This is a genomic window from Actimicrobium sp. CCI2.3 (assembly GCF_035019065.1).
Lineage (GTDB): Bacteria > Pseudomonadota > Gammaproteobacteria > Burkholderiales > Burkholderiaceae_D > Actimicrobium.
The window spans coordinates 230,687-288,357 of the sequence record NZ_JASJWR010000001.1 but is presented as its reverse complement, the minus strand read 5'-3'; the positions used below and the strand labels follow the sequence as shown (position 1 = coordinate 288,357).

The window sequence follows — 57,671 nt, the reverse complement described above, 5'->3', positions numbered from 1 at the left end:
CAGCTCAATGTGCTGCCGGATCAGCCGACGTTGCACGGCTTCGTGCGAGCCGAAGCAAGCGCAGTGGGATACAACGCGACGCTGCAGGGCGGTTATTTTTCTAGCAGCAACCCGCACACGGTCGATCCGAAACGGTTGGTCGGCGAAGCAGAAATCGGCGCGGTGTGGCAGCGCTCGCCATGGAGCGTCAGTGCTTCGGTGGTCCGGCGCGGCAATGAAATTCGCACATTGCCAAACAGCATAGGCACGCAAAACTTTGTGCGTTTGTTGTTTGCTTACGCGCTGTAATGGATCGCGTCCCGACCGCCGGTCATAATTTTTTACCGTCGATAGTCGGGCTGGAAAATCTGCGTGCGGCATTCAGCGTGCGGTATAATTCCGATTTCCCGCACGTGCCGTTCGGCACTATCTGCAATGACCAAATTTGTATTCGTAACCGGTGGCGTCGTCTCATCCCTTGGCAAAGGGATTGCAGCAGCCTCTCTCGCAGCGATTCTTGAATCGCGCGGCCTCAAAGTCACCATGCTCAAGCTCGATCCGTACATCAACGTCGATCCCGGCACGATGAGTCCGTTCCAGCATGGCGAAGTGTTTGTCACCGATGACGGTGCCGAAACCGACCTCGACCTTGGTCACTACGAGCGCTTCATCACCACCCGGATGCGCAAGGTCAATAACTTCACGACCGGCCAGATTTATGAATCGGTGATCCGCAAGGAGCGTCGTGGCGAATATCTCGGCAAGACCGTGCAAGTCATCCCGCACATCACCAATGAAATTCAGGATTACATCCATCGCGGTGCCGAAGGCTATGACGTCGCCGTGGTTGAAATCGGCGGCACCGTCGGCGATATCGAATCGCTGCCATTCCTTGAAGCCGCGCGTCAGCTAAGTCTGCGCGCCGGTCGCAATGCGGCTGCGTTCGTGCACCTGACGCTGGTGCCGTATCTGGTCTCGGCCGGTGAACTGAAAACCAAACCGACCCAGCACAGCGTTCAGAAATTGCGCGAAATCGGTATCTTCCCGGATGCGCTGCTGTGCCGTGCCGACCGGCCTATCCCGGATGACGAGCGCGCCAAGATTTCATTGTTCTCGAACGTGCCGGAAGATGCCGTGATGTCGGTGTGGGATGCCGATACGATTTACAAGATTCCGCAAATGCTGTTCGATCAGGGTCTCGACAAAATTGTCTGCGACAAGCTCGCCCTGTCCCCGAAACCGGCCGATCTGTCGATGTGGACACGGCTGGTGCATGCCCTCGAAAACCCGAAGTTTGAAGTCACCATCGGTATGGTCGGCAAATATGTCGACCTGACCGAGTCGTACAAATCACTGACCGAAGCCTTGCGTCATGCCGGCATTCATACCGAGTGCCGCGTCAATATCGAATATCTCGATTCCGAAGATATCGAAGTCACTGGTCCTGCCGGGCTGGCCAAATACGACGCGATCCTGGTGCCGGGCGGTTTCGGCAAGCGCGGTGTCGAAGGCAAGATTGCCTCGGCCCGTTATGCCCGCGAACACAAGATTCCGTACCTCGGCATTTGCCTCGGCATGCAAGTCGCGTTGCTCGAATATGCGCGCAATGTCGCGGGCTTGACCAAGGCGAACTCAACGGAATTCGATAACGAGACCGAGCAACCGGTCGTGGCCCTGATCAACGAATGGCAGAACCACGACGGCAAGGTCGAGAAGCGCGACATCAATTCCGACCTTGGCGGCACAATGCGTCTTGGCGCACAGACTTGTGCAGTCAAGCCCGGCACGCTGGCTGCTGAAATTTACGGCAACGTCGTCACCGAGCGTCATCGCCATCGCTATGAAGCCAACAACCATTACCTGAGCCGGGTTGAAGAAGCCGGTCTGGTCGTGTCGGCCCGCACACCGTCCGAAGACCTGTGCGAAATCATGGAATTGCCGCGCTCCGGCGCGCATTCACACCCGTGGTACCTCGGCGTGCAATACCATCCCGAATTCAAATCCACGCCACGCGACGGGCATCCGTTGTTCATCTCGTTCGTCAAGGCAGCGCTGGCACACAAGCAGGCGAGTGCCGGCACACTCAAGGATGCAGCATGAAATTATGTGGCTTTGACATTGGGCTCGATCAGCCGTTTTTCCTGATCGCCGGACCGTGCGTGATCGAATCGCGCCAGATGGCGTTTGATACGGCTGGCCAGCTCAAGGAAATCACCAGCGCACTTGGCATTCCCTTCATTTACAAGTCCTCGTTCGACAAGGCGAACCGCTCGTCGGGGACGTCGTTTCGTGGCCTCGGGATGGACAAGGGGCTGGAGATTCTCGCTGACGTCAAGCGCGAGCTGGGTGTTCCTGTTCTGACCGACATCCATGCGATCGACGAAATCAAGCCGGTGTCGGCGGTAGTCGACGTGCTGCAAACCCCGGCCTTTTTGTGTCGTCAGACCGACTTCATTCATGCGTGCGCGCAGTCGGGACGGCCGGTCAATATCAAGAAGGGTCAGTTCCTGGCACCGCATGACATGGTCAACGTGATCAACAAGGCGCGTGCTGCAGCAAAAGAAGCGGGTCTGCCGGAAGATAATTTCATGGCGTGCGAACGCGGCGTTTCGTTCGGCTACAACAACCTGGTGTCGGACATGCGCTCGCTGGCGATCATGCGCGAGACCGGTTGTCCGATCGTGTTTGATGCGACGCACTCGGTGCAATTGCCGGGCGGGCAGGGCAGTTCATCGGGCGGTCAGCGCGAATTCGTGCCGGTTCTGGCACGTGCTGCGGTCGCAGTAGGCATCGCGGGTCTGTTCATGGAAACCCATCCGAATCCGGCCGAAGCGATGTCCGACGGACCGAATGCGGTACCGCTGGGTCGGATGCGCGAACTGCTGTCGACGTTGATCGAACTAGATCGTGTCGTCAAGAAAAACGGCTTCCTCGAAACTGATTTCGCGTAACGGTCGCGCTTGACCGTTCACTTTTTACCCCAATTCAAAACTGCAAGATCCAGGAGAAATCATGAGTGCCATCGTTGACATCATCGCCCGCGAAATCATTGACTCACGCGGCAATCCAACCGTCGAATGCGACGTCCTGCTGGAATCCGGCGTCATGGGTCGTGCCTCGGTGCCATCCGGCGCATCGACCGGTTCGCGCGAAGCCATTGAATTACGCGATGGCGACATGAGTCGCTACTTCGGCAAGGGTGTCCTGAAAGCCTGCGAATTCATCAATACCGAAATTGCCGAAGCCATCATGGGCCTCGACGCCAACGAGCAAGCCTTTCTCGACCGCACACTGATCGACCTCGACGGCACCGACAACAAGGCACGCCTCGGTGCCAACGCCACGCTGGCAGTCTCGATGGCCGTGGCCAAAGCCGCTGCCGAAGAATCGGGCTTGCCGCTGTATCGCTACTTCGGTGGCAGTGGCGCGATGCAAATGCCGGTACCGATGATGAACGTCATCAACGGCGGCGCGCATGCCGACAACAATCTCGACATCCAGGAGTTCATGATCATCCCGGTGGGCGCACCGAGCTTCAAGGAAGCGATCCGTTATGGCGCCGAAATTTTTCATACGCTGAAAAAAATTCTGAAGGCTAAGGGTTTGGCGACTTCGGTCGGTGATGAAGGCGGTTTTGCACCGAACGTCGACAACCATGAAATGGCGATCAAGCTGATCATCCAGGCCATCGAAGAAGCCGGTTACGAGCCAGGTACGCAAATCGCGCTTGGTCTCGATTGTGCTGCGAGCGAGTTCTACAAGGACGGCAAATATCAGCTGACCGGCGAAGGTGGACTGGCACTGAGCTCGACTGATTTCACCAACCTGCTGGCAACCTGGTGCGACAAGTACCCGATCATTTCGATCGAAGACGGCATGGCGGAAAACGATTGGGAAGGCTGGGCCATCCTGACCGAAGCGCTCGGCAAGAAAATCCAGCTGGTGGGTGACGACTTGTTCGTCACCAATACCAAGATTTTGCGCGAAGGCATCGACAAGAACATCGCCAATTCGATCCTGATCAAAATTAACCAGATCGGAACGTTGACCGAAACCTTCGCCGCCATCGAAATGGCCAAGCGCGCCGGCTACACCGCCGTCATTTCCCATCGCTCCGGCGAGACCGAAGATTCGACCATTGCCGACATCGCCGTTGGTACCAATGCGTTGCAGATCAAGACCGGTTCGATGTCGCGTTCGGACCGCATGGCCAAGTACAACCAGCTGCTGCGCATCGAAGAAGACCTCGGTGATATCGCCAGCTATCCTGGCCGACAGGCTTTTTATAACCTGCGGTAACACAATGCAGTACGGGCCCGCAGTGGCCCGTGTGCATGACGTCAACTCACACTTTTCACCATGCGCCTGATTCTGATTTGCCTGACTGCGCTGTTATTGCTGATTCAATACCCGCTCTGGTTTGGCAAGGGCGGCTGGCTGCGCGTGGCCGAACTGGATCAGCAGGTCAATGCCGCCGTGCAAAAAACCGAAGACCTCAAAGCCCGCAATACCAAGCTCGCGTCCGAAGTGCAGGACTTGAAAACCGGTACCGGTGCGATCGAGGAGCGGGCGCGTTACGAACTCGGGATGGTCAAGGAAGACGAAGTGTTCATTCAGGTGTTGTCGGCAGGCACGCCAACACCCGAAATCGCAGTCAAGCCAACGCCTGCTAATGCCGGGCCGTTGCCGCCGGTGCGCGGTACCCGTTGAGTCCCGGCCGTAGGGTGCAATGCCCTTCGGTTATTGCACCCTACGGATTTTAGCGTTGCACCAACGCCTGCCTCAATGCTTGACGCTGCTATCGCTCGCCAATACCTCGGTTGCCACGAACAATTGCGCACAATCGACTTTGTCGAAGGCGTAATGCTGGCCACAAAATTCGCAATCAACTGACATCTTTCCCATTTCGGCCAGGGCCGAGTTGACTTCTTCCTGACCCAGCATTTTGAGCATGTTGCCAACGCGTTCGCGGCTGCACGTGCAGCGAAAACTCGGGTGCTGGGGATCGAAAACACGGATGGTTTCTTCCCAGAACAGCCGCCGCATCAACGTTTCGATGTCGGTTTCCAGTAACTCTGCATTGCGCAGTGTCGAGCCCAGCATTACGCTACGATCCCAGGTGGCGAGGTCGTCGTCGACAGGTGCGTCGACGCCGCCGGTGCTTGGCAGTTTTTGCAGAAGCAACCCACGCGAGACATTGCCGTCGGCGGCTAGCCACAAGCGCGTGTCGAGTTGTTCCGAGCGCAGCATGTAGTGTTCGATGACGGTGGCAATGCTGTCGCCATCGAGCGGGACCACGCCCTGATAGGCTTGCTGTCCTGGCAGTTTGTCTTTCGGGTCGAGCGTGATGACGAAACGGCCCTTGCCGTTCAGATTGACGAGGTCGGTGAGCAGTGATGCTTCGCTGATGACGGCTTCGGCATCGAACTTGGCCGTAGCGCGCATCTGCAAATCGCCATCGCACTCGACGACCAGCAAGCGCACCGGGCCATCACCGTAAATCTGCATGACGATCGCGCCATTGAATTTCAGGTTGGCCGATAACAGTGCTGCCGCTGCCATCATTTCGCCGAGCAGTGTTCGCACGGCCGGCGGATAGTCGCGCCGCTGTTGTACCTGACGCCAGGTGTCCGATAACTCGACCAGTTCGCCGCGCACGGGGGCGCCATCGAACATGAATTTTTGCAACGTGTCGGGGGTCTTGTGCTGACTCATGCGGACACCTTTTTCAGTGTGGTCTTGAACGACTGCGCGCGTGCCACATAGCTGGCAGCGCTCCCTGCGAGCTTGAGGATTTCATCGGCGGTCAGCGTGCGTACGGCTTTGGCCGGGGTGCCGATGATCAATGAATTGTCCGGGAATTCCTTGCCTTCAGTGACCAGTGCACCGGCACCAACCAGACAGTTGCGGCCGATTTTTGCGCCATTGAGGACGATGGCCTGGATGCCGATCAGCGAGCCTGCGCCTATCGTGCAACCGTGCAGCATGGCCTGATGGCCGATAGTGACGTTGTCGCCGATGGTCAGCGGATAACCGATGTCGGTATGGCAGACCGCGCCTTCCTGCACATTGCTGTTTTCGCCAACGCTGATGAGTTCGTTATCGCCGCGCAGCGTGACGTTGAACCAGACGCTGCTGTTGGCAGCAAGGCGCACCTTGCCGATCAGTGTGGCTTCGTCGGTCACATAAGCCGACGGATCGATCTGGGGCGCATGTTCGCCGTAATGGTAGATGGCCATGGAGGTGTCCTGTTGAAAAGTTCGGTAAAGGCGGCATTTTACTGCCGCCGGAGAATCAGGATGCGCTGCCGGAGCGCTCTCGTTCCAGTTCACGCAAGACGCGGCGCTGCACCTTGCCGGTCGTCGTCATTGGCAAGGCATCGATGAACTCGATCTCTTTCGGATATTCGTACGGCGCGAGTTGCGATTTCACGTGTGCTTGCAGTTCGGCCTTGAGGGCGTTATCGGCCAGCGGATTGCGCGCCACGCTGTCGACCAGCACCACGAATGCCTTGACCAGATTGCCGCGTTCGGCGTCCGGCTTGGGCACCACGGCGGCATTCGCAACGGCGGCATGCTTGACCAGACAGTTCTCGATTTCGGACGGGCCGATCCGGTAGCCGGCCGCCTTGAACATGTCATCGGCGCGGCCCTGGTACCACAGATAGCCGTCGGCATCCATCAATGCCAGGTCGCCGGTGCAGCACCAGTCGCCGCGAAATTTGTCGGTGGTGGCTTGCGGGTTGTTCCAGTAACCGAGGAAAAAAATCGGGTCAGGCGTGCCGTGCCGGTCGGTGCGATGGAGCGCGACATCGCCGATGCTACCGGCGGGTAGTTCGACACCCTCGGCATCGACCACCGCCACCCGATGGCCGGGATAGGGCCGGCCCATGCTGCCCGGACGGGCCGGCCATTTACCGGCACTGTTGCCGACGATGTAGTTCATCTCGGTCTGGCCGAACATTTCATTGATGGTGACGCCGAGCGCTTTCTGGCCCCAATGAAATACCGCATCGCCGACCGCTTCGCCGGCGCTCATGATGGCGCGCAGTTTGAGTTTGTAGCTCTTGCGCGGCAACGGCACGGCTTTCATCATCATCTTGAGCGCGGTCGGGAACAGGAAGGTATTGGTGACGCCATGTTTTTCCATCAGCCCGAACGCCATGTCGGCGCTGAACCGGCCCTGATAGCCGACGATGGTCTGGCCAAAATACAGGGTCGGCAACAAGGCATCCATCAGTCCGCCAGTCCAGGCCCAGTCGGCCGGCGACCAGAAAATATCTTTCTTTTTCGGGAACCAGTTTTGCGACGCGACAAAGCCGGTCAGGTTGCCAATCACCGCTGCGTGGGGCAGCAGCGCGCCCTTCGGTGCGCCGGTGGTGCCGCTGGTGTAAATCAGGATGGCCGGGTCGGTCGCCAGCGTATCGACCGGTGTGAATACCGTCGAGGCTTCGGCCAGTAACTCTTGCCAGTCGAGACACTCGGCATGCTCGCCATCGACGTAAATGAGATGCTTGAGGGCAGGGCAGCGGGCCCGGCTGACCAGCAGATTTTCCAGTCCGGCCTGGTCGACGATGGCGACAGGGGCGGCACTGTCTTGCAGGCGGTATTTGAGTGCATCAGGACCGAACAGGATGGACATCGGCATCGCGACCGCACCGAGCTGGTAGCAGGCCATGTGCGCGATCGGCGTTTCGGCGCGTTGCGGCAAAATGATGGCGACGCATTGCCCCTGGGTGATACCGAGGTAGCGCAGGGCATTCGACAGCCGATTGGATTCGTCCTGCAGTTCCCGATAGGTCAGGGCGCTGTGGTCACCGGATTCGTCATCGCACAGCAGCGCAACGCGCTCGGGATCGGTCGCCCAGCGCCGGCTGCAGACTTCGGCGATGTTGAAGCGGGTGGGAACATGCCAGACAAAATCGTCATACAGGCTTTGGTACTGATCGTGAACGGGGGTCTTGCTGACTGCGGGCATGTGGTCTCCGGTATAATTTTGCACGGTCGTTCTATTCGGCTGCATTGTTCGCATCGTTTGCAGTGTGCTTCACATCTCGTTCAACAGGAAAACATGAAAGCTTCCCGCTCGGAATTTATCACGGTACGCGGTCTGCGTTACCACATTCGCCATTGGGGTAACCCGGATGCGCCGCTGCTTTTCATGGTACATGGCTGGATGGATGTGTCGGCATCCTTCCAGTTTGTGGTCGATCATCTCGAGGGCGATTGGCATGTGATTGCGCCGGACTGGAGAGGCTTTGGTCTGACCGATGATTCCGGCGCGGACAGTTACTGGTTTGCCGATTACCTCGGTGACCTCGATGCCATCCTGAACCATTACGCGCCACAGCAAGCGGTCAATTTGCTGGGGCACAGCATGGGTGGCAATGTGGCGACGCTGTATGCCGGAATCCGTCCCGCCCGGGTGGCCAGGCTGATCAATCTCGAAGGCTTCGGCATGCCGGCAACACGCCCGGAGCAGGCACCACGCCGGTACGAAAAATGGCTGGACGAACTGGCTGCGCCGAGTCCGATGCGACCGTATGCCTCGCAAGCCGAGGTCGCTGCCCGTCTGCAAAAGACCAATCCGCGCCTGACTGATGCGCGTGCGGCTTTTCTGTCGGGTCACTGGGCCGCGCAGCAAGACGATGGCAGCTGGCGCATCCTCGGTGACGCTGCCCACAAGCAGTCGAGCCCGTTGCTCTATCAGGTTGACGAGGCCATGGCGTGCTGGCAGCAAGTCAGTGCGCCCGTCTTGTGGGTCGAAGCCGCCCAGACCGATGTCTGGCGCTGGATGGGGCCGAAGGAGCAGGCGCGTATCGAGATCGACCGGCGCATCACCTTTTTACCGACGGTCCAGACCGCGATGATTAACCATGCCGGTCACATGCTGCACCACGACCAGCCGGAGCAACTGGCACGGCTGGTGGAGGATTTTCTGAAGTAGCCAGGTCGCTTGCATGGCGCGGCGATGCGCCGCGCCGCATCACGTTACAATGACTTATCCCAATCAATTGAATTGCGTCGATCCCGTGCTCAACATCGATCTCCATTGCCACTCCACTTTCTCCGACGGTTTGCTGGCACCGGCGCAAGTCGCCGCGCGCGCCAAGGCCAACGGTGTCGATGTCTGGGCACTGACGGATCATGATGAAGTCAGCGGCATTGCCGAAGCCCGCGAGGCGGCACGTGAACTCGACCTGCAGTTCGTTGCCGGCGTCGAAATCTCGATTACCTGGGCCGGCGAAACCGTCCATATCGTCGGCTTGCAAATTGATGAAACCAATCCGCAACTGGTGCTGGGTCTCGATTCGACCCGTTCAGGACGCGAACAACGCGCCCGCGAAATGGCTGACCAGCTCGCAATGGTAGGCATACCGGATGCGTTTGATGGCGCACTCAATTTCGTCGGCAACCCGGACTTGATTTCTCGCACCCACTTCGCCCGTTATCTGATTGAAATTGGCGAGTGCCGCGACGTCCCGGATGTCTTCAGCAAGTACCTGATCGAAGGCCGGCCGGGCTTTGTGCCGCATCGCTGGGCGACATTGCAGCAGGCGGTGCAATGGATACGCGGTGCTGGTGGGGTTGCCGTAGTCGCGCATCCGGGACGTTACGATTTTACGGACATGCAGCTTGGCGTCTTCCTCGACGAATTCATCGCTTATGGTGGCAGCGCCATCGAAGTCATGACCGGCAGCCACACCGTGGATCAATACGATACCTATGCGCGGCTGGCCAACCGTTACGGCTTGCGTGCTTCGCGCGGTTCCGATTTTCATGGGCCGGGAGAATCGCGGGTCGACCTTGGCGCGTTGCCGCCATTGCCGCCTTCAGTCACGCCGGTGTGGGCCGACTGGAAGCTGTAGGCGGGCTCTTGAAATCCGGGTCGGGTGGCCGCATCTTGGCTTCTCCTGCCATCTTCAATGCGGAGTCTCCTGTATGAAAAGAATTTTTCTGTTCCTAGCCACGAATATTGCGGTGATGCTGGTCTTGACCGTCGTCCTGTCGGTGCTGGGTGTGGATCGGTTCATTACCCAGGCCGGACTGAATTTACCGATGTTGATGGTGTTTTCGCTGGTCGTCGGTTTTACCGGCTCGATCTTTTCGCTCCTGATCAGCAAGTGGATGGCCAAGCGCTCCACTGGTGCCCGGGTCATCGAGTCGCCGACTAATTCGACTGAGGTCTGGCTGATCAGCACGGTCGAGAAACTCGCAAGACGGGCCGAGATCACGATGCCGGAAGTGGCGATCTACGAAGGTGAAGCCAATGCCTTCGCGACCGGCGCGTTCAAGAATTCCGCGTTGGTAGCAGTTTCTACCGGCTTGCTCGAATCGATGAACAAGGAAGAAATCGAAGCTGTTCTGGCGCATGAAATCGCCCACGTTGCCAACGGCGACATGGTGACGATGATGCTGATCCAGGGGGTCGTCAATACGTTCGTGGTGTTCCTGTCGCGCGTGATCGGTTACGCGGTGGATCGCGCACTGTCCCGTGGTGACAGCAATAGCGGTCCCGGTATCGGTTACATGATCACGGTGATCGTGGCGCAAATCGTACTTGGCATCGGTGCATCGGTGATCGTTGCCTGGTTCTCCCGCCACCGCGAATTCCGTGCCGACGCCGGTTCGGCCAGGTTGCTGGGCTCGGCCGAACCGATGGTGCGTGCATTGCAGCGCCTCGGCGGCATGACGCCCAATTCATTGCCGCAATCGATGGCCTCGATGGGTATCAGTGACAAGCCCGGATTCATGGCGTTGTTCTCGACACACCCGCCGATGGAACAACGCATTGCTGCGCTGCGCGCTCAGCGTTAACCGTTATTTTTCTGGAGTACGGCGGCCGTAGTGGCCGCCGTTTGTATTCATGAGCCAATTTTTTCAAATCCATGCCGAGAATCCGCAACAACGCCTGATCAATCAGGCGGCAGAAATTATCCATCGGGGTGGCATTGTTGCGATGCCGACCGACTCCAGCTACGCGCTGGTCTGCCATCTCGATGACAAGGACGCGGTGACACGGTTACGCCGAATTCGCGGCGTCGATGACAAGCATCTGCTGACCTTGCTGTGCCGCGATCTCGCCGAGATTGCGCTGTATGCCAAGGTCGATAACAAGCAATATCGTTTACTGAAGGCCGCCACGCCAGGGTCCTACACGATGATCCTCGAGGCCACCAAGGAAGTACCGCGCCGTGTCAGTCATCCATCGCGCAAGACGATCGGCTTGCGGGTACCGGAAAACCGGATTGCACTGGCTTTGCTCGAGCAGCTTGGCCAGCCGTTGCTCGGTACCACGCTGATCCTGCCGGGTGATGAACTGCCGCTGACCAATGCCGACAGCGTGCGCGATCGCATCGAAAAGCAGGTTGATCTGATCATCGACGGCGGTGCCTGCAGCCTCGAGCCGACCACCGTGGTCGACCTCAGCGGCGACGAGCCGGTGCTGATCCGCGCCGGTCGCGGGCCTCTTGAGCTGTTCGGTTTCTGATTTCATGCCGATTCTTTTCCGCTCCTGCGTTATTTCGCGGTGCTCCACCTTCCCTCTGCTAAACTCCCGCCATGAATGATTTGATCCAGACCGTTGCGGTCTTTTTTCTGCCTGTATTGTTCGCCATCACGCTGCACGAGGCGGCACATGCCTATGCGGCACGCTACTTCGGCGACAACACGGCCTACGACGAAGGCCGGATGACGCTCAATCCGATTGTCCACATTGATCCGGTCGGAACCATCCTCGTGCCGATCCTGCTGTATTTCTCGACTGGCGGTGCGTTCCTGTTCGGTTACGCCAAGCCAGTACCAGTCGACTTCGGGCGCTTGCGCAATCCTAAGCGCAACATGCGCTGGGTAGCTTTTGCCGGGCCCGCATCGAACCTGTTCATGGGATTTATCTGGGCCATGCTGGGCATTCTCCTGACCGCTTTTCATGTCCAAGAACCGTTTTTCTACAAAATGGTGCAGGCTGGCGTGATGGTCAATCTGGTGGTGTTTGCCTTTAATCTGTTTCCGATTCCTCCGCTTGATGGCGGACGGGTCATGTACAGCCTGCTCCCTGACAAGATCGCCAACCAGTATGCGAAGCTCGAACCGTATGGCTTCTTCATCGTGCTGGGACTGGCGCTGACGAAGATTCTGTATCCGGTCTGGGTGTTGCCGGTGGTGACTGTTGCTTCCGGTTTTCTGACCGTGCTGACCACTCCTTTCCACTTCCTTTTGAACTGATCGACTATGTATCCTGATCGTGTAGTCTCCGGCATGCGGCCCACTGGTGCGATGCACCTCGGCCATTATCACGGCGCCCTGAAAAACTGGATCCGGTTGCAATCCGAATTGCCCTGCCTGTTTTTTGTCGCCGACTGGCATGCGTTGACCACGCATTACGATGATCCGAGCATCATTGAAACCAGTACCTGGGACATGCTGATCGACTGGCTCGCTGCCGGCGTCGATCCGTCGCAATCAACCCTGTTCATCCAGTCGCAAGTGCCCGAGCATGCTGAACTGCATCTGCTGCTGTCGATGGCCACGCCATTGGGCTGGCTGGAGCGGGTGCCGACCTACAAGGATCAGCAAGAAAAGCTCGCCGATCGCGACCTCGCAACCTATGGTTTTCTCGGCTACCCGTTGTTGCAGGCAGCCGATGTGCTCATTTATCGCGCCAGTCAGGTGCCGGTTGGTGCGGACCAGGTGCCGCATATCGAAATGATGCGCGAGATCGCACGACGCTTCAATCATCTGTATGGCAAGGAAAAAGGCTTCGAGGAAAAAGCCCGCGATGCAGTCAAGAAGCTCGGTGGCAAGCGCGCCAAGATTTACGCCGAACTGCGCAAGGCTTATCAGGAGCAGGGCAAGGACGAGGCACTGCAGCAAGGCAAGGCGATGCTTGACGACACGCAAAACCTCAGCATGATCGATCGCGAGCGCTTGTTCGGCTACCTGGAAGGCAGTGGAAAACTGATTCTGGTCGAGCCGCAATGCCGCCTGACCGAGTCGTCGCGCTTGCCGGGTCTCGATGGCCAGAAAATGTCCAAGAGCTATGGCAACTCGATTGCGTTGCGCGAAGACAAGGACAGCCTGACCAAAAAAATTCGCACGATGCCGACCGATCCGGCACGGGTACGCCGTACCGATCCGGGTGATCCCGAGCGTTGCCCGGTCTGGCAGTTGCATCAGGTCTATACCGACACCAGTACGCATGAATGGGTCATGAAGGGCTGCAAGTCGGCAGGCATCGGTTGCCTTGAATGCAAGCAGCCCGTCATCGACGCGATCCTGAAAGAACAGGAGCCAATGCGCGAACGGGCGCAGGTGTATCTCGATGATCCTTCGCTGGTGCGGGCCATAGTGGCCGATGGCCGCGATACCGCACGCAAGCTGGCGCAGGAAACCATGCGTGATGTGCGCGATGCGATGGGGCTGTCGTACAGTTGATGCATCAGTCGATCGATGCGCCATCGGCGTGGGTACAACGGTTTGCCGGATGCATTCCGGCGGGCAGGGTGCTTGACCTTGCTTGCGGCAGTGGCCGGCATGCGCGCCTGCTGGCTGCCGCCGGACACACCGTGTTAGCCGTCGATCGCAATGTACAAGCGCTGGCAACCACGGCAGGGCCAGGCATAGCGACGGCTTGCATTGATCTCGAAAACGGTACCGGCGCAGTCGAATTGCTGCAGCCTGGCAGCTTCGCTGGCATCGTCGTCACCAATTATTTGCATCGTCCGTTGTTGCCTTTGCTGTTTGCCAGTCTGACCGATGGTGGTGTGCTGATTGTCGAAACATTTGCCCACGGTAACGGTGAATTCGGCAAGCCGTCGAGTCCGGCGTTTCTGCTGCAACCCGGCGAGTTGCTGGCTGCGGCGCTGGCCGCGCAGGTTCATGTTCTGGCTTTCGAGGATGGGTACGAAGCGTTGCCGGCACCCGCAATGCGACAAAGATTGTGTGCAATTAAATTGCGCCCTGGTGCGCCAGCCAACACCCCGCTGTTGTCAGAGAATGTGTAATCGTTTGTAGGTGCAAACGCCTATACTCTCCCTCAGACGTCGGCGATCCGCTACAATTACCCACTTCATAAACTGGCCACGCGATAATCATGATTCAGGGAAGCTTAGTCGCAATCGTTACACCGATGCACGCAGATGGCAGTCTCGATTTACCGGGATTGCGCAAGTTAATCGACTGGCACATCGCGGAAGGAACCGACGGCATTGTCATCGTTGGTACCACCGGTGAATCACCAACCGTCACGGTGGACGAACACTGCGAATTGATCAAGGTCGCTGTCGAGCATACCGACAAGCGCATCCCGATCATCGCCGGAACCGGCGGCAATTCGACGGCCGAAGCGATCGAACTGACCCGCTATGCCAAGAGTGCCGGTGCGGATGCGTCGTTGCTGGTGGTGCCGTACTACAACCGGCCTACCCAGGAAGGGATGTTTCAGCACTTCAAAAAAATCGCCGAAGCGGTCGACTTGCCGGCCATCCTGTACAACGTACCCGGGCGCACTGTCGCCGACATGAGCAATGACACCATCGTCCGTCTGTCCGCAGTACCAGGCATCATCGGTGTCAAGGATGCGACTGGCAATATTGCTCGCGGTATCGATTTGCTGAGACTGGTGCCGTCTTCCTTTGCGGTCTATTCGGGTGATGATGCGACTGCCATGGCGCTGATGCTGTGCGGCGGCAAGGGCAATATTTCGGTGACGGCCAATATCGCACCGCGCGCGATGCACGAGCTGTGTGTCGCCGCGATTGCCGGCCATCTTGCTGAAGCAATCAAGATCAACAATTGCATGATGCCTTTGCATAACAAACTGTTTGTCGAACCGAATCCGGTGCCGCTGAAATGGGCGATGCAGGAGATTGGCCTGATCGAAGCCGGCATGCGTTTGCCGCTGGTTCCGCTTGCCGCTGAATTCCACGCAGTCGTTCGCGCGGCGATGCGCGAATCCGGTGTACTACAATAAGCTGCATTGACAAGCGCTCTTGTTCGATGATTTTTCAAACTCCATCCGACTCTCATACCGTATCGACATGACATTACGCTCCAACCCTGAAATAGCCCGCGGCCTTGTTCTTGCGGTCGCCCTTACCGGACTGGCTGGCTGCGGTTCGATCAGCTCGCTCGTGGAACCGGAGCGGCTGGACTACAAAAGCGCCAGCAAGGCATCCACGGTCAATCTGGAAGTCCCGCCGGACCTGACGCAGTTGAAAAAAGACAGCCGTTATGCGATTCCCGAGAGTAACCGTGGCACCGCGACGGCTTCCAGCTATACCGCACAAACGGGTACGCAGCCTGTAGCAACCAGCGCGATCCCGGAAGTGATCGCGCCAAAAGGAACGCCGGAAGCACGTGTCATGCGTGACGGTAACGAGCGCTGGCTGGTCGTCAAGGCAAGCCCGGAAGTGCTGTGGCCGCAGATCAAGGATTTCTGGCAGGATTCGGGTTTTTTGATCAATATCGAAAAACCGGAAGCCGGCGTCATGGAAACCGACTGGGCTGAAAATCGTGCCAAGATTCCGCAAGATTTCATTCGCAAAACGCTCGGCAAGGTCATCGATTCCTTGTACTCGACCGGTGAACGCGACAAGTTCCGTACCCGTCTTGAACGCGGTGCCGATGGAACGACCGAGGTCTACATCAGTCATCGCGGTGCCGAAGAAGTGGTCACCGGCCAGCAAAGAGACGGCACGATATGGACCCCGAGACCGGCAGATCCTGGCCTCGAGGCTGAATTCCTGTCGCGTCTGATGGCTCGTCTTGGCGTCGAAGAAGTCAAGGCCAAGACCATTGTTGCGCAGGCAGTGCAAAAGCCGGATCGTTCAAAACTGGGCAAGGATGCTGATGGGGCGTATGTCGAGGTGGATGAAGGTTTCGATCGCGCCTGGCGTCGGGTTGGTCTTTCGCTAGACCGGGTGGGATTCACGGTGGAAGATCGTGACCGCGTCGAAGGCATGTACTTCGTTCGTTATATTGATCTCGGGCAGGATGCACAAAGTAAATCGAAGGCTGATAACGGTTTCTTTTCGCGACTGTTCAGCAGCTCGGACGATAAGGTCAAAAAAGCCCAGCGTTATCGGGTCCTGGTCAAGCAAGTCGGTACGATCAGCAGGATCACGGTGCTCAATGATGAAGGCAAACCTGAAAAGTCAGGTACCGCTGACCGCATCTTGACGCTGGTCAATGAGCAACTCAAGTAATTGACGGACTTGCCTAGTTTGTTTCATTGAAGTTTGCCAGTCTAGGCAGCGGCAGCGAAGGTAACGCGCTGCTCATTACCGCAGCTTCCGGCACGACGCGCACCACCGTCATGCTGGACTGCGGTTTTTCTGTCAAGGAAACCGAGCGCCGCATGGCGCGCATCGGTATGGCCGCAGCAGAGCTGAGCGCCATCGTCATCACCCATGAGCATTCGGACCATGTGAGTGGCGCGTTCAAGTTTGCGCGCCGCTACCACGTGCCGGTCTGGCTGAGTTACGGCACCTTTCAGGCCGTACAGCATGATTGCAAGGGCGTCGATGTCCGTTTTTGCCGGGACGGTGTGACCATCCCGATTGGTGATCTTGAACTGCTGCCCTACACGGTCCCTCACGATGCACGTGAACCAGTCCAGTACGTCGCCAGCGACGGGCGCAGCCGGCTCGGTGTGCTCACCGACGCAGGTCACTCGACACCACACATGGTGGGTGCCTTGGCCGGCTGTGAGGCGCTCATCCTTGAATGTAATCACGACCGGCAGATGCTGGCCAATTCAATTTATCCACCGTCATTGAAGCGCCGGATTGGTGGCATCTACGGCCACTTGTCGAACGACAGCAGCACACAAATTCTGTCAGCGCTCGACCGTTCGCGCTTGCGCATGGTCATCGGTGCCCACCTTAGCCAGCAAAACAATACGGCTGCGCTGGCAACGGCAGCAATCACGCTGGGACTCGACGGCGCTGATGCGCAGATTCGTATCGCTGATCAATCGGATGGTTTCGACTGGGTCGATCTGGCTTGACGATCAGGCTTGCCGATCTGGCGGTCGAAAAAAAACCGACCCGAAGGTCGGCTTTCGATATCAGCCTGAAATTACTTGGCTGGCTCAGCTGGCTTGGCAGCGTCTGCAGCAGGAGCAGTAGCGTCAGCGGCAGGAGCAGCTGGAGCTGGCATTTCTGCAGCTGGAGCAGCTGGAGCGGCTGGAGCTGGAGCTTCAACAGCTGGTGCAACTGGAGCGACTTCTTCTTTTTTACCGCAAGCTGCGAGTGTCAGGGCGAACAGGGAGGCGATCAACAGTGCTTTTTTCATGGTGTTTCCTTAAATTCAAATGGTTCGAGTTATGCGATGAATAATTACCGGTAATTATCGCTCTATAGAAATTACCAACCAGACCCAAGCCAACCGCGCAGAGGACGCCAGAAAGGTTTTTTCTAAGCAGCCGATTATAACGGCTTTTTGTGCGCCACGGCATGGATCCTTTGCTTTATGGTACGTAACTGTTTGCAACAAAATCCATGTACGAATTGAAATATCGTTGCAGTTAAGAAGCTTATTACTTTGTCGTTGCCAACCAGCCCTGCCGATACCAGTCATGCATGGCTTCGGCAACATCCTGCGATGCAGTAGCCGTCAGTTCGGCTGATAGCGTGCGGCTGTCCGCCAGCATACTGAGCAGGGTTTTGTCTGTGGCATCGACCTCGAATGACTCGCCATTGATAAAGATCAGCTTGCTGCGGTAAAGCATTTGCGTTTTGCGGGACAACGACACGCCGCGCTTGCCAGCCAGCGCCATGAATTTATCCAGTGTCAGCGGTCGTTTTGGGCCTTCAAAAAAGACATTGGCTTTTGGTTCGGACAGGTATTCGCCGAGGAAGATCGCGATATCGTCCTTGGTGAACTGGACCTTGTTGAGCTCGGTCGACACTTGCGCGAGCATCGCGCTGCTGATTTCAGCCGGTCGCGTGGTTGCTGTCAGGGCTGGGTCGGCGTAGCGACCGGGCAGGTCGATTGAATCCGACATGAAGGTCAGGAAAGCTTCGCCAAGTTCCTGAAACGACGGAGCGCGAAAGCCAATCGAATAAGTCATGCATTCACCGATGGCAACGCCCTCATGGGCATAGTGCGGCGGCAGGTACACCATGTCACCTGGTTCGAGATCGAACTCTTCGGTCGGTGTGAAGTGCTTGAGAATTTTCAGTGGCACCCCTTGCTGTAGCGTCAGATCTTCCTGGGCACCAATGCGCCAGCGACGGGTCCCTTGTGCCTGCAACAGGAACACATCGTAGGAATCAAAATGAGGACCAACGCTGCCGTTATCGCTGGCATAACTGATCATCAGATCGTCGAGGCGGGCATCGGGCAAGAAATTAAACTGACGTAGCAAGGCGTCTGCCGCATCGTCATGCAGATTCACGCCTTGAACCAGCAAGGTCCAGTTTTTCTTCGTGATGGCGGGCAGGGTAGTTTGCGGGCCGGCCTGCATTTCCCACTTTTGCTTGAACTGGGTAATCAGGCGCGACTCCACATCGTCGCGCGCGGCCAGTTCAAAAAGGGCCTCACGGTCCAGCAACGCAGCAAAGCCGGGAATGGCCTGACGGATCACGCACGGTTTTTTGTGCCAGTAATCCTTGAGGAATTGTGCGGGTGTCAGGTCACCCAGGAGTGTCGATTTTTTCATGACCGCATTATAGCTGTCGGGGCCGGCGGGATTGGTCCGGGACAGGTCAACTACGGCGGATTTTATGTCGCAGGCCGGCCTGACGTGATTCGGGAAGGTATAATTCGGCAGACTCTTAAACGAAAGGATACACCATGATAATTGCCAAAAATACCGTAGTGACGGTCCACTACACGCTGTCAGACGCCCAGGGCAATCTGATTGAGGAAAGCCGGGACCCGATGGTGTATTTGCACGGTGGTTACGAGAATACCTTGCCGAAAATCGAAGAAGCGCTCGATGGCAAGGACACCGGTTATGAAACCAACCTGCAGGTTGAGCCCGATGATGCCTTTGGCGAATACGATCCTGCACTGGTCAAGGTAGAACCCCGCGACCGTCTGCCGACACCGCTGGAAGTGGGCATGCAATTTGAAGGCTTGCCAGATGGCGGCGAAGACGATGACTCCGTGATCTTTACCGTGACCGATATCGCCGATGACAAGGTTGTACTCGACGGCAACCATCCGCTGGCAGGTATGGCACTGCGGTTCAACCTGAGAGTCGGCGAAGTGCGTGCCGCATCTGACGAAGAAGTCGTTCATGGTCATGTGCATGGTGCTCACGGTCATCACAATGAAGAGCCCGATGACGAGTCAGGCGACCATTTCCGTAGCCATCCGATCCACTGATTTACTGATCATTGAATGATCGGCCAGAGCCGCAATCACTTCACCGTGGTTGCGGCTTTTTTATTGGTGCTGCGATTCGTGCCGCTGCTGCTGTTGCCTCCATTACTGACGCTAAAAATTTCAGGTTCGTCCGGTCTGATGGACAGGCGAAGCCAGTTCGAGCCGACAGCCAACGCGCCGATGTTGCCCTTCCAGCGTATCGCATCGCCCGTCTCGCTGTTGGCGTCAGCTCGGTCATGCACAAGCAATATGCGTCCGGGATAACTGGTCGCGAGGTGTGCGAGCTGACTACGCAATTGGGCAAAACCATCCTTGTGCGCGGATTGCTTTTTGGGCGTCAGCAGATCGCCGTCACAAAACAGGACCACCGCTGGCAGCTTGCGATAGGTGGCATTGGCAATGAGTCGCTGCAGCCAGACGTGATTGGCAATCTGGCGATCCTCGTATTCGCTGTTGCGTCCTGCTGCCGCCAGAAAATGGTTATTGTCAGCGGGCAGGTTGATCGTCGCGAACTGAATGGTCCCGACTTCCCAATGGGCGTTTTCGGCGTAGCTGCGAAACTTTGGCGTACCGGATTGACGTACAAGAGGAAGCTTGCTGCCGCCGAAGGAAAATTCGTCAGAAAAAAACAGGTCACGCAAACGGGTCAGGCGGGCCACGGCAATGGATTGACCCTCGGCATTCCGGCAGGTCGTCCAGTCGGATCCGGCCAGCGAAATAATCAGGCCATTCTTGGCGGAATCCAGCAGGATCTTGCGTTCCAAATACACCTGGTCGCTGCACTCGGTCTCTGCCGCCTTGATGCCATTGACCACGACGAAAGCGAGGTTCGCGTCATCGGTTTCGGCAATGGCCCGGCCTAGCATGGCGTCATTGTCTGGTGCGAGTACCGCGATACTGAATCCGTTGTCGGCGGCATGCAGTGATGTTGCCAGTGTCAGACCCAGCAGCAGACCGACCCAGACTTTGCTCATTGCGACAGGGTGCCGGCAAGGCGTTTGAGTTCGTACAACTGCGCGAGCGCATCGCGCGGCGACAGGCTGTCCGGATCGATCTGGTCCAATGCATCGCGCAGCCGATCCGGTTCCGGCGTTGTCAGCGGCGCGATCGATTCGTCAGCCATCGACGGCGGCGCGGCGAACAGATCGAACTGCGGTGTCGACTGCACCGATTGCGCTTCCAGCAGCGCCAGATGCTTGCGTGCAGCGCGAATCACCGGTTGCGGCACACCCGCCAATTGCGCGACCTGCAAACCGTAGCTTTGCGAGGCGGGTCCTTCCTGGACTGCGTGCAGAAAGACGATCCGGTCCTTGTGCTCGATGGCGGACAAATGGACATTGGTCGCGCTGGCATGCACGTCCGGCAGTTGGGTCAGTTCAAAATAGTGGGTAGCAAACAGCGTGAAGCTGCGCGTCGCATCGATCAGATGGCGTGCGATGGCCCAGGCCAGCGCGAGCCCATCGAACGTGGATGTGCCACGGCCGACTTCATCCATCAGCACCAGCGACTGTTCGGTTGCGCCATTGAGGATGGCCGCCGATTCGGTCATCTCCACCATGAACGTCGAGCGACCACCGGCGAGATCGTCGGCCGCACCGATGCGCGTGAAGATGCGGTCGATCGGCCCGATGGTGGCGCTTGCGGCGGGCACATAGCTGCCGACATAAGCCAGTAGCGTGATCAGTGCAACCTGGCGCATGTAGGTCGATTTGCCGCCCATGTTGGGACCCGTGATCAGCAGCAGACGATGCTCGTCATCGAGCACGCAGTCGTTGGCAATGAAGCGTTCGATCATGTTTTCGACCACCGGATGGCGGCCTTGCACGATGCTGATCGCCGGTCCGGTGACGAGTTGCGGTGCGCACCAGTCATGCCGCCTGGCGTGATCGGCCAGCGCCGCCAGCGTATCGAGTTGCGCCAGGGCGTGGGCGATTTCCTGCAGCGATCCGATGTGCGGCGCGAGATCTTGCAGCAGCTGTTCGTAAAGTATTTTTTCGCGCGACAGCGCGCGGTCCTGCGCCGACAGCGCCTTGTCCTCGTAGGCTTTCAATTCCGGCGTGATGTAGCGCTCGGCATTTTTCAAGGTCTGCCGACGCCGGTAATCGTCAGGCACCTTGTCGGTTTGCCCGTGTGTGACTTCGATATAAAAGCCATGCACTTTGTTGTACTCGACCCGCAGGTTGGCGATGCCGGTACGCGCCCGTTCGCGTGTTTCGAGATCCACCAGATACTGGCCAGCGTTTTCCGACAACCCGCGCAATTCATCCAGTGCCGCATCAAAGCCGCGTGCAATGACGCCGCCATCACGCACCATCGCCGCCGGTTCGGGCGCGATGGCGCGCTCGATCAGGTCGAGGCAGGCGTGGGACGTGGCCATGGCGTCGTGAATCGATTGGAGCAACGCGACTGGCGCGGCGCTTTGACAGCGCAAAACAATAGCGCGCAATGCAGGCAGTTGCTGCAAGCCGCCACGCACGCCGGCGAGGTCACGCGGCCGCGCCGATAGCAAGGCAATACGCGTCGTGATGCGTTCGATATCCGGTACCGCACTGAGCGTGCGATGCAAATCGGCGGCGTCCTCCAGGGCGATCAGCGCCTCGATCGCCGCATGCCGTTCGCGCGCGACGTGCTGATCGCGCCGGGCGTGATGCAGCCAGTGGCGCAGCAGTCGCGAGCCCATCGTGGTCCTGCAATGATCGAGCAGCGAGAACAGCGTCGGTGCCGTGGCGCTGGCATCCTGACCACGGATGGTCTCGGTCAGTTCGAGATTGCGCCGGGTCGAGGCATCGAGTCCGATGAACTCGTTTTCATTTTCGACGGTCAGCGTGCGCACATGCTGCAAGCCCTTGCCCTGAGTCGATTGTGCGTACCACAGCAACGCACCTGCCGCGCCACTGCCCGCGCTGTGATCGTCGATGCCGTGCCCTTGCAGCGTTGCCAGTCCGAGTTGTTCAAGCAATGCCTTGTGGCCGTTGGCCGCATCGAAATGCCAATGCGGTACCCGCGTGCGTGCGGTCAGGGTCGCGTCGTTGAGCCAGTCATCGGTGCCATCGGAGATCAGGATTTCGGCTGGCGCGATGCGCTCGATTTCCTGCTTCAACCGGACGTCGAGATGTTTCGCATCGCTGACAAATTCCATCATTCGCAGTGCGCCACTGGCCATCGACAGCCAGGCCAGTCCGACGGTGAGGCTCTTGCGCTGGCTGACAATGGATAACGCCAACAGGCTGCGTTCGGATTTTTCCGGCAGCAGGTCGGCGTCACTGAGCGTGCCCGGCGTGATGACACGGACCACCTTGCGTTCGACCGGTCCCTTGCTGGTGGCCGGGTCACCGATCTGTTCGCACAGCGCCACCGATTCGCCGAGCCGGACCAGTTTGGCCAGGTACTGGTCGGCGGCATGAAATGGCACACCGCACATTTTGATCGGTACCCCGTTTGAATTGCCGCGCTGGGTCAGTGTGATGCCGAGCAGACGCGCAGCCTTGACCGCATCGTCAAAGAACAATTCATAAAAATCGCCCATGCGGTAGAACAGCAGGATGGCGGGATGGTCCGCTTTGAGGCGCAAATATTGCTGCATCATGGGCGTGTGGTTATCGGTAGGCATGGTGTTGACTTTTTCTGGTGGTGTGGGTGCGCGGGTGGTCGGACCATGATGGCGCACTGGACCTGTGACCGGTTCCGACCCGGTTAATTCCATCTTGTGCTGTTGATTTGCAGATCTCAATGATCCGGCAGCTTCACGCAATACTGATTACGTCCGCTTGCTTTGGCCTGATACAGCATCTCGTCGGCCTGGCGGATCAGGTCATCGGCATTCATTGCTATGCCGGGGCAGAAAGCGACACCGATGCTGGCCGTGATCGACAGCGGCAAGTCGTCAAGCTTGAACAGCGCACGCATCGAATCGACGATTTTCCCGGCAGTTTTTTCGGCATCGTCGGTGTGCGTGATGCGTTCCATGATGACGGTAAATTCGTCGCCGCCCAAACGCGCGATGGTGTCGACCGAGCGTAATGCGCGCGACAGGCGTCCCGAAAATGCTCTGAGCAGCGCATCGCCGACCAGATGTCCGTGCGTGTCATTGATGCTCTTGAAATGATCGATATCCAGATACAGCAAGGCCACCATATGCTGCTTTTCGCGGGCACCGGCGAGCGCCAGAGCCAGCTTGCTTTCAAAGCCCGCACGGTTGAGCAATCCGGTCAGGCTGTCGACTTGCGCCAGTTGCAGCAGTCGACTCTGTTCGTGTTTTTTCTCGGTGATGTCGTGCATCATCATGTGAATGCCAACGACTTCCTTGCCGTCATCGCCGAGTTGCGGAATATAGGTGGCCTCGGCCCAGCGGTTGTTTTCATCACTGCCTTCTTCATGTTCGAAGGTGACGGTTTCGCCGCGCAGCGCGCGTTGCAAGTAAGGTGACATGACCGCATATTGTTCTTCGCCGACGAATTCGCGGATGGTCTGATACTTGATGTCGTCACGGTTGATACCGAAGGCATGCTGGTAGGCCAGATTATTGAAACGGAAGCGCTGTTCGGCATCGACAAACGCGACCAGCGCCGGCAGTTTGTCGGTGATGTTACGCAGGCGCTGTTCGCTTTTGCTCAGCGCCTGTTCGGATTTGCGCCGGACGGTGATGTCGTCGACGCTGCCGACATAACCTTCGACGGCTCCATCGACAACGATGGGCGCGGTCTTCATCGAGACCCAGACGATGCGGCCATTGTCATGCCGGAAGCGGTAGGCACCCTGATAGGACGCGTGTTCGCCGCTCGCATGTCCCCATGCCTGGAACACCTTGAGGCGGTCTTCGGGGTGGATCGCCTTGACCCAGCCATCCCCGATTGCCTGTGCGGCAGTCAGGCCGGACATCTCTTCGTAAGTCCGATTGACGTAGGTGCAATTGCCGTCCGGGTCCGTGCGAAACAGTCCCAGCGGCGACGCATCATTGGCGGCGGCCAGTTCGGCCTGCTTGCTGCGCAAGGCCATTTCTTGCCGCCGGCTGACGGTGATATCTTCGGCGATGCCGAGGATGTATTCGAGTTTGCCGCTGTCATCGAGCAACGGTACGGCAATGATGCGCAAGCAATGCAGCTCGCCTCCGCGACTTCTGAACGGGACATCAGGCAAATTGAGCACCGTCGGGTTAGCTGCCATGCGGACTTCAAAATGGTTGAACGTCGAACGGATTTCAGTCGGAAAGATTGCCTCGTCATCGTGTCCGAGCACCATTTCGGAGGAATAGCCGGTGATCTTTTCGGCTGTTTCGTTCCAGACAATCGTTCTCGCGCTGGCACCGCGCATGTCGCGGGCATAGACCGCCAGCGGCAGGTTATCGATCAGCGATTGCAGGAAGGCGCGGTTGTTCCGCGTTTCCAGTTCGGCTTCCTTGCGTGCCGAAATATCGCGCGTGGTCACCGCGAGGCCACCGTTGATGGGAACGACTTGCTGGCGCAACCAGAGTTGCCCGCCGTTGCTGGTGATGATCTGAAACTCTTCTTCCATCGGTATGCCGCTACGGACAACGTGCAGGTATTTATCAAGAAATCCGTCGCTGCGCGTGCCTGGCACAACGCTGCACAGCAGTTGGCCGATGAGGTCTTCCTGGTCGCGCTTGAGCAGGCTGGCACCCCGCTTGTTAATCGCCTGAATCGCGAAATCGGAAATCGTTCCGCTGCTGTCGGTGTGACTTTGCAAAATAGTCAGCGCATCGAGACTGCCTTCGGCAGCAGCGCGAAAGGCGGTCTGCGCCTGTGACGCTGCCAGTTCGCTGATTCGCAGTCGCGCACTCTGGCGCATCAGGATGGCAAAGAAAAAAAGCAGTCCGAGCGAGCCGACGGCACCCGACCAGAGTGTCGAGACACGACTCCGGTAGTACGGTGCCAGTGCGCTCTGCTCGTCGATGCCCACCAGAGAGACCAGCGGGAAATCATTGAGTTGCTGAAAGCTGAAAATGCGCCTGACATGGTCAAACGGACTGTCGCGGACGAGGGTGACCGCACCGGTTTTCGAAGCCGGTTTGATCCAGCTTGCAAAGGACTGGTCACCGCCGGCAAAGGGTGTCGGTCCGATCCGGCCAGCACGGAATATTCCATCATCGCCAAGCAAGCCAACAAAGGTTTTAGGACCGGTCCGGCTGGGCAAATAGGCGGACAGGAATGACTGATTCAAGGTGATCGCCACGATGCCGGCGAAACTGCCGTCGGGGCGATTCAGACGGCGACTGACAATGATGGACCATTGGGTCGAATAAGCCTCCAGCAAGGCCCGGCTGATGTAGAGCTTGTCGTCATCAGCCTGTGCATGGACCTTGAAGTAATCGCGGTCGGAGATGTCGTCGAGACCTGGTGTATGCACGCCTGCCACACCATTGCCGTTGGCGTCGGAGATCGTCACGCCCAGCATCAGATCAGCGGGCATGACGCCCTTGCGTTTTACCAGCTCGTCGAGCCGGAATGACTGTTGTCGCTGCTCGTAAGCGAACTTGACGAACTGCGTGGCCTGATCGATCTGGCGCAACAGGCGCGCGCTGTGATCGGCGTAGTCCTGACTGAGTGCTTCAGCCTGGCTGCTGGCTTCTTCCAGAGCCACTGACCGGCTATCTTGCAGCTGAAAAAAAATCACGGTCCAGAGCAGGGTGAGGGTCAGCAGGCCCAGCACTGGCAGCAGTATCTGCAAATGAAAGCGCGCCAGCAGGCGCGCGAGTATGCCGGGATGCAGCGTCATGATGCCGACCTCAATGCGTTACCAGACAGCATGCCGCCGCGCACACTTGGTGGCATGCCTGGCGGTCGTTTCAAAGTCGGTGCGGGTGATCGCATGGAAAATGGGCCGTGTCTGGTCGATTGGTCGATTGGTCGTCTGGTCCGGGCAGTGTAGCCAAAAATTCGGTCGTGCAGTCGTGCAGTCGTGTGAAGGCGTTTGCCTCCACACGGTTGTCATGCTTGAAGGATGAACGGCTTAGCGTCCGCGACCACCGGAGCGGCGCGGCGCAGACGACTTGACGGCACCGAAACTCTTCGATGGGCCACCGCCTTGTGGCTTGGCTGTCGGCGAGACGCGGGTTTTGACGACGGCAGTACGACCTTGCGGCTGACCACGACCACCGCCGCCGCCACCATTACCGCTGCGCAGCTGGATTGGCTGGGCGCGGGCATGCGGATCGGGCTCGAAGCCGGGCACGACTTCTTTTGGCAATTCGCGCTTGATCAGCTTTTCGATGTCACGCAGCATTTCATGTTCGTCGACACACACCAGCGATACCGCTTCACCGGTGGCACCAGCACGACCGGTACGGCCGATACGATGGACATAGTCTTCCGGGATATTCGGCAGATCGTAGTTGACCACGTGTGGCAACTGGTCGATGTCGATACCGCGCGCGGCGATGTCGGTGGCGACCAATACTTGCAGGTTGCCATCCTTGAACTCGGCCAGTGCCTTGGTACGGGCCGACTGGCTCTTGTTGCCGTGGATTGCCATGCCGCTGATACCGTCTTTTTCGAGTTGCTCGACAAGTTTGTTGGCACCGTGCTTGGTACGCGTGAAGACCAGCACCTGCGGCCAGTTGTTGGTCTTGATCAGGTGCGCGAGCAGCGGATGTTTCTTGTCGCGGTCAACCGGATAAATTTTCTGCGAGATGATTTCGACTGTCGAATTGCGACGGGCGACCTCGATCATTTTTGGCGCGTTCAGCAAACCGTCGGCCAGGGTCTTGATTTCGTCCGAGAACGTGGCCGAGAACAGCAGGTTCTGGCGCTTCTTCGGCAGCACGGCGAGGACCTTCTTGATGTCCTTGATGAAGCCCATGTCAAGCATGCGGTCGGCTTCGTCGAGAATCAGGATCTCGACTTGCGACAGATTAACCGTGCCCTGGCCCATGTGGTCCAGCAAGCGACCGGGCGTGGCGACGAGAATATCGACGCCATGCTTGAGCAGCTTGATTTGCGGGTTGATGCCGACACCGCCAAAAATGACGGCCGAAGTCAGCTTCAGATATTTGCCGTAGGTGCGAACGCTTTCTTCGACCTGCGCAGCGAGTTCGCGCGTCGGGGCCAGAATCAGCGCGCGAATCGGACGGGTCGCGGTGTTGGTGGTCGGTGCGGACGCGCTGGTCGACAGGCGATGCAGCAGCGGCAGCGTGAAGCCAGCCGTTTTTCCGGTACCGGTCTGTGCGCCGGCCAGCAAGTCACCGCCGAGCAGGACGGCGGGAATCGCCTGTGCCTGAATCGGGGTCGGTTCGGTATAGCCGTGTTCGGTGACGGCGCGCACGATATCGGCGGAGAGGCCGAGTTGAGCAAATGACATAGGAACTTTATAGAGAAATTGGCCTGTCGCCGCGAGGGCGCCAGTCGCAGGCAAACTGATTAGGATGCGTGGGTCGAATAGACAGCGGCAAGTAGACTGGACGATGTGCCGCGTGCCGGGAGTATAACAGTGCTTCTGCGCGGGACCGGCGCTGACCGGTCTCGCGCACGCAGTTTTTATTTGGCGAATGGTCCGAGAGCCGCGACCATCTGCGCAAAAATCTTTGGCGAACCGGCGATGACTTCATCTTTGTACAGGTAGTCGGATTCGCCGGCGAAGGTACCGACGATGCCGCCGGATTCCGTGATCATCAGCGAGCCGGCCGCCATGTCCCAAGGCTTCAGGCCTTTTTCAAAGAAGCCATCGAGGCGACCGGCGGCGACATAAGCCAGGTCCAGCGCGGCAGAACCCGGACGGCGCAACCCGGCGCACTTCTGGGTCATGATGCGGAACATGTCGATGTATTCTTCGAGACCTTGCAGGTTACGGAACGGGAAGCCGGTACCGATCAGCGCATCCTGCAAACGGTCACGTTTGGCGACGCGCAGGCGCTTGTCATTGAGGTAGGCGCCAGCACCTTTTGAGGCGGTGAACAGGTCGTTACGGGTCGGGTCGTAAATGACGGCTTGCGTGATCACGCCGCGCTGTTGCAGCGCGATTGATACGCAGTATTGCGGAAAGCCGTGGATGAAATTGGTGGTGCCGTCGAGCGGATCGATGATCCAGACGTTTTCGGTGTCGTCGTTCAGATTATCGGATGCGCCTGTTTCTTCGGCGAGGAAGGCGTGGGTCGGATAGGCGTTGGTCAGAATCTCTATGATCGCTTGCTCGGCGGCCTGATCGACTTCGGTGACGAAATCATTCGGGGATTTTTCGACAAACTTGACGCGGTCGAGATCGAATGAAGCGCGGTTGATGATCGCAGCGGCGCGACGTGCGGCCTTGATCGCCGTATTGAGAAAGGGATTCATAGCGGTTCCGTTAAAATGGCAAAACCGCCACCATCGGACGGTCCACCTAAATTGAAATTAATGAGCGATGCAGCATCGTCTAACCCTCCAACGTGCCGCGAATGGCGCTATTTTAAATGAACACTGCCCAAATCGACACGTCTCTTTTTACTCGTTTGCGTTTTATCCTTGTGGAGACCAGCCGCCCCGGTAATATCGGTGCCGCAGCGCGGGCCATGAAGACGATGGGCTTTACGGATCTGGTGCTGGTCAATCCGCGTTTTGCAGATGCCGCGCAACAGGACGAAGCGATCGCCTTCGCCAGTGGCGCGCAAGACGTGCTGGCCAATGCGCGCATTGTTGGCTCGATCGAGGAAGCGCTGGCAGATTGCAATTACGCCGCCGCAGTGAGCGCCCGGTTGCGCGAGTTTTCACCGCCAGTGACGGGGCCACGCAAGCTCGCCACCGAGGTCGCCGGCAATGCCGCGTTGCGCGTCGCGCTGGTGCTGGGCAACGAGCGCTTCGGTTTGCCCAACGAAATCGTCGAGAAGTGCAATGTGCTGATCAACATTCCGGCCAATCCGGCGTACTCGTCATTGAACCTCGGACAGGCAGTGCAGGTGCTCGCGTATGAATGCCGGATGGCCGCACTAGGTGATGAACTGGTCGCCAGCGAGGTCGGTTTTCACGGCGACGCTGCCGGCCTGACGCAAATCGAGGGGATGTATCAGCATCTGGAACAGGCCCTGGTAGCGATCGATTTTCTCAAGCCGGACAGCCCGAAAAAACTGATGCCGCGCCTCAAACGCCTGTTCGCCCGCACCGGACTGGAAACTGAAGAAGTCAATATCCTGCGTGGTATAGCCAAACAGATTCTGGCGCGCTGCAAATAGCGATAGTCTTTCGCCGACTGCCGCAGACGACAAACTACTGTTGCCGGCGCGGTCGTTACAGCCAGCCTGATTTCTTGAAGCGGTAATACAAGTAGCCGCAGACGCTGGCCACGATACCCAGTGCGACCGGATATCCATACGTCCATTGCAGCTCCGGCATGTGTTGAAAATTCATGCCCCAGACACCAAAAAATGCGGTGGCCACGGCGAAAATCGCGGCCCATCCTGCGAGGCGTTTGTTCACTTCACTCTCATCGATATTGACTATGGCTAAGTTGACCTGGATGGCAGTACCGATGGTGTCGCGAATCGAATCAATCGACATGTTGATACGGTAAAGGTGATCATGCACATCCCGAAAATATTCTTTTGTATTGACGCAAACAGGCGGTACCCGGCCTCCATCCAATTTTCCGACGGCTTCCATCAATGGCGCGACCGCGTGCCTGAGCACGACCACTTGACGTTTGAGTTCATAAAGTCGCTCTACATTGGCCCGCTGCGCGCCTTTTATGAAGATATTTTCTTCAATCGTTTCGAGCTCCGATTCAAACGCCTCCAGGACCGGGAAGTAGCGATCAACCACCGCGTCCATTAATGCGTACAGGACAAAGGCGGGACCTTGCCTGAGCTGGTGTGGTTCGCGTTCGCAGCGCTCGCGAACGCCGACAAACCCCAGTTGAGAGTTGCTGCGTGTCGACAGTACATAATTTCCTCCGACAAACACATCGACTTCACCGATATGCAATTTCCCGTCCACCAGTTCGATTGAATGCATGACCGCAAAGAGCGAATCACCATACTCTTCGATCTTCGGTCGTTGACGTCCGGATCGCGCATCCTCTACGGCCAATTCATGCAAGCCGAATTCGTGCTGCATCTGTTCGAGTTCGGCCGGTTCGGCGTCCTTTAGTGCTACCCAGACTAAACAATCCGGCATCTTGATGTACTCGCTGATGTCCTCGACGGGAACGTCGCTTAGCTTCTTGCCGTCCTGGTAGGCGACGCAATTGATGAGCATGAAAGGTTATCTCCGGAAAATGGATGGTCAATGCTGATATTTTTTACGACTAGCGACCGCCGATTCACGAAAGTTTCGATCTTGTTTTATGCTAAATCTCGTTTTTTTTCTGATGCTCCGTGCTAGGCACTTTCAGTTTCTTTATTTCCGCCATTCGCCGCTATCCTCCATTAAAACACTGCCTCAAACTATGGGTCCATATTAGTGCATTAACTACGCCCTGAATAATAAAAACATTTTATGTTCAGACGGTGCAATAATGAAAAATCCCAATTCACCATAACCGTAATAACTACCGGAAGAAGCTATTATTTTATTTACCATTTGTATATACTCAGGTTTTATCTTACTTATGAAATTTAAATCTGCAAGAGTTTGATTCTGCAAACGTTTATCGTATTTGAAGATTGGTGGAACACTAACAAAATCTCCATAAAAACTACAAATTGAAGTATCTTTACACGAGGTGGAATGACTATGATTTTCATCATTTTTTCGCCATCTGTTATCTGTAACAGGTGTAGCCTGCCAATCTTTGAATAATCCTCTAGTATCGTTGTAATATTGCAATCTATCAGAATTTTCTTCTCGCGGTGTTATATTTGGTCTATTTTTACTATTCGTGTAACTAATCCACAAGTTATTATATTTTATAGTAGATCCCATGCTTTGCAAATAATGCAAGCCACCCTCTTGAATTTTTTTTAACGCATTATCGGAAAGATTATAAACAACAAATGCATTATTAATTCCACCTGGCCCCACAAAATACGTATCATCAACCAGGTAAATTATATTTGGTTGGCCAAATGATTTTAAATCTACAGGCACATGCGACTTCCATCCTGAATTAAATATACAACCCGATAATGCCATTAATATAAACAAAGTTAAAATAAATTTTTTTAAGATCATAGTATTTCCCAGATTTCAAATAATCATAGTGGACCTATGATTTGAGGCTGCGATTTAATCTCTATTCCTGACAGAAGTTGTAAGCGGGAGTGCGACATGAATTCGCGCCTGTAATTGTCTCATCTGCTGATTTTGATAGAAAGGGGACCTGTTGTTCTGTCGACTCCCGATGGGCCATGTATGTTGGTGGCGATCGCGCCCAGTAGTGTCAGTCCGGCAAGTACCGGGGCGTGCTCTTTTGGCAATGCCGTGAAGATCGTACGATGGCACGTCGTGGGCCACTTCGATCCCGCTTCCGAAACCGTTTGCAATCTGGTGGTGCTCAGCAACGACGCTCAACAACGGTGCTGCGTTTAGCACTGGGCCGCCCTGACGGATTGGAACTTCTCACTGTTTTGAATCACTCATACGGCAATCGCGAAAACCTGCCGTGCTCAATCTGACAGCGGACAACAGCCATCGCTCACCGTCAGGAATCCCATCCATCATGAAATTCTCCATCGGACAGTTCGAAATTGTCGGACACCGGCCTGGTAACGCGTCACGCGGTGTGCCGGGCGTGGCCCCGGTACTCACCAGAGCCCAGCGAGCAAGGGACTATCTGCCGGTGAAATGGCGGCGAACACCGATCATCGAGTCCATCATCCGCGCCAACCTTGATGAGGGACTTGCCACACCGTCCACGGAACATATCGCTCAGGAAAATGAACCTGAAAACGACAATGAGAATGCACTCGCATACATTGACCACTGGCTAGCGCAAGCACCACCAGAGCACCGGGAAAGCACCCAGCGGGTTGCCGATCAAATTAAAGCATGCTAGGAGTCGGGAGAAACGCAACTCTCTTTGCGCAATGAAAGCATCACCAGTCTTCCTCCGCTACCAGACACGTTGACCTCATTAGATCTTCGCGACTGCGCCAGACTCACCGTGATGCCGGATATGTCCGGCATGACGGCGTTGACGGAAGTGATTATTTTTAATTGCGCAAACCTTGCTACCGCGCCGGATTTTTCGGGGTGTCAGGCGCTGTCCTATCTAGATATTCGCGATTGCAACAGTCTCACGAGTGCGCCGCAGGTTGCCGGGTGTGCTGCGTTGAACAATCTGAGTATTCGCGGTTGCTACAGGGTTACCGTGGTGCCGGATGTGACTGCGTGTAATGCGTTGACCCGCCTTGACCTGCGTGATTGTCCTCTTACCAGCCTTCCCGAAAATATCCTGACGTTATCGCAAAATTGTCATGTTGCCTTGACCATCGATCATTTGTCCGATCGGGTCCGTAATCGGCTTGCAGCGTTCATGAACTCACCGGGTTATGCAGGCCCAAGGATTGGATTTGATATGGGCAGGCGTGAAACCACATGGTTACGTCCACTGTCGGATGAGATCACCACCTGGATGTTCGAAACGCGTCGCGGCGACAATGCCAGTTCTCCGATTAACTGGGACGATCTTCCTGAGGACCACACACAACCTTTTTCGATATTTCTTGGCCGACTGCGAGAAACGCAGGAGTACCGAAGTACTCAGACAAGGGCGCAATTTCAACAGCGTGTCTGCTCGCTGATTGATCAAGTCCAAGACCCGGAGCATGCTGACCTGCGCGCGCTGTGTTTTTCGCAAGCAGGCGAAGCGGTAAATACCTGTGGCGATCGTGTGGCGTTGGCATTCATGGACATGGAAACCGCCTGTGCAACCCGACGCGCTGAGTCGGACGTGAAGGCAGGTGCTTATGACGATAACTTGCCTGGCCTTGTGGAACTCGGGCGAGGGATGCACCGCTTGCAGATGCTGCAAACAATCTCGCGCGAGAAAGTGGCGACACTCCATTTCGTGGATGAAATTGAAGTGCATCTTGGCTATCTGGTCCACTTGTCACAAGAATTTGCGCTGCCAGTGCAGATGCAATCCATGCTGTATCCACGATGCACCTGTCTGAGCGTGACGGATATCGACGCTGCGCGGCAACGTTTGCGCTCGGATGAAAACCACAACGAACTGGTTGCTTATCTGTCGACCTGGAGTCCGATGGATCTGTTTTTGAAGAGACATCACGCGCAGGTGTTTGCCGCACTTTCCGAGACGGTGACTGCACGTATCACCGAGCAAAAAAAAGTACTTCAAAGGCAGCTCGATGAACTCGATCCCACGGCCGACGAGTACGAGCAACGCTGCGCCGAATTGATCAGGCAGTTCAATGCGCTCGATACCACCATCTCTGCCAAATTAAAGGGTGACCTGATCAGAGAAAAAATCGATTTCAGTCTTCTGCAATAAGGTGGTGCGCAGATTAAAAGTCGTTAGCACGCAGCCGTTGCAATTTGCTCGCCAGAGATACCTCCGACAACGTGCCGAGGTGCGTATCGACCAAGCGTCCGCAGGCATCGTAAAACAGCGTCGCCGGCAAGATCCCCATGCCGCAAAGTCTAAGGTAGTCACAACGAATTTTAGAATTTTTTGATACTCACTTTAAAGGATAGGTTTCAAGTCAAACCTTGGTGGGGTCATCAGCGCGATTTGCTTGTTGTGTTTTTAATTCGCTTCGTACTTGCGACCAGATCCCGTTTCCCTCTACGCGGCCGTGTAAATGCACAGTCGTCATCGTGAGCGTTGTGCAAAAGCCATCGCAAACTGGACGTTCAAATACGCTAGCAAAAAGTGATAGTTGAAACAGTCCGACAGCTGGCCTAATTGTTGCTGTGAATCAATTGATGCCAAGAATGTATACCTGGTTCTTATCGCTGGTGTCATCAAGGTGGAGTGCACTCGCAGTTGTAATTCGCGCTATGGCAAATCCATCGTGTGGAGAAAAAAGGTGTTACGTGCATCCCCCAATACGATTCAAGGAAATAATTTATTTCTCATTTCATTTATATCGAAGTTAAACCGATTTTCTCCGAAAGGAATCCCATGTCACCATCAAGAAGCTTTGCACTAACCGTCATCGCACTGTTGAGTCTGATTACGCTGAGTGGTTGCGGTGGTCGTGCCGGAGACGCGCCCTCACTTCTTTCGACTATCAGTAATCATCCTGCCAGCGACCAGCCGGCAGTTACCGCTAGCGTGTTAAAGACAGTCGTAGCATCAGTAACGCCAGCCTCTGGTCAAAGGGAAGTTGTCATGTTCAGCGTCGCAAGTGCTCCATAAAGCCCGCCCTCGTACGACGGCCAAGAATCCCGCACGCGGCGTCCAATTAAAAATCGCTGGCACGCAGCCGTTGCAATTTGCTCGCCAGCGATCCCGCCGACAACGTGCCGAGGTGCGTATCGACCAAGCGTCCACGGGCGTCGTAAAACAGTGTAGTGGGCAAGGCCGTCGAACCGATTGCCTTGCCCAGTAGCGTGCCGCTATCCAGCAACACGTTGGTCAACGCGAACTTTTCTGCTGCCAGGTAGCTGGCGGCAACGCTCGCAGATTCGCCCTGGTTGACGAACACAAATGTCACGCCGGATTCGTGCTGCTGGGCCGCTGACAGCACCGGCATTTCGCGGCGACACGGCGGGCACCAGCTGGCCCACAAATTGACGACCATCGGTTTGCCAGCGGACAGCTTTGCCAGCGTGGTGGACGCGCCGGCGAGTGTGGTCAGTCGCACGGTCGGTAGCGGTGCCAGATTCGTCATGTGCAACATGCCCGGTGCGCCGGACATGCTCCAGGCCAGCACTCCGGCCAGCAATCCCAGCATCAGCGGTCGGCGCAAGGCCGGCTTGCGCCAGCCGCGCCACGACACGAACACCAGCGCAACGCCGACACCGGTCCAGCGCTCGAAGCCGCCATCGCGGATATCAATAATGGTCCATGGCGCTTGCCGGTATTGCTCGAACCAGATCAGCACGAACACCAGTCGGGCGGCCAGCAGTGCCACCAGCAGCATCTCGATCAGCGTATCGGCGATGCCGACGTGCTGGCGACGCCCCACCAGATGACCGACACCGGCGGCGACCAGCAATGACAGCGCCAGCAGCACGTGACTGACCTGCATCGTCAAGGGGCCGAGATTAATATTGAGCATCAGGTCGTTGGCCGGTCGGACGCAAGCAGGTCGCCCGCAACTAAATTGCGTGCAAACTGATTGCGTTCAAGCTGATTGCGTGCAGCCGTTTGCGCTGCATGCATGGCGTCAACTAGAATGAGTAGCCTGTTCACTCGACGGCAGGCAGGGTTGGCACCGTGACGGCTTTCCCTGCATCGCGCCAACCATCGAACCCACCAGCGATTGATTGCACGTTGCGGTAGCCCATGTCGAGCAGTGCCAACGCAGCCAGCGCCGCCCGACCTCCGGTCTTGCAATACAAAACGATGTTCAGATCAGGCGTGGCGAACTCGGGTTTGCTGCTCATCGTGAATTCCATCATCCCGCGCGAGATCGCCAGCGCACCCGGAATATGACCGGCTGCGTATTCATCCGCTTCGCGCACATCGAGCACGACATCGGCATGACGAATAGCCAGATCTGCATCATCCAGTGCGACTTCGCGGATACGGGTTTTGGCGGCGGCGACGAGTTCAAGGGCGGTTTTCATTGGCGTTCCATTTTCAAGGTGAGGGGAGGTCAGGCTAACAGGTCATGACCGGCACGCACGGATCAATGCCTGAGAGCCAGGGTGCCAGTACCGCAGGTGCCGGTTCATGGAGTCAATCTGGTCACGCCAGACCTTGTTCCTTGAGGCGTCGGTACAAGGTCCGCTCGCTGATGCGCAGGCTGGCGGCAAGTTCGCTGCGTGTTCCCTTGAACGTCGCCAGCAGGGTTGCCATTGTCGCGGCTCCGTGGGGCACGACAGTCAGCGAACGCGGCGCATCGGGCAGAGTCGCCAACCGGATCACGCCATCGTCGGCAAACAGACGGGCACGCTCGAGTACATTGCGCAATTCGCGGATATTGCCGGGCCAGTCGCGCTGCTGCAACTGGAATAGCGCATCCGGTTCGATGGTCAGCGTGGGCTTGCCCACCTCCGTGCGCTGCAGGAATGAATGGACCAGCAGCGCGATATCGTCGGCGCGCTCGCGCAATGGTGGCAGCACGATGGGAAACGCACTGATGCGGTAGTACAAGTCCTGACGGAATTCGCCCCGCACCATCATGACTTCAAGCGGCTTGTGAGTCGCTGCGACTAGTCGGAAATTCGCATGCAGCGTCTCGATGCTGCCGACCCGACGGTAGGTGCCGGACTCGATCAGTCGCAGCAACTTGACTTGCATACCCAGCGGGACATCCCCGATTTCGTCGAGAAATAGCGTGCCACCTTGCGCGGTCTCGACCAGTCCGGGCTTGCGTGCGGTGGCACCGGTGAACGCGCCTTTTTCGTGGCCGAACAGTTCGCTCTCGAAAAGTGTTTCCGTCAGACCGGAGCAATCGACGACGACGAACGGGCCGCTGGCGCGCTTGCTGGCTTCATGGACCGCGCGCGCAAAGAGCTCCTTGCCGGTACCGGATTCACCCAGCAGCAGCACTGGCAGCATCGACGGCGCGACCCGCTGCAACGCGGACAGGGCCGCATTGAAAGCGGGCGATCGCCCGACCAGGCCTTCGTTGCTGGGGCGTGCCGAAACGCTGCGCACCACTGCCAGGCGTTCGACATAGGCCGTGATGCTGCCGTGCTCGTCAAAGATGGGCCGCAATTCCACATCAACATGCTCCGGGCCGCGCGGCGTGTGGTGGATGTGCAAGACACGGTCGGGACCGCGTAACTCCTGCGCTTTTTTCATCGGACAATGTTCGCCAGCCTGATCGCACGGTACGTCGTAGTGATGCGAGACCTGATAGCACTTGTGGCCAATGAAGGATTTACCGACGCTGGAGAACTGGCGCTGGTAAGCGGTGTTGGCGGCAAGGATGTTGTAATCGGGGTCGAGCACGATCATCGGATGCGGCTCGTGTTCGAGGAACGAGACCAGTGACTGGACTTGCGGCACGAGCGCTGAGGATGTGGCGTCTTTGAATGGGGGGATAGGTGGCATGGCCAGACTATGTCGCAGGTCTGCCATAACTGTCAAGGAAGACTGCCATCTGGCAGTTTGCGGCGAATCGAGTTATGCGCTCCCTGAAAAAAACCTCATGAAATCAGTGGTCTAAAAAAATCGTCGAACGGTTTTCGGCTTGGTATGGTTATTGCCATGTACTTGGATAACTATCAGGAGAATTCCCATGCACACCACCAGCGCTACCACCACCGCCGGCACCACCACCACCACGCTTGAGGTCGAAGACTTCTTTGACCCAGCAACCTGGACCGTCAGCTATCTGGCACTCGATACGACGACCAATCAGTGCGCGCTGATCGACAGCGTGCTGGATTACGATCCCAAGTCCGGTCACACCAGCACCGCCAGCGCCGACAAGCTGATCGCCCGGGTGCACGAGCTGGGTGCTGCGGTGCAGTGGATTCTGGAAACGCATGTGCATGCCGATCACCTGTCCGCCGCGCCGTATCTGAAAGAACATCTCGGTGGCCAGATCGGTATCGGCCAGCAGATCACGGCGGTGCAAGAAGTCTTCGGCGCGTTGTTCAATACCGGGACGACGATGGCATGCGATGGCAGCCAGTTCGATCATCTGTTTGCCGATGGCGAGTGCGTGCCGCTCGGCGCGCTGCAACTGCGGGCGATGCATACCCCCGGCCACACGCCGGCCTGCATGACTTACGTCATTGCCGATGGTGCCAATACAGCGGCCTTTGTGGGCGATACCTTGTTCATGCCGGACTACGGCACGGCGCGCTGCGATTTTCCGGGGGGCGATGCGCGCGCACTGTTCCGCTCGATTGGCAAGGTGCTCGCGTTGCCTGACAACACCCGACTTTACTTGTGCCATGACTATTTGCCGGGTGGTCGCGACGTGTGTTTTGTCAGTACCGTGGCCGATCAGCGCGCTCACAATATTCACGTGCATGACGGCGTCAGCGAAGCCGATTTCGTCGCGATGCGTACGACGCGCGATGCGACGCTGTCGATGCCGACGTTGATCCTGCCATCGGTGCAAGTCAACATGCGCGCCGGTCATTTGCCCGAGCCGGAAACCAATGGCATACGCTATCTGAAGATTCCGCTCAATGCGGTCTGATTCACTAAACACTCTCAAGGAGTCACCCATGGATATTCGCCCACTTGCCGCCGGACTGTCGGTGTCGCCGCAGATTTTGCCGACCGATCTTCCCGCCATTGCCGAGGCGGGTTTTCGCGCCATTATTTGCAATCGTCCTGATGGCGAAGGTGCCGACCAGCCGTTGTTTGCCGAGATTGCGCGGGCCGCACAGGACGCTGGCCTCGAAGTGCATTACTTGCCGGCTGAATCCGGCAAAGTCACGGACGAGCAGGGCGTCGCTTTCGGCACGCTGCTGGCCAGTCTGCCCAAACCGGTACTGGCCTATTGCCGCACCGGCATGCGCTCGACAACGATGTGGGCGCTCGCGGCCTCCGGCCAGCAAACGCTGCGGCAGATTATCGTTGCCGCCCAGGAAGCAGGCTTCGACATGAAAGGCGTCGTGCGCCGCATCGCCAATCACGGTCGCACGCCAGTCGAGGTGGCCGAAGCCGAACATGCGGTCGTCATCATCGGCGGCGGTGCGGCCGGGATTGCCACAGCGGCCAGTCTGCTGGCACGCAGCCCCGGACTGGACATCGCCATCATTGATCCGGCCGATGTGCATTATTACCAGCCGGGCTGGACGCTGGTGGGTTGCGGTGTTTTCAATGCGGCCGAGACGGCGCACACGATGGCATCGACCATTCCGCACGGCGTGCACTGGATCAAGTCGGCGGTCGCTGCTTTCGAGCCGGAACGCAATGCCGTCATCCTTGATGGTTGCCGCGTCGTGAAGTACCAGCAACTGGTGGTCTGTCCGGGCCTCAAGCTGAACTGGCAGGGCATCGAAGGCTTGCCGGAAACACTGGGCCGCAATGGCGTGACCTCCAATTACCTTTACCACTTGGCTCCGTACACCTGGCAACTGGTGCAAGACTTGCGCAAGGGCAGGGCGATCTTTACCCAACCACCGATGCCGATCAAATGCGCCGGTGCGCCGCAAAAAGCGATGTATCTGTCGGCCGACCACTGGAAGCGTAGCGGTGTGCTGGACCAGATTAATATCGAATTCTGTAACGCCGGTGCCGTGCTCTTCGGCGTGGCCGAGTACGTGCCTGCGCTGATGGAATACATCACCGCTTATGGCATCGATCTGCACTTCGGCAACACGCTGACCAGCGTCGATGGTCCGGCCAAGACTGCCACGTTCAGTTGCGCCAAGGCCGACGGCAGCAAGCAACTGGTCACGCGTCAATTCGACATGCTGCATGTGGTCCCACCGCAGATCGCGCCCGATTTCATCCGCGCCAGTCCCCTGGCCGATGCCGCCGGCTGGATTGATATCGATCCGGCGACGCTGCGTCACAAGACCTGGGTCAACATTCATGCACTGGGCGACGCGGGCAATACCAGTAATGCCAAAACTGCCGCGGCCGCCCGCAAGCAAGCGCCGGTCGTGGCCCACAACGTCCTCGCTGCAATGGGAAAACTGACTGGTTCTGCCAGTTACGACGGTTACGGCTCCTGCCCGCTGACGGTCGAACGCGGCAAGATCGTGCTGGCGGAATTTACGTATGGCGGCAAGCTTGCGCCTAGCTTTCCGTCCTGGCTGATCGACGGCACCAAACCGTCGCGACTGGCCTGGCTGTTGAAGGAGCGCATCCTGCCGCCGCTGTACTGGAAAGGCATGCTCAAAGGGCGCGAGTGGATGGCCAGGCCTGAGCTGGCTGACCTGTGACGACCATTGTGCTGCTGGGTTTTACGGTCGGTCTCATCCTGGCCCTGACCGGTGCCGGTGGCGGTATTCTGGCGGTCCCGCTGCTGGTGTTCGGCGCTGGTCTGGGCATGGCCGATGCCGGCCCGATCGGGCTGATGGCAGTCGGGCTGGCCGCGACGCTGGGTGCCGTTCTCGGATTACGCAACAAGACTGTGCGCTACAAGGCGGCGTTGCTGATTGCCGGTGCCGGTATCGTCTGTTCGCCGCTCGGCCTCTGGTTGGCGCAACGTACACCAAACCAGCCGCTGACCATCGTCTTTGCCGCTGTATTGCTCTACGTCGCTTTCCGGACTTTCAAGAAAACCATGCCAGCCACGCTGGATGCCAGGATGGAGTGTGGGCCAATACCGCCATGCAAGATGGACGACACCCGTGGCAAGCTGAGCTGGACCGCGCCATGTGCCTGGGCACTGGCGCTGTCCGGGATGCTGGCGGGATCGCTGTCGGGTTTGCTCGGCGTTGGCGGCGGCTTCGTGATGGTGCCGGCCTTGCAGCGCTATACCAATCTGAGCGCGCAATCGGTGGTGGCGACGTCGCTGGCGGTGATCTCGCTGGTATCGATGTCGGGCGTGATTGCCAGTGCCATGACCGGGCATCTGCAATGGGCCGTCGCGATCCCGTTTTCGGGTGGTGCGGTGCTGGGCATGCTGGCTGGCCGGCAGCTTGCCGCACGACTGGCGGGACCGCAATTGCAACGCAGTTTTGCGCTCGTTTCGGCCGTGGTGGCGGTCGCTTTGCTGGTACTTGCACTGGCCTGATTGGCTTCTGAAGTTACCCATCAAAAGTGACAAATGCTCCTGCATTATGATGTCGGCGCCACAAGGCGCTGGCGCCTGAATGGAACCCTACGCTCCTGTCTGCGTCACAGGATGGGCTAGCCATTAACGATGTCATAAGGACAGGATATAAACCCATGGATTTCACCGTAAGCGTCTTGCTGGGGACGTTTCTGCTATCGATCGCAGCACTGTTCATTTTCATCTGGTCCATGTCGAAAGGATTGTTCGGTGATGGCGTCGCCGCAGCCACCGAAATTTTCGGCAAGAACGAACTTGGTACGGTCGAAGACCCTGCCGCCACCGCGCGCCAGAAGGGCGGTTTGCAGCGGGCAATGGGAGACGTCGACGAATGCATGACCGAGGAGGAGGAGGGAATCCGCAACCGAGCCGATCGTTCCACCTCGCTCGTGGTTGGCGTCTGCCTGACGCTGGCCGTGATGTGGCTGGTGCTGGCATCGTTTGCCGGGTTGATCTCATCGATCAAACTGCATTCTCCCGACTGGCTGGTGCAATATGCCTGGCTGACCTTTGGCCGTATCCGGCCTATCCATTTGAACCTCGTGGCCTACGGCTGGTGTTCGCTGGCAGGTATCGGCGTTGCCATCTGGCTGATCCCGCGCTTGCTCAAGACTGAACTGGTCGGTGCCAACTATGCGTTAGTCGGTGGCGCGTTGTGGACCATCGGCGTGTTCGCCGGTGTGACGGCCATTGCGCTGGGCTATTCGGATGGTCTCGAATGGCTGGAGTTTCCGTGGCAGATCGATATCCTGCTGGTCGTCGGCGGCGCACTGGTGGGTTGCCCGCTGTGGCTGACGCTGCTGCAGCGTAAGGTCGATCATCTGTATGTCTCGGTCTGGTACATCGGCGCGGGATTACTGTGGTTTCCTATCCTGTTTCTGGTGGCGAACTGGCCGGGCCTGCATTTTGGCGTGCAACAGGCCACGATGAACTGGTGGTTCGGTCATAACGTGCTGGGCCTGTGGTTCACGCCGATCGGACTGGCAGCATCGTATTACTTCATTCCGAAAGTGCTGGGCAAGCCGATTCACTCGTACAACCTGTCACTGCTGGGTTTCTGGTCGCTGGCGTTCTTTTATAGCCAGGTCGGCGGTCATCATTTGATCGGCGGACCGATTCCATCGTGGCTGGTAACGATCTCCATTGTCCAAAGCCTGATGATGGCGATCCCGGTGTTTGCAGTGGCCGTCAACCAGCACATGACAGTGCTGGGCAACTTCCGCGCGCTGGCGTATTCGCCGACACTGCGCTTCATTGTGCTGGGCGCGATGATGTACACGGCAGCGTCGATCCAGGGTTCGATGGAAGCGCTGCGCGCCGTCAACACGATCACCCATTTCACGCACTACACGATTGCCCATGCCCACCTTGGCTTGTATGGCTTTTTCTCGATGGTGATGTTCGGGTCGATCTACTTCATCATGCCGCGCGTGATGAACTGGGAATGGCCGTATCCGAAACTGATCTCGCTGCATTTCTGGCTGGTGCTGATCGGCTTTGCCATCTACTTCATCTGGCTGAGCATCGGTGGCTGGTTGCAGGGAATGGCCATGCTCGACAAGAACACCACCTTCATGCAGTCGGTGGCGATCACGTTGCCGTACCTTGAAGCGCGCTCGATTGGCGGCGGCCTGATGACACTGGGTCACTTGGTGTTTGCGGCACACTTTTTTGCGATGGGCTGGAAATTCGGACCGAAGCGTCTCAGTGCGGCATTGCTGGGTGATTCGTTGTTGCTGCGATTGGCATCACGCAAGACCGGCAAAGGAGTTGCAGCATGAGCGCGCGTAAAAGTTTCTGGGAAATGGACGAATTGCGCCTGATCGTCGGTGCCATGGTGATCCTCGGCGGTGCCACCGGCATCCTCGTCGTGCTGCCGTACCTGCTGCTAGAAAACGTGCAGCCACCGGCGGGGTTGAAACCCTACACCGATCAGCAATTGCTGGGTCGCCAGACTTACATTGCCAATGGTTGCGTGTATTGCCACTCGCAGCAGCCACGCGATATCAAGCAAGCGCCGGATGCCACGCGTGGCTGGGGCCGCGCCTCGGTCGCGGCCGACTACGCCTATGACACGCCCCATCTGCTGGGCACCATGCGTACCGGTCCCGACCTGCTCAACATCGGCGCGCGACAGCCCAGCGCGGACTGGCATCTCGGTCATCTGTATCAACCGCGCGCTTACACGCCGGGTTCGATCATGCCTTCCTATCCGTTTCTGTTCGAAGTGCGGCAGGGCGTCGCCAAGCCCGGTGAAACCGCGCTTAATTTGCCGCCTAACCTGACCAAGGAAGGTCAGGTGGTCATTGCCAAACCGGAAACGGTGGCGCTGGTGAAATACCTGCAGGCCCTGGATAGGACTTACCCGGCCTTGCCACCGTTGCCTGTCCCACCTGCGAAAGAAACACCATGAGCAAATCAAATCGCCCGGATGGCAGCCAGCAGCGTCATCGCGAAAACGCCGATCCCGATGAAAGCATACGGCCATTACCTTGGTTTCTGGTGATGCTGCTGGGTGCGATGGCAATGTGGGGCGGCTTCTACATTTACATCACGCCCTCCGGCGAAGATTCGTCCTATGGCGACCAGCGCACCATCGAAACCTTGCGGCCACCCGTGCCGGTCGCCGGTGGCGGCGTGCTCGTTGATGGCAAGCTGATCTATGGAGGAAAATGCGCCGCCTGCCATCAGGCGACCGGCCTTGGCGTAGCCGGCGTCTTCCCGCCGCTGGCAGCGTCCGAATGGGTCATCGGCGAGGAAAAAACGCTGACCCATATCCTGTTGCATGGCATCGTTGGCGAAATTGAAGTCAAGGGCGTGGTCTACAAGGGGGCCATGCCGGCATGGCAATCAATGAGCGATGCCGAACTTGCTGGCGTCATGACCTACATCCGTGGCGAGTGGGGCAACAAGGCGGCACCCATCACCGCCGAAACGGTCAAAACCGAGCGGGAAGCAACCAAGGCGCGCACGGCACCTTACAACGGTGGTGCAGAACTCAAGCCGGCGTCCTGAGACGCCGACCGCTGGCTTGTTGCAGACCTTTGCGGCCAGCCTGCTTGCGTTGCTGCTCGGGCTGGCGGTGATTGTGCTGGCGACCGATGGCGGCCATGCGTTCACCACCGAGGCGTTACGGCGCGGGCAGGTTGCCCGCACGCCGCAACGACTTCCTGACTTCCGTCTGCGTGATCGCGCCGACCAGCCTGCCATGTTGCGGCAGTTATTGGCTCGCGACGGCAGGGTGCAGATCGTTGATTTTGTCTACACCCGTTGCCAGACCGTTTGCAGCGTACTCGGTTCGGTTTATCAGCGCTTGCAACAGCAACTGCTGGAGCGCGGCTTACAGGATCAAGTCGGCTTGCTGACGATTAGCTTCGATCCGGCCAATGACAATGCGGCGGCGCTGCAGGATTATGCGGCGCGTTTGCGCATGGACCCGGTGGCGTGGCAGATCGTTACGCTGGCCAATGTCGCTGACCGCCGTCGCTTGCTGGATGCCTTTGGCATCATGGTCGTACCAGCACCGCTGGGCGAATTCGAGCATAACGCGGCGCTGCACATCATCGCTGCGGACGGGCGGCTGGTGCGCATCGTTGATTACGAGGCGATCAATCAGGTGATTGACATCGCACTGGCAACGTCCCGATGAGGCGTTTGTTGCTGGCGCTTGGTTCCACGATTTTTGCGGTGGGCTTGTCCTCGCCACCCTGGCGTTACCTGATCGAGCAGAGCATGGTCTGGCACATGGCGATTCAGATGCCGCTGCTGGTACTGGCCGGTTGGTGCGCGATGCGGGCGCTGTCACAGCAGCGATCACTGTATTGGCTGGCACCATGGAATCGCTACGGCCTGACCGGATTCATCACGGCATTGGTGATACTCGCTTACTGGATGCTGCCACTGGCGATTGACCGGGCGGTCGTGTTGCCGCAGGCCGATTTGCTCAAATTGCTCACGCTGTTCATTGCAGGCTTCTTGCTGCAGCATTCGTTTTCTTGCTCACCGGCGGCGCTGCAACTGTTTTTTGTTGGCTATATGGTGTCGATGATGACCTGGCTGGGCAGCTATTTCATTACGACCGACCTGCGCCTATGCAATGCGTACTCGCTGGAAACGCAAGTGCAGACTGGCTGGGCAATTGCGGCAATCGGGATCGGACTAGGGGCGTTGTGGGTGGGCTCGGCGTTGCTTCGGATACGCAACAGCAATTAGGCGCAAGCCGACTGAAACTGAGACGCGCCAGGGTCAGCCTTCGACTCCGTTACCATGGGCTCTTCAAACAATGCGCACCCGCGTCGCTCACCGGAAAATCCCTCATGAGTCACTACCAACGTATTGCCTGCCTGTGCACGGAATCGGTCGAAACACTGTATGCGCTGGGCGCGGAAGACTGCATCGCCGGGATCTCCGGATTCAGTGTCCGACCACCGAGGGCGCGCAAGGAAAAGCCGAAAATCAGCGGTTTTTCATCGACAAAAATCGAACGCATTCTGGCCGTCAAGCCGGATCTCGTGATCGGATTTTGTGATCTGCAAGCCGATATTTGCCGGGACCTCGCGCTGGCTGGCATCGAAGTTCATCTGTTCAACCAGCGCAGCATCGCCGGCATCCTGCACATGATTCGTGTGCTGGCCGCACTGGTGGAGCGCGAACAGGCAGGCCGTGAACTGGTGGCGCAATTACAAAGCGAGATCGATGCTGTCGTCGCACGGGCAGGGCAGGGCGCACGTCGACCGATCATCTATTTTGAAGAGTGGAATGAACCGCTGATGAGCGGCATCGGCTGGGTCGCAGAAGCGATTGTGCTGGCGGGTGGGGAAGATGCCTTTCCGGAGCTGTCCGTCCATGCATCTGCAAGCGAGCGCATCATTGCTGATCCGATGACGGTCGTCCAACGTGCTCCGGACATCATTATTGCGTCCTGGTGCGGCAAAAAATTCCAGCCGTCGCTGGTGCAGTCGCGGGCAGGCTGGCAAGACATTCCCGCTGTGCGCAACAACATGCTGTTTGAAATCAAGTCGCCCGACATCCTGTCGCCGGGGCCGGCGGTAATCACTGAAGGGTTGCGTCAGATCAGTGACTTTGTGGCGCACTGGCAGGAAGCAGAACTATCAAAGTAATCACTTCATCACGCCTGACAAGTGCGACAGCAGTCGAATAGTTTCGCTCGACAGCGGACGTGCAGGATGGTTTTCAGCAAAACAGGCGCGAGCAGACGGCGAAGCCGAAATCAGCAGCGGTATTCCCTCAAGTTAAGTGTTGCTGCATAGAACATAAGTAATTGAAAAAACCAACTATCATTTTATACTTTGATTTTTGGTATATTTTGAAGGTAGCATGGAGGCTTGCACTTTTCGTCTACCAGGAGCCTTCGATGAACACTCACAGGCAGCTCAGCAAACTTGTTATTACACAAAGATGGGCTGCACAGGTAGCCGCTGTCAGTCTATTGAGCGTTTTGCTGGTGGCTTGTAGCGGAGGCGCTGGAAATAGCGACTCATCAACGTTACCAACTACGCCAACGTCATCAACCTCTCCAACGTCGCCATCGTCATCAGCCTCACCATCGTCACCATCGTCACCATCGTCATCATCGTCATCAACGATACCATCGTCATCAACGATACCAAACCTACCAACAGCAACAGCAACATCAACACCAGTAATAGTTCGAGGTGCAAGCCAATTCCTGAATCGTAGTGGTTGGAGAGTCACCGCTTCACCCAATTTTTCACAAGACACAGAAAAAGCAATTGACGGCAATCTTTCAAGCAGGTGGACCACGTCGAGTAACAACCAAAGGCCGGGGATGTACTTCCAGATCGACTTTGGCGAATCACTGTCGTTCGATAAAATTGAAATGAACGTAGGCGACTCATTGGGTGACTACCTGAGAGGCTATGCTATCTACGCAACAGACGACCTGGCGGTGCTCGGTAGTCCAATCGCGAGTGGTACCGGAGCAATCGTTACTAGTATCGTCGTACCGGAAACAAAGGCACGTTACGTCCGCATCGTTTCGACCGACTCCGCCCAATACAACTGGTGGTCGATCGCGGAGATCAACGTGTCTGGATGGCAGCCGAAAAGAACGCCCCTCAACATCCCGGTCGGCGGTTCCATATCCAATGTCAACGCAAATGGAGCGCCCACCAACATCCGGGTCGGCGGTTCCATATCCAATGTCAGCGCAAATGGAACGCCCACCGACGTCCGGGCCGTTGGTTCCATATCCAATGTCAGCGCAAATGCAAACACCGACCTTCCGGCCGGCTCCATATACAAACTCACATCGATTAACGTTGATTTCGGCAAAACTGATGCGAACAAATTTTTTATGACGGCCGCTTCTGCCGGTTCAGGAGGCGAGGTTGAACTGAGGCTTGACTCGAAACCTGATAAGGTTTTCGGCCGGTGTTTTTTTCACCACACAGGCAGCCCACTCTATTTTCTTGAATATGAGTGCGAATCCAAAGAAACAGTTACAGGACCTCAAACCGTGCTCATGAAATTTCAGGATTATTCCGATCCTGATGGCGGCCAGTTATTAAAAGTCAATTTATTTAGATATGACTATGTTGAAACTTCGAGTTCAAGTGAAAACAATCCAAATGGCAAACTCAATGTATATGGCAATGGTGGTACTGTAAATGATGTCAATGTATCCCCAAAACCAGAACCTGCTTTAGGTGATGAAAAACCCTCACCATACTATGATATTAGTATTATTAGAACAGCCGATATGCAATTCGATAGTAAGGGAAAGGATTATAATAATGTTAATAACTGGTATCGGCCGTTTGCATTCTTCACCGAGTGCCCGTTACCCTCCTCCCCTAAAATCGATATCGAGAAGGGCTATTATGTTGGAATGATCGGCGGGTGGAGTCACACTTTCACTAATTTTGAACTAGAAGCGGACACGGAAATCGTGGTGAAAATAAGCCGTAAAAGTTCCAATAGCTTCGGTGCTCCTGCAGGGGGAATAACTAGTGCAAAAGCATATCCAGAAAATAAGCGTATATCTGTGGATGTAATTAATGGTGACGTTTATATCAAAATGAGAAATCCGGCGCAGATTTCAGTCGATATCGATGGACAAATGGATAGTCGAGATGCACCAAGAGCAAAAATAAATTGGGAGGATGGTGAATTCCCGTATGTTGGTCGAGACAAAGGTTCGCACGCTGTTTCAATTTTCGCGAATCCCGTTATTAAAAATAAACCCAAAAGTGGTGCCAGAGTGGTTTACATAGAGGCAGGCAAAGAAATACCAGAATGGTTAAAAGGCAAAAATGCTGATGATAAAACCAAGAGTTCCGATGCTGACAATTTTGATACAGTGGTTTTCGGTCCCGGTGTTCACAACGTTTCGGTGAAATCGCCGGGCGTTGAGCGAGATCGGGAATATGGAGATTGGATTAAATTATTTCCTGACAAAACTTACTATATTCCAGGAGATGCCATAGTTTATGGTAATTTTTCCTACATAAATGTTGATAGTCGAAGGGAAAGAAAAAACATACGAATTTTCGGGCATGGAACCATATCTGGCAGGAAGATTCCGCATCACACAGTTAGCACAGTCAGCAATGATATTTCCTACGGGATACATGTTGAAGATGCTGGGAATATAAATATCGAAGGAATCACGCTGATTGATTCAGCTAATCACAACTTTTATGTAAACGGAGTTTATCCTGAAAAAAATTCTATACAGTTTGTAAAAGTAATCGGCTGGCGCGGCAACACCGATGCCGCTTCGATAAGCGGTAATATTCTGATGGAAGACAGTTTTTTCCGCGTTCAGGATGACGGACACTATATAGGAGGGGCACTACCTCTGCGTCGTATTGTCTTTTGGCATGACGTCAATGGACAGGATTTTAGAGGTGGCCTTGGCCTTAACCGAGAAGGATTTGGTCCAATAATTGATCTAAAACGCCTCCCTTATATGCAAAAGCAGATAGTTATTGAGGATATTGATATCATCTATGCTCGAAGTATTTTCGCAGTAGGAGATCCTGAGAATGGGCTCATTGGACTTAATGGCGAAAGCGTAGACGATCCCAAAAACCCAGACGGTTCCAAAATCGTACCCAAGGACAACGATATTATTAATACAGGTCAAATGATAGTTTTCCGAAACATAAGAATTTCTGATCCAAAGCCAAATCGGGCAATCTTTGAAATTAATGCAATACGCCCTACAGCATTACATAATTATGCAGGTATCCGATTTGAGAATATCAACTATGAACATATTGAGTCCTTTGGATGGAAAAATACACTCAAAGGAGGTCCGACAGGTATAAGTAAATTCGTTTTTGATAATATTTCAATTGCGGGTAAAAAGGTTGATTTACCCTACGTATCCAATCCAGTCAACTTTAAGTTTGATAAGAATAGTGTTTTTGATCTGACGTTTAGAATTAGAGATATTGTCGCTCCAGCGTCTTACACGCTTACAAGAACTGCAATAAATGGATCCATTGATCTCGTGCAAAACGGCAGTAACTCGGTTACCGTCATGCCCAGCAACCAGGCGGATCCTAGTTACGAATTTAGTCAATGGGGTGGCGATGCGAGCGGATCAGATAATCCGCTAACGTTCACGATGAATAGGGATATGGCGATAACAGCCTACTTTAAAAAACGTAAGTAAGACTTTGTGGCTTGGTTGGTAAGCGCATCGCATCGCAACGGAATGGTTCATAAGCGGCGATTTTAGTGTTCTAAGTGCGAGCGAATTGCTTCCGACAGAGTAACGGAATTTTAATGTGACGGGAGTTGAACCGGGAGGCTCATCCAGGGATGGCAGCATTGGCGACGTGTCGTCCGTATCCCGACCGGTGACCACATGCGCTACGTCCGGTGTGACCTCGCACCATGTTTTTCTTCAGCCATTAGCCGGCACTGGGGACTATACTTTTCCCTTTTTTATTCCTGAAATTGTGGATCTCTTTGTAGTCTTTATGAAACATAAAAGGGGAAAGACTACTTGTAAGCACGATATTTCTATAATACATTAGTTAGAAGAAATCTTTTTTTGGTAAATAGAGTAAATTTTTCATAGAGATCCCGATGTCTTTGATTAATTTACAAACCACCACATTGAGATTCCTGGCGCACTCACTTTGAAATTTCACACCCGCAAAAAATATTACTTGATTCGTCGTAGATTAATGGAATATCTCACTTTTTTATCGCTTAGTTCTTGTTGTGGTCGCGTTTTAAAAAACTATCCTTAAACGAAATAATGGCGTTTTCATTTAAAAGTCGTCTATCGTTTGAGCAGTAGGATCACCTAATTATTGATTAGAAGATAAATGATATCAAAATTAATACTGCGCTCGACGCTCTCACTATTAGCCTTCTTGGTTATAAATTCCGTTCATGCCGAGCAAGGTGTGACAGATACGGAAATCAAGATCGGCATGTCAACCCCGCTAACTGGTCCCGTTGGTGCCTATGGAAAGGAAATGCGAGATGCGATCAATAATCACTTCAATCTTGTTAATGCGGATGGAGGAATTTATGGTCGCAAGCTAAAATTGGTGACGCTGGACGATGGATATGAAACAGAAAGAACCGTTGAGAACACCAAAAAATTAATCCATGATGAAAAGGTGTTCGGACTTGTCGGTTACTACGGGTCTTCACCTACCACAGCTGCAATGCAAGTTTTTAGTGCTGCGAAAATTCCGCTTGTAGGCTCCGTCAGTGGCGCAGGAAGTCTCAGAGATCCCGTGAATCCCTACATGTTTAATGTTCGCGCAAGTTACAAGGATGAGACACGGGCTATCGTCGATCTCCTGGTAACAATGGGATTAAAGCGTATTGGGGTATTTTATCAAAACGACGGCTTTGGAAAGTCAGGTCTAGATGGCGTCACTGAAGCACTTAAAAAATATAATCTGGCACCTGAGGTAGTTGGATCTGTCGAGCGAAATTCGATGGAAGTTGGGCCAGCAATAGCGAAAATGGCACAAACCCGTCCGCAAGCCGTCATTATGGTAACTCTTTACAAGACGACTGCAGAATTCGTTCGCAAGATGAAAAAAGCAGAATTGAATCCGGTCTACATGTCACTTTCCCCCATCAGTGCTGACTTACTTGAAGCGGAGCTGGGTGAAGATGCACGTGGCATTGGTATATCCCAGGTAATGCCGTATCCATGGAATAGTATCCTGCCTGTTAATAAAGAGATTAAACGTGCCGCTGAATTAAATAACAAACTATTCAAGGCTTCCTATTATGGCAGTGAAGGGTATTTGAATGCCAAGATATTGGTATATGCGTTAAAAAAAGCTGGGAAAAATTTGACTGTCGAAAAATTTGTTGGTGCGTTAAATGAAATGCATAACGTAGACATGGGTGGTTTTTTTGTAAATTATTCTCCTGCCAATCACAATAGTTCGAATTTTATCGAGTTGACGGTAATTGGTCTCAAGGGTCAAATTCTTCGTTAAGAATAGTGTGTACCGTTTTGTGGTTCAGTCTCAGGCAAGGCTGTCATGGTGGTTCGCGCTTTTTCTTAGAAACGGCTTCGATTAGCCGAATGCGATTGATATTCTTCATCGTCAGCCTGAACGCAGTGAGGTTGCACGTGATTGGACTGCGCCTTTATCAAAAAACGCCAGCATGGCGGGCATGCAATTTGGGGCATGTGATCTTGACAAAATGTGGACATTTGGAAAAACCCTCTGCATAGCTGTGACACTGAAATTACGTATAATTTATATTATGTAAAATAATATTTGTGGTGACCGTTGCAACTACGTGAAGCAACTAACAGACACGTCGATGCAATCTAGATACTCTTGCGCTCCAACACACCGTTTCAGGAGCAAGCAATGACTGTTCAAATTCATCCCGCAGTAGATAATGGAATCGCACCGACCCTCGCCGGTTTTGCCGGCGGCAAGCTTGTCTGCGCTTGTGTCGACCATCCTGTTGAAGTCACCATTACCTCGCAAACGGCACACAACCATGTATGCGGTTGTTCGAAGTGCTGGAAGCCAGACGGTTCACTGTTTTCTCAGGTCGCTGTTGTGTCTCGTGACGCCGTTACCATCACGGCCAATGCGGACAAGCTGAAAATCGTCGATACCAACACCTCGATCCAGCGTCATGCTTGCACTGGCTGCGGTGTCCACATGATCGGCCGCATTGAAAACACCGCGCATCCATTTTTCGGACTTGACTTCGTACATACCGAACGTTCACCAGAGTCCGGTTGGTCTGCTCCCGTGTTTGCCGCTTTCGTGTCATCGATCATCGAGTCCGGTGCTGCTCCGGATCAAATGGGCGCCGTTCGCGACCGTCTGGTAGAACTTGGCTTGCCACCGTATGACTGCCTGTCGCCCGTCTTGATGGACGTGATTGCGACACACGCCGCCAAGTCCAAATAATCGTCCTCCTCACGTGCAGGGACACCTGACCGGCTACCTGCACGGGTAATGCCAGCGCTACAAGCGTTGCGGCAATTCAGACGCTCGGCCGCAGCGCTATCCGATTTCGGTAAGCATGGAGATGGGACAGTCCCAACTCACCCGGATTGAATTTCATCAATCCACGGGCAAACTCCAATGCACAGAATGCCGTGATGTCGGCGATGGTGAAGCGATCACCGGCAACATATTCATTGCTGGCAAGATACTCGTCCAGCCAACGTGCAACAACCAGCATTTTTTTGCCTTGCGAATGACCGAAGTCATGGAACTGCGGCTGCTCCAGCGCGCTCAGACCAGGATGCGTGTGGCGTATGCAATTGGCAATCGATCCAAACAGCGATAACTCCATCCGTCGATCTGCCATTTCGATGAAAGCACGTTCTTCGAATGTTGTTCCCATCAGGTTAGGTTCCGGATGCAAGCCTTCCAGATACGCACAGATCGCCCTGCTTTCACTCAGCACCCGCCCATCATCGAGTTCTAAAGTCGGCACACCAGAGAACGGATTCTTTGCCACAAACGCTGTGCTCTTGTGTTCGTTTTCTGACAAATTGACAATAACTTCCTCGATACCTTTTATATTTTTTTCAGCGATGAACATGGTGACGCGACGTGGGTTGGGTGCACGTGGAGAAACATATAATTTCATGAGGCTTTCCTTTAAATGGGTGAGATGGGGAGCGGCACCCTGCACTGCTGCCACGCAAGCAGCGACGCTCATTATTCAGATGGAGGGAATCCGCTCGCTTTTGTTACCCAAAACGAGGGCTTTTGAACCACGCCGAGTGGCACGCATTCAATGCCGTCAATTTTTTGTACTTGGCAATGATCCGTCATGCGCTCATAGGCATTGCCAAACTGAACGGCATTGCTTCGGAAGCTTGCCTGCGCCATGTGCTTGCGCGCATCGCCGACCATCCCACCAATCAAATCAATGATTTTCTTCAATGGAATGTGGTCGGCCAGCATGGTGCCGCTTCGTGCTAAATCCCGTATTTGCGACCAAACGAAATTGGTTAAGGCGTTGCTGGAGGGGCGCTCAACCATGGAAACGCATATTGATCGATCCAGTCGCATTGCGACTTGTAATTTTGCCCTGATCCGAACTGTCCTCCAGACTCAGAGCTCAACGTACCATATCCAGAACGAGTTGACTTGCCGTCGATGCTGAAGACCGGATCGGTTAATTTGGCAGGGTCAGGGTACGGGTAAGCATTCCATGTAAAGGAACTGTCGGCGTTTATAGGCAAATGCCCTGTTAGTCCATATTGTTCCCATGCTGTTTGAAATGTGTTGACTAATTTTTTTATCTCATCATCTCCGGCTTTTGAGTTCGTGACGAAAAGCTGCTCCAGATATGGAGTACCAAAAACATAGGCAAGTTCCAGTGTATGCATCGCACCCATCTCTTGTACGGTACGGTACCCGGATTTAGTAGCGAATGCATAGCCCGCGGGAGTCGACGTTACCTCAACGTTTGGCTGATAGTTCATTTGATAGCGGAAGCTCTTTTGACTCTTCCCGGACGCTTGCGCGTTGTACCGAGCGAGACTGCGGCTGTAACATGTGAACACGGCGTCTGTAAGCAATGACATCGCGGCGTCCCGAACATCAGGTGCATACCTGTAGTCGACGGCTCCATTGTGCTTAGGCTTGTACTGATCCGGCAAGGTATTGAATGCATCGGCACCATTGACCTGCCCGAAAATGCCCTGCAGGATGCTCTTGAAGCCCGATCCGTCGGCACTCAAAAGATTGACGCCAGCGGCATTCTCGCTGCAATTATTGAAAACATTCTTTACAGCACACTTGAATATAGATGAAGCATAGTAACTTTGCAGGTAGTTGTACTCGTCGCGGTTCGTGCCGATAATGGACGGACCCACGTGAACACGCCTGTACAGCGTCGGAGACATCAGAACTTCCATCGGTTGCGCAATAAGTAGTTTACCGTCTATCGGTGGCACGGGGACAAACTGACCTAAACCCTGAGGTGTTGACCCTTTCGGCGTAACGGGGTTTGAATATGCGGCACTGATAATAGCGGCTGGGAGATTGCGCAAAGTAGCGATGACCATGGGCTTTGGGTAACCGCAAGCTCCCCACGGTATATGTGTCGAAACGCCGTCATATCCATCTTGTCCACTCATGACGCCAGTCGGGCATGGGAAAGTGAGTACGTCAACTAGCCCCGTACCGAACATCTCCATATCCGCAAGCGTGGGCCACTTTGGCCTACCGTTTGCATCGAACGGAGTGATCTGGACGTGCGTATTATTAATGGTAGAGCCTTTGTCGGACAAAACTCCCGTCAGGCTACTTGCCCACATGAGGGGCAGGTTGTAGCCACTTTGCTGAATCGTCCGCTTGAAAAGTCCCGCAGCAAGAGGAGATACGTTAAGAATGCTCGTGTTCAGGGCACCTGCTGACTCACCAAATAGCGTGACATTGTCAGGATCACCGCCAAACTGGTCGATATTGTTTTGCACCCATTTGAGCGCCAGGAGTTGATCCAGATTGCCGTATGTTCCAGAGGTTCCAGCCTCTTTGGTCAGTTCGGGATGGGCGAGAAAACCGAACGGACCAACACGATAATTAAGGGTTACGACAACGGCGTCCACTTTTTGCAAAAAAGACGTTGCGTTGGCAGGGACCTTGTTCGGTGCCGGGTCGTAGATGGAGGTCATTGCGCTGCCCTGCATGTTGCCACCACCGGGGATATAGACAAAAACGGGCTTTTTGCTATCCTTTTTGTTCGCGTATTTGGTGTATACGTTCAAATACAGGCAATTTTCGCTGTTAACAGTCGCGAGCGGGAAGTTAACAAGAGCACCCGGGACCATCAACGGCAATTCAGGTATCGGAATGACATAGGACCCCTCGGCAGCCGGTTCTCCGGGCATACACTTAGGAACTTTTCTCGACCCCAGACCTGCTGGGTCAAAATTTACAGACTCTGGTTTGCCAGGGTTAGACCGTCCGCCCAGTTTGTACATCCCGGGCTCGGGGTTTGTCCAGGGCTGGGGCGCACGCCAACGGTTTGCGCCTTCTGTCGTTGCCCCGTACGGAATCGCTATGAAGTGAGATACATTGCTCGAGTCCAATATGGACCCGGTGGCTATGTATCGCTTGTCTCCGCTGCCAAAATCGACGACCGGGTGGAACAGAAAGTACGCGGGGTTCTTGATGTCCGCGGGGTTCTCGAGGTCCGCGGGGTTCTGTTGGTCCAGAGAGGCCGAGCGGCCCCAGGAGCCTGAGTTGCCCAAGGTGCTCTGCGCATCGGCGGTGCCAGGAGATAAAAACAGGCTGGCGATGAGAACCAGTAATCCAATGTTCAGGCTTTTGTGAATTGACGCGAACTGTCCGGTCCGCGCGAGTTCCGATTGAGATTCGTTATCGAATTGAATGTTCATCTTTATCTCCATGAGATAGATAGGGTGAATCGATTTTAAAGACCCCTTGCGCGGTACCAGGTAGTATTTCAGCAGTGCCTTGGTGGCCCTTCAAACCATTTGCTTAACGGAGTGCAACTTATGATTCAAAGGAAACTCTTCTGAGTGGTGCCAAACGGGAACATAGTTCCGTCGGATTTCGATCAAAAGTAACTGACTTCGGCGTGATTCAAAAGTCCCTGTGTTTTGGGTAGCAAAAGCGAGCGAATTCCTTTCATCTGAACAATGGAATTTGTGCATTTTGAAAGTTGCTGCTGATGGCGGCAGGCCTCCGATACTTCAGGCTTGCTGTGGCTGCAGGGAGCCAATGCCGGGCAGCGTAAGCCAGTGTGAGTGGTCTTTGCCAGCCATATCAGTCTGGAAAGCTACCCGCCTTCACAGCAAACGGCTATGCCTCGGTAACGAGGCCGCCAGAAAGTCATGCTGGTCGGCGAGTACATGCCGTCCCGACAGCAGAAAGTGCTCTGCCCGACAAGGTGCGTAGGGTACGTACTGAAGCGGTTTGAAATCAGACACCAACTTCGCATCCTTGCTGCAGTTACATCTCCGGCAGGAAGTCACGCAGTTCATCCACGAGTCTTCCCCGCCACGAGACCTGGCCAGTACATGGTCCCTCGACAAGTCATGGCGTCCCAGCACCTGGCCGCAATACGCGCAAGTGTACCGGTCACGCTTGAACAGTAAATTGTTGTCATGCCCTAGCGGAATAGGCCGCAACATCTTCGCCATGATGCTGGAACCGGCAACAGCAATGATCGGCTTCACCGCGATCATTGACTGCACCCCCGCGCGCGACCAGCCACCACGAAATACCGTCTCCTCCTCTCCAAGCTCCCATGCGATCTTGCCAATCGCATAGTAGTGAATCGCCTCTTGGGCACTGAGCCATGCCCAGGGATTACCGGCGATATCGAGTGCAAGAATGGTGTGCTTGGCAATCATGTTCAAGGTCTCTTGAGTGTCGTGTCGGGAATTGAATGGGACTTGCGAGAAAAAGCCCGTCTTCGCAGATGGCAACTGGTACCAGGGAGATATAAACAGGTTTTTTGGATCGCGTGGGAAATTTCTTGTCAGGTGTTCGCAGGGAGATGCGTGCCGGAAATCCATGTTTTTCCATCATTGGGTGTAATGGTCTCCGGTCGCCTGATAAGCTTCGACACTTTTCTCATTGAGCGGGATTTCGGTAATGCAGACTTTGGCTCAACTACGCGACGGTTCATTAACGGGCATCACCCGCCTGAAACTCGAATGCGGTCTCACCACATTTCCTGATGAAATATTCGATCTTGCCGAATCGCTCGAAATCCTCGACCTGTCCGGCAATGCTTTGTCGTCGCTACCGGAAGATCTGCCACGCCTTCATCGTCTGCGTATCCTGTTTTGTTCGGACAATCAGTTCACGGTGCTGCCGTCGATGCTTGGCGAGTGCCAGCAATTAAGCATGATCGGTTTCAAGGCGAATCAGATCCGGACAGTGCCTGCCAGTGCCCTGCCGCCGACATTACGCTGGCTGATTCTAACCGACAACCAGATCACGCATATTCCTGCCGAGATCGGCCATTGCTCGCAGTTACAGAAGCTGATGCTGTCCGGAAACCAGTTGAACACGCTGCCGGTTCAACTGGCTCAATGTGCACGACTTGAGCTGCTGCGAATTGCCGCTAACCGATTCACCTCGCTTCCGGAATGGCTGCTGACATTGCCACGCTTGTCGTGGCTGGCCTACGCTGGCAATCCGCTGGCCGATGCGCGCGAATTG

51 protein-coding genes and 1 pseudogene (2 of these 52 running past the window's edge) are annotated in these 57,671 nt (G+C 55.7%); 33 read left to right on the top strand and 19 right to left on the bottom strand.

Annotation, left to right across the window (positions count from 1 at the left end):
• The 5 genes from QN370_RS01200 to ftsB all read left to right on the top strand — a co-directional run.
• Window positions 1–288: the end of a lipid A deacylase LpxR family protein gene (locus tag QN370_RS01200; RefSeq protein ID WP_322127373.1), read on the top strand. Its footprint begins 627 nt before the window's first position; the window shows 288 of its 915 coding nt (coding positions 628–915); its start codon lies off the left edge, out of view; it ends in the stop codon at window positions 286–288.
• A gap of 126 nt (window positions 289–414) precedes the next feature.
• Window positions 415–2,079 (top strand): CTP synthase, encoded by a 1,665-nt coding sequence (locus QN370_RS01195; RefSeq protein WP_322127374.1) that lies wholly within the window; start codon window positions 415–417, stop codon window positions 2,077–2,079.
• The gene (gene kdsA / locus QN370_RS01190) at window positions 2,076–2,930 is read left to right on the top strand and encodes a 3-deoxy-8-phosphooctulonate synthase (RefSeq protein ID WP_322127375.1); all 855 of its coding nucleotides are present in this window, start codon (window positions 2,076–2,078) and stop codon (window positions 2,928–2,930) included. Before QN370_RS01195 ends, kdsA begins: the two co-directional genes overlap by 4 nt.
• Window positions 2,931–2,991: 61 nt before the next feature.
• Complete coding sequence (gene eno / locus QN370_RS01185; RefSeq protein ID WP_322127376.1) at window positions 2,992–4,278, top strand: phosphopyruvate hydratase; 1,287 nt, start codon at window positions 2,992–2,994, stop codon at window positions 4,276–4,278.
• Window positions 4,279–4,338: 60 nt separating this feature from the next.
• The gene (gene ftsB / locus QN370_RS01180) at window positions 4,339–4,689 is read left to right on the top strand and encodes a cell division protein FtsB (RefSeq protein WP_322127377.1); all 351 of its coding nucleotides are present in this window, start codon (window positions 4,339–4,341) and stop codon (window positions 4,687–4,689) included.
• A gap of 72 nt (window positions 4,690–4,761) precedes the next feature.
• Here the strand turns inward: ftsB and hslO are convergent, their stop codons facing one another.
• Genes hslO through QN370_RS01165 form a run of 3 tightly spaced genes read right to left on the bottom strand, consistent with a single transcriptional unit; the run spans window position 4,762 to window position 7,956 of the window.
• Complete coding sequence (gene hslO, locus QN370_RS01175; RefSeq protein ID WP_322127378.1) at window positions 4,762–5,694, bottom strand: Hsp33 family molecular chaperone HslO; 933 nt, start codon at window positions 5,692–5,694, stop codon at window positions 4,762–4,764.
• Window positions 5,691–6,218 carry a gamma carbonic anhydrase family protein gene (locus QN370_RS01170; RefSeq protein WP_322127379.1) on the bottom strand — a complete coding sequence of 176 codons (528 nt, stop codon included), beginning with the start codon at window positions 6,216–6,218 and terminating at the stop codon, window positions 5,691–5,693. The genes hslO and QN370_RS01170 overlap by 4 nt, the downstream gene beginning before the upstream one ends.
• 55 nt (window positions 6,219–6,273) lie before the next feature.
• A complete protein-coding gene (locus QN370_RS01165; protein WP_322127380.1) occupies window positions 6,274–7,956 on the bottom strand; it encodes an acyl-CoA synthetase in 1,683 nt (560 codons plus the stop codon).
• A gap of 93 nt (window positions 7,957–8,049) precedes the next feature.
• On the opposite strand from QN370_RS01165, the gene QN370_RS01160 reads away from it, so the two are divergent.
• From QN370_RS01160 to QN370_RS01115, 10 genes are all read left to right on the top strand, one after another.
• Window positions 8,050–8,925 carry an alpha/beta hydrolase gene (locus QN370_RS01160; RefSeq protein ID WP_322127381.1) on the top strand — a complete coding sequence of 292 codons (876 nt, stop codon included), beginning with the start codon at window positions 8,050–8,052 and terminating at the stop codon, window positions 8,923–8,925.
• 49 nt (window positions 8,926–8,974) lie between these two features.
• Window positions 8,975–9,847, top strand: coding sequence for a 3',5'-nucleoside bisphosphate phosphatase (locus QN370_RS01155; protein WP_322127382.1), 873 nt, complete (start codon window positions 8,975–8,977; stop codon window positions 9,845–9,847).
• A gap of 73 nt (window positions 9,848–9,920) precedes the next feature.
• Complete coding sequence (gene htpX, locus QN370_RS01150) at window positions 9,921–10,796, top strand: protease HtpX (RefSeq protein WP_322127383.1); 876 nt, start codon at window positions 9,921–9,923, stop codon at window positions 10,794–10,796.
• A 49-nt stretch (window positions 10,797–10,845) separates the two neighbouring features.
• Window positions 10,846–11,469: an L-threonylcarbamoyladenylate synthase gene (locus tag QN370_RS01145; RefSeq protein WP_322127384.1), complete on the top strand. Its 624-nt coding sequence runs from the start codon at window positions 10,846–10,848 to the stop codon at window positions 11,467–11,469.
• A 71-nt stretch (window positions 11,470–11,540) separates the two neighbouring features.
• Entirely contained in the window at window positions 11,541–12,203 is a 663-nt protein-coding gene (locus tag QN370_RS01140; RefSeq protein ID WP_322127385.1) for a site-2 protease family protein, read from the top strand.
• A 6-nt stretch (window positions 12,204–12,209) separates the two neighbouring features.
• Window positions 12,210–13,412 carry a tryptophan--tRNA ligase gene (locus QN370_RS01135; protein WP_322127386.1) on the top strand — a complete coding sequence of 401 codons (1,203 nt, stop codon included), beginning with the start codon at window positions 12,210–12,212 and terminating at the stop codon, window positions 13,410–13,412.
• On the top strand, window positions 13,412–13,981 hold the full coding sequence (locus QN370_RS01130; protein ID WP_322127387.1) for an SAM-dependent methyltransferase: 570 nt from the start codon (window positions 13,412–13,414) through the stop codon (window positions 13,979–13,981). Before QN370_RS01135 ends, QN370_RS01130 begins: the two co-directional genes overlap by 1 nt.
• 89 nt (window positions 13,982–14,070) lie before the next feature.
• Window positions 14,071–14,949, top strand: a complete 879-nt coding sequence (gene dapA / locus QN370_RS01125; RefSeq protein ID WP_322127388.1) for a 4-hydroxy-tetrahydrodipicolinate synthase — start codon at window positions 14,071–14,073, stop codon at window positions 14,947–14,949.
• Window positions 14,950–15,016: 67 nt separating this feature from the next.
• Window positions 15,017–16,183 carry an outer membrane protein assembly factor BamC gene (bamC, locus tag QN370_RS01120; RefSeq protein ID WP_322127389.1) on the top strand — a complete coding sequence of 389 codons (1,167 nt, stop codon included), beginning with the start codon at window positions 15,017–15,019 and terminating at the stop codon, window positions 16,181–16,183.
• A gap of 26 nt (window positions 16,184–16,209) precedes the next feature.
• Window positions 16,210–16,986 (top strand): MBL fold metallo-hydrolase, encoded by a 777-nt coding sequence (locus QN370_RS01115; protein ID WP_322127390.1) that lies wholly within the window; start codon window positions 16,210–16,212, stop codon window positions 16,984–16,986.
• A gap of 71 nt (window positions 16,987–17,057) precedes the next feature.
• On the opposite strand, the gene QN370_RS01110 is transcribed toward QN370_RS01115, so the two are convergent.
• Together QN370_RS01110 and QN370_RS01105 are read right to left on the bottom strand one after the other, a co-directional pair.
• Window positions 17,058–17,273: a hypothetical protein gene (locus tag QN370_RS01110; RefSeq protein ID WP_322127391.1), complete on the bottom strand. Its 216-nt coding sequence runs from the start codon at window positions 17,271–17,273 to the stop codon at window positions 17,058–17,060.
• A 244-nt stretch (window positions 17,274–17,517) separates the two neighbouring features.
• On the bottom strand, window positions 17,518–18,642 hold the full coding sequence (locus QN370_RS01105) for a cupin domain-containing protein (RefSeq protein WP_322127392.1): 1,125 nt from the start codon (window positions 18,640–18,642) through the stop codon (window positions 17,518–17,520).
• Between the two features lie 134 nt (window positions 18,643–18,776).
• Here QN370_RS01105 and QN370_RS01100 point away from each other — a divergent pair, with 134 nt between their 5' ends.
• Window positions 18,777–19,313, top strand: coding sequence for a peptidylprolyl isomerase (locus tag QN370_RS01100; protein ID WP_322127393.1), 537 nt, complete (start codon window positions 18,777–18,779; stop codon window positions 19,311–19,313).
• A 35-nt stretch (window positions 19,314–19,348) separates the two neighbouring features.
• Here QN370_RS01100 and QN370_RS01095 read toward each other — a convergent pair whose 3' ends face one another.
• From QN370_RS01095 to QN370_RS01075, 5 genes are all read right to left on the bottom strand, one after another.
• On the bottom strand, window positions 19,349–20,287 hold the full coding sequence (locus tag QN370_RS01095) for a hypothetical protein (protein WP_322127394.1): 939 nt from the start codon (window positions 20,285–20,287) through the stop codon (window positions 19,349–19,351).
• Window positions 20,284–22,923 (bottom strand): DNA mismatch repair protein MutS, encoded by a 2,640-nt coding sequence (gene mutS, locus QN370_RS01090; RefSeq protein WP_322129132.1) that lies wholly within the window; start codon window positions 22,921–22,923, stop codon window positions 20,284–20,286. The genes QN370_RS01095 and mutS overlap by 4 nt, the downstream gene beginning before the upstream one ends.
• A gap of 116 nt (window positions 22,924–23,039) precedes the next feature.
• A complete protein-coding gene (locus QN370_RS01085; protein ID WP_322127395.1) occupies window positions 23,040–26,045 on the bottom strand; it encodes a PAS domain S-box protein in 3,006 nt (1,001 codons plus the stop codon).
• A gap of 234 nt (window positions 26,046–26,279) precedes the next feature.
• Complete coding sequence (locus QN370_RS01080; protein ID WP_322127397.1) at window positions 26,280–27,626, bottom strand: DEAD/DEAH box helicase; 1,347 nt, start codon at window positions 27,624–27,626, stop codon at window positions 26,280–26,282.
• 176 nt (window positions 27,627–27,802) lie between these two features.
• On the bottom strand, window positions 27,803–28,597 hold the full coding sequence (locus tag QN370_RS01075) for an inositol monophosphatase family protein (protein WP_322127398.1): 795 nt from the start codon (window positions 28,595–28,597) through the stop codon (window positions 27,803–27,805).
• Window positions 28,598–28,713: 116 nt separating this feature from the next.
• Here QN370_RS01075 and QN370_RS01070 point away from each other — a divergent pair, with 116 nt between their 5' ends.
• Window positions 28,714–29,469, top strand: coding sequence for an RNA methyltransferase (locus QN370_RS01070; protein WP_322127399.1), 756 nt, complete (start codon window positions 28,714–28,716; stop codon window positions 29,467–29,469).
• A 55-nt stretch (window positions 29,470–29,524) separates the two neighbouring features.
• Here QN370_RS01070 and QN370_RS01065 read toward each other — a convergent pair whose 3' ends face one another.
• The gene (locus QN370_RS01065) at window positions 29,525–30,490 is read right to left on the bottom strand and encodes a magnesium and cobalt transport protein CorA (RefSeq protein ID WP_322127400.1); all 966 of its coding nucleotides are present in this window, start codon (window positions 30,488–30,490) and stop codon (window positions 29,525–29,527) included.
• A gap of 213 nt (window positions 30,491–30,703) precedes the next feature.
• Entirely contained in the window at window positions 30,704–31,405 is a 702-nt protein-coding gene (locus tag QN370_RS01060; RefSeq protein WP_322127401.1) for a hypothetical protein, read from the bottom strand.
• Window positions 31,406–31,892: 487 nt separating this feature from the next.
• Between QN370_RS01060 and QN370_RS01055 the strand changes: the two genes are divergently transcribed.
• Both QN370_RS01055 and QN370_RS01050 read left to right on the top strand, forming a co-directional pair.
• Complete coding sequence (locus QN370_RS01055) at window positions 31,893–32,228, top strand: hypothetical protein (protein WP_322127402.1); 336 nt, start codon at window positions 31,893–31,895, stop codon at window positions 32,226–32,228.
• A 24-nt stretch (window positions 32,229–32,252) separates the two neighbouring features.
• Window positions 32,253–33,686, top strand: a complete 1,434-nt coding sequence (locus QN370_RS01050) for an NEL-type E3 ubiquitin ligase domain-containing protein (RefSeq protein ID WP_322127403.1) — start codon at window positions 32,253–32,255, stop codon at window positions 33,684–33,686.
• A 916-nt stretch (window positions 33,687–34,602) separates the two neighbouring features.
• Here QN370_RS01050 and QN370_RS01045 read toward each other — a convergent pair.
• The 3 genes from QN370_RS01045 to QN370_RS01035 all read right to left on the bottom strand — a co-directional run bounded on the left by QN370_RS01045 (window position 34,603) and on the right by QN370_RS01035 (window position 37,367).
• Window positions 34,603–35,421 (bottom strand): TlpA disulfide reductase family protein, encoded by an 819-nt coding sequence (locus QN370_RS01045; protein ID WP_322127404.1) that lies wholly within the window; start codon window positions 35,419–35,421, stop codon window positions 34,603–34,605.
• Window positions 35,422–35,551: 130 nt separating this feature from the next.
• A complete protein-coding gene (locus QN370_RS01040) occupies window positions 35,552–35,932 on the bottom strand; it encodes a rhodanese-like domain-containing protein (RefSeq protein ID WP_322127405.1) in 381 nt (126 codons plus the stop codon).
• A 121-nt stretch (window positions 35,933–36,053) separates the two neighbouring features.
• The gene (locus QN370_RS01035; RefSeq protein WP_322129133.1) at window positions 36,054–37,367 is read right to left on the bottom strand and encodes a sigma-54 interaction domain-containing protein; all 1,314 of its coding nucleotides are present in this window, start codon (window positions 37,365–37,367) and stop codon (window positions 36,054–36,056) included.
• A gap of 187 nt (window positions 37,368–37,554) precedes the next feature.
• Here QN370_RS01035 and QN370_RS01030 point away from each other — a divergent pair, with 187 nt between their 5' ends.
• The 9 genes from QN370_RS01030 (at window position 37,555) to QN370_RS00990 (ending at window position 46,124) form a co-directional block, all read left to right on the top strand.
• Window positions 37,555–38,469, top strand: coding sequence for an MBL fold metallo-hydrolase (locus tag QN370_RS01030; protein ID WP_322127406.1), 915 nt, complete (start codon window positions 37,555–37,557; stop codon window positions 38,467–38,469).
• A 28-nt stretch (window positions 38,470–38,497) separates the two neighbouring features.
• Window positions 38,498–40,168, top strand: coding sequence for a TIGR01244 family sulfur transferase (locus QN370_RS01025; protein ID WP_322127407.1), 1,671 nt, complete (start codon window positions 38,498–38,500; stop codon window positions 40,166–40,168).
• Window positions 40,165–40,965 (top strand): sulfite exporter TauE/SafE family protein, encoded by an 801-nt coding sequence (locus QN370_RS01020; protein ID WP_323581654.1) that lies wholly within the window; start codon window positions 40,165–40,167, stop codon window positions 40,963–40,965. The genes QN370_RS01025 and QN370_RS01020 overlap by 4 nt, the downstream gene beginning before the upstream one ends.
• 155 nt (window positions 40,966–41,120) lie before the next feature.
• On the top strand, window positions 41,121–42,785 hold the full coding sequence (locus QN370_RS01015) for a cbb3-type cytochrome c oxidase subunit I (protein ID WP_322125875.1): 1,665 nt from the start codon (window positions 41,121–41,123) through the stop codon (window positions 42,783–42,785).
• Complete coding sequence (locus QN370_RS01010; RefSeq protein ID WP_322125876.1) at window positions 42,782–43,417, top strand: cbb3-type cytochrome c oxidase subunit II; 636 nt, start codon at window positions 42,782–42,784, stop codon at window positions 43,415–43,417. Before QN370_RS01015 ends, QN370_RS01010 begins: the two co-directional genes overlap by 4 nt.
• Window positions 43,414–44,019 carry a cytochrome c gene (locus QN370_RS01005; RefSeq protein WP_322125877.1) on the top strand — a complete coding sequence of 202 codons (606 nt, stop codon included), beginning with the start codon at window positions 43,414–43,416 and terminating at the stop codon, window positions 44,017–44,019. The genes QN370_RS01010 and QN370_RS01005 overlap by 4 nt, the downstream gene beginning before the upstream one ends.
• A complete protein-coding gene (locus tag QN370_RS01000) occupies window positions 43,991–44,653 on the top strand; it encodes an SCO family protein (RefSeq protein ID WP_322125878.1) in 663 nt (220 codons plus the stop codon). The genes QN370_RS01005 and QN370_RS01000 overlap by 29 nt, the downstream gene beginning before the upstream one ends.
• Complete coding sequence (locus QN370_RS00995) at window positions 44,650–45,216, top strand: hypothetical protein (protein ID WP_323581653.1); 567 nt, start codon at window positions 44,650–44,652, stop codon at window positions 45,214–45,216. Before QN370_RS01000 ends, QN370_RS00995 begins: the two co-directional genes overlap by 4 nt.
• Before the next feature lie 104 nt (window positions 45,217–45,320).
• A complete protein-coding gene (locus QN370_RS00990) occupies window positions 45,321–46,124 on the top strand; it encodes an ABC transporter substrate-binding protein (protein ID WP_322127409.1) in 804 nt (267 codons plus the stop codon).
• A gap of 393 nt (window positions 46,125–46,517) precedes the next feature.
• On the opposite strand, the gene QN370_RS00985 is transcribed toward QN370_RS00990, so the two are convergent.
• Window positions 46,518–46,685, bottom strand: coding sequence for a hypothetical protein (locus tag QN370_RS00985; RefSeq protein ID WP_322129213.1), 168 nt, complete (start codon window positions 46,683–46,685; stop codon window positions 46,518–46,520).
• On the opposite strand from QN370_RS00985, the gene QN370_RS00980 reads away from it, so the two are divergent.
• The 3 genes from QN370_RS00980 to gfa all read left to right on the top strand — a co-directional run bounded on the left by QN370_RS00980 (window position 46,610) and on the right by gfa (window position 52,418).
• On the top strand, window positions 46,610–49,669 hold the full coding sequence (locus QN370_RS00980; protein ID WP_323581655.1) for a discoidin domain-containing protein: 3,060 nt from the start codon (window positions 46,610–46,612) through the stop codon (window positions 49,667–49,669). The genes QN370_RS00985 and QN370_RS00980 overlap by 76 nt on opposite strands.
• A gap of 664 nt (window positions 49,670–50,333) precedes the next feature.
• Entirely contained in the window at window positions 50,334–51,476 is a 1,143-nt protein-coding gene (locus tag QN370_RS00975) for an ABC transporter substrate-binding protein (RefSeq protein WP_322127410.1), read from the top strand.
• A 384-nt stretch (window positions 51,477–51,860) separates the two neighbouring features.
• A complete protein-coding gene (gene gfa / locus QN370_RS00970; protein ID WP_322127411.1) occupies window positions 51,861–52,418 on the top strand; it encodes an S-(hydroxymethyl)glutathione synthase in 558 nt (185 codons plus the stop codon).
• Between the two features lie 76 nt (window positions 52,419–52,494).
• On the opposite strand, the gene QN370_RS00965 is transcribed toward gfa, so the two are convergent.
• Complete coding sequence (locus tag QN370_RS00965) at window positions 52,495–53,109, bottom strand: glutathione S-transferase family protein (RefSeq protein ID WP_322127412.1); 615 nt, start codon at window positions 53,107–53,109, stop codon at window positions 52,495–52,497.
• A 188-nt stretch (window positions 53,110–53,297) separates the two neighbouring features.
• Here QN370_RS00965 and QN370_RS00960 point away from each other — a divergent pair.
• Window positions 53,298–53,447, top strand: a pseudogene (locus tag QN370_RS00960) (transposase domain-containing protein); the annotation flags it as partial.
• 29 nt (window positions 53,448–53,476) lie between these two features.
• Here the strand turns inward: QN370_RS00960 and QN370_RS00955 are convergent.
• Window positions 53,477–55,873 carry a carboxylesterase family protein gene (locus QN370_RS00955; RefSeq protein ID WP_322127413.1) on the bottom strand — a complete coding sequence of 799 codons (2,397 nt, stop codon included), beginning with the start codon at window positions 55,871–55,873 and terminating at the stop codon, window positions 53,477–53,479.
• A gap of 414 nt (window positions 55,874–56,287) precedes the next feature.
• Window positions 56,288–56,854 carry an HNH endonuclease gene (locus QN370_RS00950; protein ID WP_322127414.1) on the bottom strand — a complete coding sequence of 189 codons (567 nt, stop codon included), beginning with the start codon at window positions 56,852–56,854 and terminating at the stop codon, window positions 56,288–56,290.
• A gap of 244 nt (window positions 56,855–57,098) precedes the next feature.
• Here QN370_RS00950 and QN370_RS00945 point away from each other — a divergent pair, with 244 nt between their 5' ends.
• Window positions 57,099–57,671, top strand: the start of a protein-coding gene (locus QN370_RS00945) for a leucine-rich repeat-containing protein kinase family protein (protein WP_322127415.1). Its footprint extends 729 nt past the window's final position; only the first 573 of its 1,302 coding nucleotides appear in the window; it begins with the start codon at window positions 57,099–57,101; the stop codon falls past the right edge of the window.

Bases quoted from the DNA above. Each gene is read 5' to 3' on its own strand.
- QN370_RS01145 (WP_322127384.1), top strand. From the start codon at position 10,846: ATGAGCCAATTTTTTCAAATCCATGCCGAGAATCCGCAACAACGCCTG.
- gfa (WP_322127411.1), top strand. From the start codon at position 51,861: ATGACTGTTCAAATTCATCCCGCAGTAGATAATGGAATCGCACCGACC.
- bamC (WP_322127389.1), top strand. From the start codon at position 15,017: ATGACATTACGCTCCAACCCTGAAATAGCCCGCGGCCTTGTTCTTGCG.
- QN370_RS01025 (WP_322127407.1), top strand. From the start codon at position 38,498: ATGGATATTCGCCCACTTGCCGCCGGACTGTCGGTGTCGCCGCAGATT.
- QN370_RS01030 (WP_322127406.1), top strand. From the start codon at position 37,555: ATGCACACCACCAGCGCTACCACCACCGCCGGCACCACCACCACCACG.
- ftsB (WP_322127377.1), top strand. From the start codon at position 4,339: ATGCGCCTGATTCTGATTTGCCTGACTGCGCTGTTATTGCTGATTCAA.
- QN370_RS01015 (WP_322125875.1), top strand. From the start codon at position 41,121: ATGGATTTCACCGTAAGCGTCTTGCTGGGGACGTTTCTGCTATCGATC.
- QN370_RS01070 (WP_322127399.1), top strand. From the start codon at position 28,714: ATGAACACTGCCCAAATCGACACGTCTCTTTTTACTCGTTTGCGTTTT.
- QN370_RS01140 (WP_322127385.1), top strand. From the start codon at position 11,541: ATGAATGATTTGATCCAGACCGTTGCGGTCTTTTTTCTGCCTGTATTG.
- QN370_RS01130 (WP_322127387.1), top strand. From the start codon at position 13,412: ATGCATCAGTCGATCGATGCGCCATCGGCGTGGGTACAACGGTTTGCC.
- QN370_RS01080 (WP_322127397.1), bottom strand. From the start codon at position 27,626: ATGTCATTTGCTCAACTCGGCCTCTCCGCCGATATCGTGCGCGCCGTC.
- htpX (WP_322127383.1), top strand. From the start codon at position 9,921: ATGAAAAGAATTTTTCTGTTCCTAGCCACGAATATTGCGGTGATGCTG.
- QN370_RS01155 (WP_322127382.1), top strand. From the start codon at position 8,975: ATGACTTATCCCAATCAATTGAATTGCGTCGATCCCGTGCTCAACATC.
- QN370_RS01110 (WP_322127391.1), bottom strand. From the start codon at position 17,273: ATGAAAAAAGCACTGTTGATCGCCTCCCTGTTCGCCCTGACACTCGCA.
- QN370_RS01100 (WP_322127393.1), top strand. From the start codon at position 18,777: ATGATAATTGCCAAAAATACCGTAGTGACGGTCCACTACACGCTGTCA.
- QN370_RS00950 (WP_322127414.1), bottom strand. From the start codon at position 56,854: ATGATTGCCAAGCACACCATTCTTGCACTCGATATCGCCGGTAATCCC.
- QN370_RS01055 (WP_322127402.1), top strand. From the start codon at position 31,893: ATGAAATTCTCCATCGGACAGTTCGAAATTGTCGGACACCGGCCTGGT.
- QN370_RS01075 (WP_322127398.1), bottom strand. From the start codon at position 28,597: ATGAATCCCTTTCTCAATACGGCGATCAAGGCCGCACGTCGCGCCGCT.
- QN370_RS01195 (WP_322127374.1), top strand. From the start codon at position 415: ATGACCAAATTTGTATTCGTAACCGGTGGCGTCGTCTCATCCCTTGGC.
- QN370_RS00965 (WP_322127412.1), bottom strand. From the start codon at position 53,109: ATGAAATTATATGTTTCTCCACGTGCACCCAACCCACGTCGCGTCACC.
- QN370_RS01045 (WP_322127404.1), bottom strand. From the start codon at position 35,421: ATGCTCAATATTAATCTCGGCCCCTTGACGATGCAGGTCAGTCACGTG.
- QN370_RS01160 (WP_322127381.1), top strand. From the start codon at position 8,050: ATGAAAGCTTCCCGCTCGGAATTTATCACGGTACGCGGTCTGCGTTAC.
- hslO (WP_322127378.1), bottom strand. From the start codon at position 5,694: ATGAGTCAGCACAAGACCCCCGACACGTTGCAAAAATTCATGTTCGAT.
- QN370_RS01060 (WP_322127401.1), bottom strand. From the start codon at position 31,405: ATGATCTTAAAAAAATTTATTTTAACTTTGTTTATATTAATGGCATTA.
- QN370_RS01005 (WP_322125877.1), top strand. From the start codon at position 43,414: ATGAGCAAATCAAATCGCCCGGATGGCAGCCAGCAGCGTCATCGCGAA.
- QN370_RS00995 (WP_323581653.1), top strand. From the start codon at position 44,650: ATGAGGCGTTTGTTGCTGGCGCTTGGTTCCACGATTTTTGCGGTGGGC.
- QN370_RS01035 (WP_322129133.1), bottom strand. From the start codon at position 37,367: ATGCCACCTATCCCCCCATTCAAAGACGCCACATCCTCAGCGCTCGTG.
- dapA (WP_322127388.1), top strand. From the start codon at position 14,071: ATGATTCAGGGAAGCTTAGTCGCAATCGTTACACCGATGCACGCAGAT.
- QN370_RS01170 (WP_322127379.1), bottom strand. From the start codon at position 6,218: ATGGCCATCTACCATTACGGCGAACATGCGCCCCAGATCGATCCGTCG.
- QN370_RS01065 (WP_322127400.1), bottom strand. From the start codon at position 30,490: ATGCTCATCAATTGCGTCGCCTACCAGGACGGCAAGAAGCTAAGCGAC.
- QN370_RS01135 (WP_322127386.1), top strand. From the start codon at position 12,210: ATGTATCCTGATCGTGTAGTCTCCGGCATGCGGCCCACTGGTGCGATG.
- QN370_RS00975 (WP_322127410.1), top strand. From the start codon at position 50,334: ATGATATCAAAATTAATACTGCGCTCGACGCTCTCACTATTAGCCTTC.
- QN370_RS01085 (WP_322127395.1), bottom strand. From the start codon at position 26,045: ATGACGCTGCATCCCGGCATACTCGCGCGCCTGCTGGCGCGCTTTCAT.
- QN370_RS01095 (WP_322127394.1), bottom strand. From the start codon at position 20,287: ATGAGCAAAGTCTGGGTCGGTCTGCTGCTGGGTCTGACACTGGCAACA.
- kdsA (WP_322127375.1), top strand. From the start codon at position 2,076: ATGAAATTATGTGGCTTTGACATTGGGCTCGATCAGCCGTTTTTCCTG.
- QN370_RS00955 (WP_322127413.1), bottom strand. From the start codon at position 55,873: ATGAACATTCAATTCGATAACGAATCTCAATCGGAACTCGCGCGGACC.
- mutS (WP_322129132.1), bottom strand. From the start codon at position 22,923: ATGCCTACCGATAACCACACGCCCATGATGCAGCAATATTTGCGCCTC.
- eno (WP_322127376.1), top strand. From the start codon at position 2,992: ATGAGTGCCATCGTTGACATCATCGCCCGCGAAATCATTGACTCACGC.
- QN370_RS01010 (WP_322125876.1), top strand. From the start codon at position 42,782: ATGAGCGCGCGTAAAAGTTTCTGGGAAATGGACGAATTGCGCCTGATC.
- QN370_RS01040 (WP_322127405.1), bottom strand. From the start codon at position 35,932: ATGAAAACCGCCCTTGAACTCGTCGCCGCCGCCAAAACCCGTATCCGC.
- QN370_RS01165 (WP_322127380.1), bottom strand. From the start codon at position 7,956: ATGCCCGCAGTCAGCAAGACCCCCGTTCACGATCAGTACCAAAGCCTG.
- QN370_RS00990 (WP_322127409.1), top strand. From the start codon at position 45,321: ATGAGTCACTACCAACGTATTGCCTGCCTGTGCACGGAATCGGTCGAA.
- QN370_RS01105 (WP_322127392.1), bottom strand. From the start codon at position 18,642: ATGAAAAAATCGACACTCCTGGGTGACCTGACACCCGCACAATTCCTC.